Origin of the sequence: Zoogloea sp. 1C4 (assembly GCF_009469605.1) — a bacterium.
In the GTDB taxonomy this organism is placed as follows: Bacteria; Pseudomonadota; Gammaproteobacteria; order Burkholderiales; family Rhodocyclaceae; genus Zoogloea; species Zoogloea oryzae.
On the sequence record NZ_SSXU01000001.1, the window covers coordinates 115,344 to 173,014 of the forward strand.

The 57,671-nt window shown below is 65.3% G+C and carries 47 protein-coding genes and 1 pseudogene (2 of these 48 cut by a window edge); 14 read left to right on the forward strand and 34 right to left on the reverse strand.

Going from position 1 to position 57,671, the window contains the following annotated elements:
* From GH681_RS00450 to GH681_RS00460, 3 genes are all read left to right on the forward strand, one after another.
* Positions 1–5,360: the end of a hemagglutinin repeat-containing protein gene (locus tag GH681_RS00450; protein WP_153159490.1), read on the forward strand. Its footprint begins 6,604 nt before the window's first position; the window shows 5,360 of its 11,964 coding nt (coding positions 6,605–11,964); its start codon lies off the left edge, out of view; the stop codon is at positions 5,358–5,360.
* A gap of 2 nt (positions 5,361–5,362) precedes the next feature.
* Positions 5,363–6,367, forward strand: coding sequence for a hypothetical protein (locus GH681_RS00455; RefSeq protein ID WP_153159491.1), 1,005 nt, complete (start codon positions 5,363–5,365; stop codon positions 6,365–6,367).
* 126 nt (positions 6,368–6,493) lie between these two features.
* Entirely contained in the window at positions 6,494–7,330 is an 837-nt protein-coding gene (locus GH681_RS00460) for a DUF769 domain-containing protein (RefSeq protein ID WP_153159492.1), read from the forward strand.
* Between the two features lie 201 nt (positions 7,331–7,531).
* On the opposite strand, the gene GH681_RS00465 is transcribed toward GH681_RS00460, so the two are convergent.
* Genes GH681_RS00465 through GH681_RS00480 form a run of 4 tightly spaced genes read right to left on the reverse strand, consistent with a single transcriptional unit; the run spans position 7,532 to position 11,759 of the window.
* Positions 7,532–9,328, reverse strand: a complete 1,797-nt coding sequence (locus GH681_RS00465) for an acyl-CoA dehydrogenase (RefSeq protein WP_153159493.1) — start codon at positions 9,326–9,328, stop codon at positions 7,532–7,534.
* 53 nt (positions 9,329–9,381) lie between these two features.
* On the reverse strand, positions 9,382–10,044 hold the full coding sequence (locus GH681_RS00470; RefSeq protein WP_153159494.1) for an energy-coupling factor ABC transporter permease: 663 nt from the start codon (positions 10,042–10,044) through the stop codon (positions 9,382–9,384).
* Positions 10,045–10,068: 24 nt separating this feature from the next.
* Positions 10,069–11,010, reverse strand: coding sequence for an electron transfer flavoprotein subunit alpha/FixB family protein (locus GH681_RS00475; RefSeq protein WP_153159495.1), 942 nt, complete (start codon positions 11,008–11,010; stop codon positions 10,069–10,071).
* Positions 11,010–11,759: an electron transfer flavoprotein subunit beta/FixA family protein gene (locus GH681_RS00480; RefSeq protein ID WP_153159496.1), complete on the reverse strand. Its 750-nt coding sequence runs from the start codon at positions 11,757–11,759 to the stop codon at positions 11,010–11,012. Before GH681_RS00480 ends, GH681_RS00475 begins: the two co-directional genes overlap by 1 nt.
* A gap of 227 nt (positions 11,760–11,986) precedes the next feature.
* Between GH681_RS00480 and GH681_RS00485 the strand changes: the two genes are divergently transcribed.
* A complete protein-coding gene (locus tag GH681_RS00485) occupies positions 11,987–12,574 on the forward strand; it encodes a TetR/AcrR family transcriptional regulator (protein ID WP_153159497.1) in 588 nt (195 codons plus the stop codon).
* Here the strand turns inward: GH681_RS00485 and GH681_RS00490 are convergent.
* The 7 genes from GH681_RS00490 to ppx are packed head-to-tail and all read right to left on the reverse strand — an operon-like array spanning position 12,558 to position 19,241.
* Positions 12,558–13,340, reverse strand: a complete 783-nt coding sequence (locus GH681_RS00490) for a TatD family hydrolase (RefSeq protein WP_153159498.1) — start codon at positions 13,338–13,340, stop codon at positions 12,558–12,560. The two genes, GH681_RS00485 and GH681_RS00490, sit on opposite strands and share 17 nt — an antisense overlap.
* Before the next feature lie 15 nt (positions 13,341–13,355).
* Positions 13,356–14,156: an enoyl-CoA hydratase gene (locus tag GH681_RS00495; protein WP_153159499.1), complete on the reverse strand. Its 801-nt coding sequence runs from the start codon at positions 14,154–14,156 to the stop codon at positions 13,356–13,358.
* A 55-nt stretch (positions 14,157–14,211) separates the two neighbouring features.
* A complete protein-coding gene (locus GH681_RS00500; protein WP_153159500.1) occupies positions 14,212–14,838 on the reverse strand; it encodes an ABC-type transport auxiliary lipoprotein family protein in 627 nt (208 codons plus the stop codon).
* Positions 14,839–14,864: 26 nt separating this feature from the next.
* Positions 14,865–15,815, reverse strand: a complete 951-nt coding sequence (locus GH681_RS00505; RefSeq protein WP_153159501.1) for an MlaD family protein — start codon at positions 15,813–15,815, stop codon at positions 14,865–14,867.
* Positions 15,815–16,600 carry an ABC transporter ATP-binding protein gene (locus GH681_RS00510; RefSeq protein WP_153159502.1) on the reverse strand — a complete coding sequence of 262 codons (786 nt, stop codon included), beginning with the start codon at positions 16,598–16,600 and terminating at the stop codon, positions 15,815–15,817. Before GH681_RS00510 ends, GH681_RS00505 begins: the two co-directional genes overlap by 1 nt.
* On the reverse strand, positions 16,597–17,718 hold the full coding sequence (locus GH681_RS00515) for an ABC transporter permease (RefSeq protein WP_153159503.1): 1,122 nt from the start codon (positions 17,716–17,718) through the stop codon (positions 16,597–16,599). Before GH681_RS00515 ends, GH681_RS00510 begins: the two co-directional genes overlap by 4 nt.
* Positions 17,719–17,729: 11 nt before the next feature.
* Positions 17,730–19,241, reverse strand: a complete 1,512-nt coding sequence (gene ppx, locus GH681_RS00520) for an exopolyphosphatase (RefSeq protein ID WP_153159504.1) — start codon at positions 19,239–19,241, stop codon at positions 17,730–17,732.
* Between the two features lie 169 nt (positions 19,242–19,410).
* Between ppx and ppk1 the strand changes: the two genes are divergently transcribed.
* The 7 genes from ppk1 to bioD all read left to right on the forward strand — a co-directional run bounded on the left by ppk1 (position 19,411) and on the right by bioD (position 27,747).
* Positions 19,411–21,498: a polyphosphate kinase 1 gene (ppk1, locus tag GH681_RS00525; protein ID WP_153159505.1), complete on the forward strand. Its 2,088-nt coding sequence runs from the start codon at positions 19,411–19,413 to the stop codon at positions 21,496–21,498.
* A 116-nt stretch (positions 21,499–21,614) separates the two neighbouring features.
* The gene (locus GH681_RS00530; protein ID WP_153159506.1) at positions 21,615–22,955 is read left to right on the forward strand and encodes a hypothetical protein; all 1,341 of its coding nucleotides are present in this window, start codon (positions 21,615–21,617) and stop codon (positions 22,953–22,955) included.
* Between the two features lie 90 nt (positions 22,956–23,045).
* Entirely contained in the window at positions 23,046–24,383 is a 1,338-nt protein-coding gene (locus GH681_RS00535) for an adenosylmethionine--8-amino-7-oxononanoate transaminase (RefSeq protein WP_153159507.1), read from the forward strand.
* The gene (bioF, locus tag GH681_RS00540; protein WP_153159508.1) at positions 24,376–25,560 is read left to right on the forward strand and encodes an 8-amino-7-oxononanoate synthase; all 1,185 of its coding nucleotides are present in this window, start codon (positions 24,376–24,378) and stop codon (positions 25,558–25,560) included. The genes GH681_RS00535 and bioF overlap by 8 nt, the downstream gene beginning before the upstream one ends.
* Entirely contained in the window at positions 25,557–26,291 is a 735-nt protein-coding gene (locus GH681_RS00545; RefSeq protein WP_153159509.1) for an alpha/beta fold hydrolase, read from the forward strand. The genes bioF and GH681_RS00545 overlap by 4 nt, the downstream gene beginning before the upstream one ends.
* Positions 26,284–27,063, forward strand: coding sequence for a methyltransferase domain-containing protein (locus GH681_RS00550; RefSeq protein ID WP_153159510.1), 780 nt, complete (start codon positions 26,284–26,286; stop codon positions 27,061–27,063). Before GH681_RS00545 ends, GH681_RS00550 begins: the two co-directional genes overlap by 8 nt.
* 9 nt (positions 27,064–27,072) lie before the next feature.
* Complete coding sequence (gene bioD / locus GH681_RS00555) at positions 27,073–27,747, forward strand: dethiobiotin synthase (RefSeq protein WP_153159511.1); 675 nt, start codon at positions 27,073–27,075, stop codon at positions 27,745–27,747.
* On the opposite strand, the gene GH681_RS23270 is transcribed toward bioD, so the two are convergent.
* The 17 genes from GH681_RS23270 to rpsB all read right to left on the reverse strand — a co-directional run bounded on the left by GH681_RS23270 (position 27,736) and on the right by rpsB (position 43,108).
* Positions 27,736–28,524, reverse strand: coding sequence for an RNA methyltransferase (locus GH681_RS23270; protein ID WP_194271091.1), 789 nt, complete (start codon positions 28,522–28,524; stop codon positions 27,736–27,738). The two genes, bioD and GH681_RS23270, sit on opposite strands and share 12 nt — an antisense overlap.
* 3 nt (positions 28,525–28,527) lie before the next feature.
* Positions 28,528–28,983: a CopD family protein gene (locus GH681_RS23275; RefSeq protein ID WP_194271092.1), complete on the reverse strand. Its 456-nt coding sequence runs from the start codon at positions 28,981–28,983 to the stop codon at positions 28,528–28,530.
* On the reverse strand, positions 28,980–29,576 hold the full coding sequence (rnhB, locus tag GH681_RS00565; RefSeq protein WP_153159512.1) for a ribonuclease HII: 597 nt from the start codon (positions 29,574–29,576) through the stop codon (positions 28,980–28,982). Before rnhB ends, GH681_RS23275 begins: the two co-directional genes overlap by 4 nt.
* On the reverse strand, positions 29,576–30,724 hold the full coding sequence (lpxB, locus tag GH681_RS00570) for a lipid-A-disaccharide synthase (RefSeq protein ID WP_153159513.1): 1,149 nt from the start codon (positions 30,722–30,724) through the stop codon (positions 29,576–29,578). The genes rnhB and lpxB overlap by 1 nt, the downstream gene beginning before the upstream one ends.
* Before the next feature lie 3 nt (positions 30,725–30,727).
* Positions 30,728–31,501: an acyl-ACP--UDP-N-acetylglucosamine O-acyltransferase gene (gene lpxA, locus GH681_RS00575; RefSeq protein WP_153159514.1), complete on the reverse strand. Its 774-nt coding sequence runs from the start codon at positions 31,499–31,501 to the stop codon at positions 30,728–30,730.
* A complete protein-coding gene (gene fabZ / locus GH681_RS00580) occupies positions 31,498–31,932 on the reverse strand; it encodes a 3-hydroxyacyl-ACP dehydratase FabZ (RefSeq protein ID WP_367179933.1) in 435 nt (144 codons plus the stop codon). The genes lpxA and fabZ overlap by 4 nt, the downstream gene beginning before the upstream one ends.
* Before the next feature lie 19 nt (positions 31,933–31,951).
* Positions 31,952–32,974, reverse strand: coding sequence for a UDP-3-O-(3-hydroxymyristoyl)glucosamine N-acyltransferase (lpxD, locus tag GH681_RS00585; protein WP_153159515.1), 1,023 nt, complete (start codon positions 32,972–32,974; stop codon positions 31,952–31,954).
* A 10-nt stretch (positions 32,975–32,984) separates the two neighbouring features.
* Positions 32,985–33,479: an OmpH family outer membrane protein gene (locus GH681_RS00590; RefSeq protein ID WP_153159876.1), complete on the reverse strand. Its 495-nt coding sequence runs from the start codon at positions 33,477–33,479 to the stop codon at positions 32,985–32,987.
* 43 nt (positions 33,480–33,522) lie between these two features.
* Positions 33,523–35,814, reverse strand: a complete 2,292-nt coding sequence (gene bamA, locus GH681_RS00595) for an outer membrane protein assembly factor BamA (protein WP_153159516.1) — start codon at positions 35,812–35,814, stop codon at positions 33,523–33,525.
* A gap of 6 nt (positions 35,815–35,820) precedes the next feature.
* Complete coding sequence (gene rseP, locus GH681_RS00600) at positions 35,821–37,185, reverse strand: RIP metalloprotease RseP (protein WP_153159517.1); 1,365 nt, start codon at positions 37,183–37,185, stop codon at positions 35,821–35,823.
* Between the two features lie 46 nt (positions 37,186–37,231).
* Entirely contained in the window at positions 37,232–38,425 is a 1,194-nt protein-coding gene (ispC, locus tag GH681_RS00605) for a 1-deoxy-D-xylulose-5-phosphate reductoisomerase (protein WP_153159518.1), read from the reverse strand.
* Between the two features lie 3 nt (positions 38,426–38,428).
* On the reverse strand, positions 38,429–39,256 hold the full coding sequence (locus tag GH681_RS00610; RefSeq protein WP_153159519.1) for a phosphatidate cytidylyltransferase: 828 nt from the start codon (positions 39,254–39,256) through the stop codon (positions 38,429–38,431).
* Entirely contained in the window at positions 39,249–40,034 is a 786-nt protein-coding gene (gene uppS, locus GH681_RS00615) for a polyprenyl diphosphate synthase (RefSeq protein WP_153159520.1), read from the reverse strand. Before uppS ends, GH681_RS00610 begins: the two co-directional genes overlap by 8 nt.
* A gap of 48 nt (positions 40,035–40,082) precedes the next feature.
* The gene (frr, locus tag GH681_RS00620; protein WP_153159521.1) at positions 40,083–40,640 is read right to left on the reverse strand and encodes a ribosome recycling factor; all 558 of its coding nucleotides are present in this window, start codon (positions 40,638–40,640) and stop codon (positions 40,083–40,085) included.
* Positions 40,641–40,650: 10 nt separating this feature from the next.
* Positions 40,651–41,367: a UMP kinase gene (pyrH, locus tag GH681_RS00625; RefSeq protein WP_153159522.1), complete on the reverse strand. Its 717-nt coding sequence runs from the start codon at positions 41,365–41,367 to the stop codon at positions 40,651–40,653.
* 15 nt (positions 41,368–41,382) lie between these two features.
* Complete coding sequence (gene tsf, locus GH681_RS00630; protein WP_153159523.1) at positions 41,383–42,279, reverse strand: translation elongation factor Ts; 897 nt, start codon at positions 42,277–42,279, stop codon at positions 41,383–41,385.
* Positions 42,280–42,355: 76 nt separating this feature from the next.
* A complete protein-coding gene (gene rpsB, locus GH681_RS00635; protein WP_153159524.1) occupies positions 42,356–43,108 on the reverse strand; it encodes a 30S ribosomal protein S2 in 753 nt (250 codons plus the stop codon).
* Between the two features lie 298 nt (positions 43,109–43,406).
* Between rpsB and map the strand changes: the two genes are divergently transcribed.
* Together map and GH681_RS00645 are read left to right on the forward strand one after the other, a co-directional pair.
* Positions 43,407–44,234, forward strand: coding sequence for a type I methionyl aminopeptidase (gene map / locus GH681_RS00640; RefSeq protein ID WP_153159525.1), 828 nt, complete (start codon positions 43,407–43,409; stop codon positions 44,232–44,234).
* 10 nt (positions 44,235–44,244) lie between these two features.
* Entirely contained in the window at positions 44,245–46,842 is a 2,598-nt protein-coding gene (locus GH681_RS00645) for a [protein-PII] uridylyltransferase (protein ID WP_153159526.1), read from the forward strand.
* Between the two features lie 2 nt (positions 46,843–46,844).
* On the opposite strand, the pseudogene def reads toward GH681_RS00645, so the two are convergent.
* Positions 46,845–47,379: pseudogene (gene def / locus GH681_RS00650) on the reverse strand (peptide deformylase).
* Positions 47,376–48,122, reverse strand: a complete 747-nt coding sequence (locus GH681_RS00655; RefSeq protein WP_153159527.1) for an S-methyl-5'-thioinosine phosphorylase — start codon at positions 48,120–48,122, stop codon at positions 47,376–47,378. Before GH681_RS00655 ends, def begins: the two are co-directional and overlap by 4 nt.
* Before the next feature lie 139 nt (positions 48,123–48,261).
* Here GH681_RS00655 and typA point away from each other — a divergent pair, with 139 nt between their 5' ends.
* Positions 48,262–50,076: a translational GTPase TypA gene (typA, locus tag GH681_RS00660; protein WP_153159528.1), complete on the forward strand. Its 1,815-nt coding sequence runs from the start codon at positions 48,262–48,264 to the stop codon at positions 50,074–50,076.
* Positions 50,077–50,171: 95 nt separating this feature from the next.
* Here typA and galU read toward each other — a convergent pair whose 3' ends face one another.
* The 4 genes in view from galU to smc are tightly spaced (at most 21 nt apart) and all read right to left on the reverse strand, a layout consistent with a single transcriptional unit that may run on beyond the window.
* A complete protein-coding gene (gene galU, locus GH681_RS00665; protein ID WP_153159529.1) occupies positions 50,172–51,059 on the reverse strand; it encodes a UTP--glucose-1-phosphate uridylyltransferase GalU in 888 nt (295 codons plus the stop codon).
* On the reverse strand, positions 51,056–53,158 hold the full coding sequence (gene ligA / locus GH681_RS00670; protein WP_153159530.1) for an NAD-dependent DNA ligase LigA: 2,103 nt from the start codon (positions 53,156–53,158) through the stop codon (positions 51,056–51,058). The genes galU and ligA overlap by 4 nt, the downstream gene beginning before the upstream one ends.
* A 13-nt stretch (positions 53,159–53,171) precedes the next feature.
* Positions 53,172–54,263 (reverse strand): cell division protein ZipA C-terminal FtsZ-binding domain-containing protein, encoded by a 1,092-nt coding sequence (locus GH681_RS00675; RefSeq protein WP_153159531.1) that lies wholly within the window; start codon positions 54,261–54,263, stop codon positions 53,172–53,174.
* Positions 54,264–54,284: 21 nt separating this feature from the next.
* A protein-coding gene (gene smc / locus GH681_RS00680) for a chromosome segregation protein SMC (protein ID WP_194271093.1) crosses the window boundary here: on the reverse strand, positions 54,285–57,671 show its 3' portion. The gene runs 138 nt beyond the window's last position; the window shows 3,387 of its 3,525 coding nt (coding positions 139–3,525); the start codon falls outside the window, past its right edge; its stop codon occupies positions 54,285–54,287.

A 57,671-nucleotide genomic window follows, 5' to 3' on the forward strand; every position in this document is an offset into this window, starting at 1 on the left:
TGTCGGAAGTCCATTTCACCTACAGGCACGCTGACGACGGGGTGCGAACCCTTGTGCTGAATGAGCCGTACGACGACGGTCGTCAGACTTCAGGCGAGTCATTCACTGAATACGCCTTTACCCGTACCGTGGACGAGACACGCCTGCTCGCCAGCGACCCGGCACGAATACTGGCCGGTGGCAATCTGCACGTCACCAGCGCAACGCTCACCAACGACATGAGCCAGATCGTCGCCGGCCGGCAACTCCGGCTTGAGCTCGCCACACTGGATAACCGCACGGCCACCGGCACGCGCACCATCACCGACATCGGGACCGCGATCAACATCAAGCGCGACAAAAAGGACGGACGAGACCGAGAAGAGGCAAAGTCTGCCGACTACATCCCCGCCCCGACCATCCAGACCTACGCGCTAGCCACCCCGGTCCTCGCCGAGAACGCCGAGGTAGCAGGAAGCGGAACCCACATCGCGCATCGCGCGGTCGACGCCGTCGCCACCACCGCAACCGGCAGCCAGGCAAGCACACCCACCCTCCGTGGTCCGGCGCTCATCGAAGTGCGCCGCACCATCGACGCCGGCACCCCAATCAGCGGCAACACCATTGGCACCGCAAGCGCCACCCCAGTCGCACGGGATACCGGCGCGGCCCTGGGGAGCCCGGACGTGGTCGTCCACACGCTGGCACAAGCCCACACGACAGACAGCCCCACGCACACCACAGCCCAAAACACCCCGGCGTCCCGTGATGCGGCTACCACAACCGAGAGCGCCGCCCCTAGCACCCCGGCAATCCCCACCGGCAAGACCATCGCCAGCGGCGAGCAGACCATGGTGCGGACCATCGCGCCATCCTTCACCTTACCCACCAGCAGCCTCTTCCGCCTCCACGCCGACAGCAGCGCCCGCTACCTCATCGAGACCGACCCGCGCTTCACCGATGCGCGCCTTTGGCTTAGCTCCGACTACCTCCTGGGCCAGCTCGCCAGCGACCCGAACGCAGTGCAGAAGCGCCTCGGCGACGGCTTTTACGAACAACGCCTCGTGCGCGAGCAGGTCGCCCAGCTCACCGGCCAGCGCTTCCTAGACGGCTACGCCGACGACGAGACCCAGTTTGCCGCGCTGATGACTGCCGGAGCCCGCTTCGCGCAAGCGTGGCAACTCCGCCCAGGCGTCGCCCTCAGTGCCGAGCAGATGGCAGCGCTCACCACCGACATCGTCTGGCTTGTGAGCACCCCCATCACGCTCGCCGACGGCAGCGTCACTCACGTGCTCGTACCTCAGGTCTATGCCGTCGTTCGCGATGGCGACATCGACGGCGCCGGGGGCCTGCTCTCTGGCGCCAGCCTCTCCCTCGCTGCGCAAGGCAACGTGACGAACAGCGGCACCCTCGCCGCGCGTGAGCGCCTGGACCTTACCGCCGACACCCTGCGTAATGCGGGCGGTCGTATCGTTGGCAACACAGTGGACGCCCGGGCGCTGGGCGATCTGGAGAACATCGGTGGCCGCATCGAAGCCTCGCGCGCGCTGACACTCCTCGCCGGACGCGATCTCACGGTGGCCAGCACCACTGCATCCACCCAATCCCGCCAGGGCAGCCGCACCGCCGTCGACCGGACCGCAACCGTCTATGTCGGGGGCGGCGAACTCACCCTCGAAGCCGGCCGTGATCTCCATCTCGACGCCAGCCAGCTCATCAACCTCGCCCCCACCGGGGCCGGCCCGGCGGGCACCACCACCCTCGTCGCTGGCCGCAATCTGGATCTCGGCACGCAGACCGAAAGCCGCCGTCAGGAGATCGTCTGGAACGCCCGAAACTATCGCCGAGACGGGGAGGACCGCGAAATCGGCTCCACGATCCACACCACCGGCGACCTGCACCTGCAAGCCGGCCAGGACATCACCGCCCGCGCCGCCCAGCTCACCAGCGATCAGGGCGCCCTGACGGTCACGGCCGGGCGCGACCTCACCCTCATGGCCGGCACCCAACGTCAGCTTCTCGATGAGGCCCACCAGTACAAACAACGCAGCCTGCTATCCAGCAAAACAATCACCACCCGCGATACGCTGGACAGCACCACAGCCCTCGCCAGCACCCTGAGCGGCGACACCACCGCCCTGTATGCCGGCCAGGACATCCGGGTCATGGGCAGCAATGTGGTGAGCACCCAACTTACAAGCTTGGGCGCCGGACGCGATCTGCGGATAGAAGCGAGCACCGAGGTACTCAACGAGAACCACATCCGCACCGAGAAGAATTCCGGCCTGTTTAGCGGCGGCGGTCTGGGCGTCACCCTTGGCACACAACGGCAACAAACCGATCACGACACCCAGAGCAAACGTGCAGCTGCGTCCACCATAGGGAGCACCGACGGCAACATCGCACTGTGGGCAGGGCGCAGCTATGCCCAGCATGGCAGCGACGTGCTTGCCACGAACGGCGATATCACCCTAGCCGCCCAGCGGATTGACATTCTCGAGGCCCGGGAAACCCAACGCAGCAAGACCGACACCCGCTTCACGCAAAGCGGCCTGACACTGGCGCTGAGCGGCCCGGTGATCAACGCCGTTCAGACTACATTGCAGATGAAGGATGCGAGCAGCCGCACCACGGACAGTCGCATGAAAGCACTAGCGGCCGCCAATGCCGGGATGTCGACCTATGACGCCGCGCAAGCCATCAACCAAGGGCAGGGTCAAACTATCGACGGCAAGCCCGGCCAGATCGTCACGGGCACCGACGACAAAGGCAACCCCACCACCCGCGACGCCAATGCCGCAGACAAAGTTGGTGGTTTATCCCTGACCCTGAGTGTCGGAGGAAGCCGCAGCCAGGGACAGGTCATCCAGACCGCCGAAAGCAGCCGCAGCAGTAACGTGTCAGCCGGTCACGATGTCCTCATCATGGCTTCCGGTAACGGGCCCCAGAGCACACTGACCATTCAGGGCAGCCGAGTGACAGCCGGAGCGAACTTAAACCTCGTTGCTGAGAATGCGATCCAGCTTCTCGCCGCCCGCAACACCGCTGATCAGCATTCAACCAATCACAGCAGCAGCGGTTCGATCGGCGTCACCGTCGGGAGCAACGGCATTGGGGTTACCGCAAGCGCAAGCGCCGCACGCGGCAAGGCCGACGGCGATGACGTCACTTATACCCTGAGCAATGTGGATGCAGGCCAGAAGCTCCTCCTCAACGCCGGTGGGGACCTTGGCATGAAAGGAGCACTCGCCACTGCAGGGCAGATTGAGGCTACCGTAGGCGGCCATCTTGTCATCGAAAGCGTGCAGGACACCAGCACATATCGAAGCCGCCAGCAAAGCCTGGGCGGTAGCGTCACCGTTGGTGCCGGCGGATCGGCTAGCGTGAATGCCAGCCAGAGCAAGATCGACAGCAACTTCGCCAGCGTGATCGAACAGAGCGGCCTGAAGGCCGGCGACGGCGGCTTCCAAGTTGCAGTGAGTGGCGACACCACGTTGAACGGAGGAGCCATTACCAGCTCCCAAAAGGCCGTAGAGCGTGAAGCCAATCGCTTCAGTACAACAGGCGCCCTCACCCTGAACGACATTCACAACCACGCCAGTTACCAAGCCACCAGCGTAGGCATCAACATCGGAACCAGCCAAGCGACCGACGGTATGTTCAAGCCGATGGGCAACAGTGCGGGGTTCGGGCAGTCCAGCGACAAATCGAGTAGCACCACACGGGCCGCGATCAGCGGGATCGCTGGCCAAAGCGAAGCACGCACGGGCGATGCCGAAACAGGCATCACCAGAATCTTCGATTACGGAAAGGTGCAGGAGGACATCAACGCCCAGGTACTCATCACTCAAACCTTTGGCGCGCAAGCCAGTAAGGCTATCGGCGACTACGCCAATAAGGAGATCGAGGCCGCAGAGCAGCTTAGGGCAGATGCCGAAGTCGAAACAGATCCACAGCGCAAGCGGGAGTTTGAGTACGAAGCCCTGAAAATTGAACAAGAATGGGGAGATAGCGGAACCCAACGTTTGCTGGCTCACACCCTTGTCGGCGGACTTACCGGTGGCTTATCCGGCGCCGCAGGTAGCGCAGCAGGAACACTGTCCGCCCCTATCGTTGCAGATACGCTGAAAGACGCAGGTCTTAAGGGCCCGCTCGCCGACACCATTACCGCAACGTTCAGCACCGCAGCCGGCATTGCTGTAGGTGGCTCCGCCGGCGCTGCGGGGGCATTCAACGAAGTCGCGAACAATTACCTTTCGCATCAAGAGAACGAAGCTCGCTACAAAGCCAGAAAAGCCTGTGTCACGAACAATGACGTTGACGCTTGCCTCAGAACGGTAGAGCTCAATGAGCTCGACAAGCAGCGTAACGCGGACTTCCACTCAGCCTGCGACGGTCCATTGAGAAACACGCCGACGTGCGCCGCAATGACACGTAACCTGTACGCTATGATGTACACCTACTCCTTGCCTGACGCCCGCAAAGCCGCCGCAGCGGACAAGACTGGTGATTTGACATGGGACCACAAGGAAGAACTTCAAAGTGACCTTGCACTGATCAAGACGGCTCACCCCGATGTGCGAACCAGCACTGAGGACAAAGTCCAATCACCAAAAACGCCTGAATATGACGCAGACCCTTATGGCGTTGTCGACAAACGCAACAAGAAAGATGCCTACCTCGTACTAAAATTCGGCACAGAAGCCTTAGCCATAGCAAATACGCGTGACGGCGACAAATACTGGTTCACTAAGAACGGCGCACGCAACGGAATGGACAATCAGTCAAACTATGCGGTGGCTCTGATGATGACCCACGTCGATGCGGCGGAAAGGATCAAACAAGCAAAAGAGAATCCAGAGGGTGCTTATATTCCAGTTGACCGCTACACGCTGTCCTACGCGCCGACGCAAGGTTTCATTGCAGATGTATGGAGTGCCTTCCTGACCAAGCTGAGTGTCGAGTCCGACTCGGTTCTCGGTCTACGCAGTCAGCTTGAGTTCATCCAGGAGAGTGGGCAGCAGGTGAATTGGGTCACCCATAGCCGTGGCGGGGCCGAGTTCGTGCAAGCAGCCTCGGGTTCGACTTTGGAGCATCTAAGCAATAACACCGTCGTGTTTCATGCGGGCGCAAACACCCAGTTGGTGACTGACTGGGTGATGGATAGCAAGAAAATCGGCAACTTTATCGACAAGAGTAATCGCTATCGCGATTCCCCAAACGATCTCGTGCCACAGATCATTGGCTTACGCGCCCTGTCGTCACCATTGAATCTGATACCCGCACTACTGAGCGCTCTGTGCCTATCGGACGTTATTTGCAGCATTGAACAAAGTCCGCACACCCTGCCGTACCAGTGGTCCAGCTTAAAGAAAGAGTAACAATGTTGATAAAACTGCCACGCAAATCTCTGATCTTTTCGCTATGCGCCCTGAGCGGCTTTTCGTCATTTCACGTCGCCGCGATGGACTCGGAAGCGCGGGAGCGTTTGAATCGATTCAAAGCAGAGGAAAAAGCGATCTACGCTCACATGAAGCGTTACGGCATCAACCGGAATAACATGGCCGCCATGCGCCGATTAGAAGAAACGACCCCACCTTACTCCTACCCGCACGTGAGCATCGCCTCTGAAAAGGTTTTGAATTCAGGCGAGCATTATCGTATCGAGATTGACGAGTTCATTCTGACCATGAAAGTTCCAAGTGAGCCGGCCGTTCCGGGAAACTGGATCTGGCCTTATACCGACACTCGAACGCCCGATCCAGCGATGGAAAGACTAATCGAGAATGAGCAGGGAAAATTGAAAGTAGCGGATCTCGGATGGCACATGTGTCGAAGCATCTTCCCACCAGGGCTTTTCGGTGGGTGCGAAACGGCCGGCATGGTAATCACGTATCAAGTCCTCACAAAAGAAAACATAAACAATCTTTCCACACCCGAAAGAATGCGCAAGGTTTTTAGTGAAGTTCAAAAAAGACGAATCCCAACTCAAGAGGATATCGAAGTCTCAGCTCATAAGAGTTTGATTGACAACAGGCGTGGCTATCGAATTGTGCTTCAACCTGATTCGATAACCATTAACGGCAGAATTTGGATTCACCAAGCAATGAATGAGGCTTACAGTCAGTTTTATGTGTACACAACCATTCTTCGCCCAGATCGAATGCTGGTAGTTAGTTTCGGCTTGCCCACCTACGATTACAACGCAAACCCGAACCCATCAACCCATCCCGCAGCCATCAAGCGCTCTTACGCACTGTTGGAGGAACTGATCGCGTCCCTCCGGGTAGCAAAAATCAATGATGACGGCGCCCCTGATCCATTCGTGATCGAACGGGTAGAGCCTGCACCATTACCTATTCGGGAGCCAATGCCCGTCGCTCAATAAGCCTTGGTCAACCCCATCGGTTAGCCTTTCGTCAGCCATGCTCGTCAACGCTACTCCCATCCGCCTCCGAATATTCGTCGCCAGGATCAACTCGATCGGTTACGCCGGCGACTGGGAGTCGACAAAATGAGTTCAAGAAAATGGATATGGCTGCTCTCATGCAGCTTGACCACGGCAGCATCAGGTTGCACCATCAAGTCACCCCACGCTCGGATTGATCAGCCCTTACCATCATCACCTCGCGCCCCACGCGAATTGACTCTCAAGTACTACAAGCTCAACCTGTTCGAAGAGTACCGCGTTTCCCACGCCTACCTGGACGGAGTCAATATCAGCGCATGCTACAGCGGTGCCGAGCCCAGCGATGTCCGATTCGAAATGGTGACGTATACCAGTGGCGAGGCAAATACCCCGAACCCACCGGTACCGGGTTACATCCTGAACCGGCGAGACTATCCCCCGCCCCACCCCGGCGTAACCGCAGCATTCCAACTGCTCGGCACCAAGCGCAGGAACGCCTATTTTGGGTATGACTTCATGACTTTCGGGAAATTCTGCGGTGACTGGACCGCCGGGGGTGCGGTCACGCTAGGTATCCGGGACCGGCGCGCCGAGTCGATCGAGCATCTCATTTTGGCTAAGGAAACATGGACCCGCGACTACAACGAAAGAAAGATTGCCGAAGGCACACATTTCAGAGCGTTCCTGGAGCCCACCGAATACGTGGTGCGCAACGGTAACCGCTGGGTACATCTGCGCGAGAGAAGCCCGACCGTACCGGGCATGGACGAAAACGACGTCTGGCTGCTCCCGGTAGGCGATTCGAACTATTACTTCTACCTGGCGTTCGGCCATATGTACGGGGCGCGAATCGCTCAAAACGCCGAGTACGTAAAAGTCCAGAATCTGGTCGATCGGATCATCGATTCTTTCGTCGTGGAGAAACTGGAAGCTGGAAAGTAGTTTTCGTCTGCAATCTCGGCTGGACCGGCGATTGGAGGGTCGAACGAAATGAGCCGCCCTAAAACGCATGTCCCGGCGATCCACGACAAGAACTTCGATCAAATCTAGTCTTTGAAATCGCTGCGACCAAATAAAAATGCCGTTCAGCCTACGCTGAACGGCATTTTTTCTGGCGATCAAAAACCGACGATCAGCCCAGCATCAGAACTGATCTTCCGCCAGATCCAGCGCACCGGCAGCACCATTGACCACCGTATAGGCCAGGCCCGGAGCCTGCGACAGGACATGGTCGGCGTAGAAGCGCGCCGTGGTGATCTTGGTCTTGTAGAACGACGCATCGCCGCTGCCTTCGGACAGGCGACGGGCGGAAACCAGCGCGGCACGGGCCATCTGCCAGCCACCGGCAACGATGCCGAGGAGCTTCAGGAAGGGCACAGAACCGACGGAGGCCGCCTTGATGTCCTTGCCATAGGTGGCAACGATGTACTCCACCGCCTCCTCGACCGCGGTCACGCCGGCCGACAGGGATTTACGAATGGCGGCGAACTCATCGCCTGCGGCTTCCGCCAGCTGGGCCTCGACCTTGCGCATCTCGGCAACCAGCGCCTTGGCGGTCAGGCCACCTTCGCGGGCGATCTTGCGGCCGATCAGGTCATTGGCCTGAATGGCGGTGGTGCCTTCGTAAATCGCGGTGATGCGGGCGTCACGGTAGTGCTGGGCGGCGCCGGTTTCCTCGATGAAGCCCATACCACCGTGCACCTGCACACCATCGGAGGTGATGAGGTTGGCGTTTTCGGTGCACCAGCCCTTGACCACCGGGATCATCAGATCAACAAAAGCCTGGCTGCGGGCACGCACGGCTTCGTCGGCGTGGTAATGGGCCATGTCGGTGGCGGCGCCGACCACGTAGGCCAGCGCGCGCATGGCTTCGGTGGTGGACTTCATGTTCATCAGCAGACGACGCACGTCGGCGTGATGCAGGATGCTAACCTTCGGGCCGCCACGAACGCCGGCTTCGGTGCCCTGGACACGATCCTTGGCGTAGGCCAGCGCCTGCTGGTAGGCGCGCTCGGAGAGGGCCAAGCCTTCCATGCCGACTGCAAAGCGGGCTTCGTTCATCATCACGAACATGTACTCGAGACCCCGGTTGGCTTCGCCGACCAGCGTACCGATGGCGCCGCCGTTATCGCCGAAGGCCAGCACCGCCGTCGGGCTGCCGTGGATGCCGAGCTTGTGTTCGATGGACACGCAATGCACATCGTTGCGCTCGCCCGGGGTGCCGTCGGCGTTGAGCAGGAACTTGGGCACCACGAACAGCGAGATGCCCTTCACGCCCTCCGGCGCATCCGGCAGACGGGCCAACACCAAATGAATGATGTTGTCGGTCATGTCGTGCTCGCCGTAGGTGATGAAGATCTTCTGGCCGAAGATCTTGTAGGTGCCATCACCCTGCGGCACGGCGCGGCTGCGCACGGCGGCGAGGTCGGAACCGGCCTGGGGCTCCGTGAGGTTCATGGTGCCGGTCCATTCGCCGCTCACCATCTTGGGCAGGTAGTCGGCTTTCTGGGCATCGGTGCCGCACAGGGAGATCGCTTCGATCGCGCCGGTGGTCAGCATCGGGCACAGGGAGAAGGCCATGTTGGCCGACTTCCACATTTCCATCACCGCGGTGGAGACCAGCTTCGGCAGGCCCTGGCCGCCGAATTCAGGTTCGCAGGCCAACGCGGTCCAGCCGGCTTCGGCGAACTGCGTGTAGGCGTCCTTCCAGCCGGGCACGGTCGTCACGACACCGTTGTCCCACTTGGCGCCGATGGTGTCACCGGCACGGTTGAGGGGAGCCAGCACGCCGTTGGCGAACTTGCCGGCCTCTTCGAGGATCGCGTCCACCACGTCGGGGGAGGCATCCTCACAGCCAGGCAGGGCGGCGACGGCTTCGAGATCAGCCAGTTCGCGCATCACGAACTGCATGTCACGGATAGGGGCGTTGTAACTGCTCATCGTATTTTTTCTCCACTCTAGTTGTTTTGGATTTACGACCTGGCGGGGCCGGCTTACTGATTCAAATAACTGCGGTCATCAAAACTCGCGACCCATTCCGGGCGGTAAACCACCAGCAATGTGAGCGCCATGCCCGACAGCCAGGCCTCGGCGAAGCCAAGCAGCAGAAAGAAGGGCAGGTACTCGGACAACAGCAGGTCCGCCGGGTAAGCGCCGGCAGCAAAGAGCATCACCGATGCCACGGTGCCCTGGACGAGAACCACCGCCGCAGCGCCGATGAAGGCATTGATGAAGATATAGACAAAGAAATGCTTGGGCAGCCAGCGCTCCACGAGGCGGAAATAAAACCGCCCCGCCAGCACCGGCACGATGCCCATCACCAGCAGGTTGAGAGGATAGGCCGCCCATTCGGCGCTGCCATTGATGGTGATCCCCAGCAGGGCCAGCGCCACCACCACCAGGGCCAGCTGTGGCCCGAAGATCAGCGTGCTGGCCATGGCCCCGAGCAGATGGAGATTGAGCCCGGGCTTGACGCCGGCGTTCATGCTCCACAGCAGGGTAAGAATCACGGCGGCGCCCAGCAGCGCATTGAGCTGATGCCCATCGAGCAGGCGCCGCCACGGGGCCGTCCGATAAATCCACGCTCCGACCCCCGCCCCGCAGCAGATGGCACCCACGTGCCATGCTGTCGAGAAGAGGTCGGGCGCGAAGTTCATTCAAGCGATCCCGACGGGGGCTTGTCAGACTGCGGAGACCAGCTGCGGAACCGCGTCGAACAAGTCGGCAACGAGGCCATAGTCGGCCACCTGGAAGATCGGCGCTTCCGGATCCTTGTTGATCGCAACGATCACCTTGGAATCCTTCATGCCGGCCAGATGCTGGATGGCACCGGAAATGCCGACCGCCACGTACAGCTGCGGCGCGACGATCTTGCCGGTCTGACCAACCTGGTAGTCGTTCGGGACGTAGCCCGCATCGACGGCCGCACGGCTGGCACCAAGGGCGGCACCCAGCTTGTCGGCGAGGGGCTCGAGCACCTTGTGGTAGTTCTCGCTGCTGCCCATGCCGCGACCGCCGGAGACGATGATCTTGGCAGCGCCAAGCTCAGGACGGGCAGACTTGGTGAGCTCGCGGCCAACCAGCTTGCTTAGGCCGGCATCCGCCACCGCGGCAACTTGTTCGACAGCGCCGGAACCGCCCTCACCCGCCGCTTCGAAGGCGGTGGTACGCACGGTGATGATCTTGACCGCGTCGGCGGACTTGACCGTGGCCAGCGCGTTGCCGGCGTAGATCGGACGCACGAAGGTATCGGCGGATTCGATGCCGACGATGTCGGAAATCTGGGCCACATCCAGCAGCGCAGCCACGCGGGGCAGCACGTTCTTGCCGAAGGTGGTGGCCGGGGCCAGCACGTGGCTGATCGCGCCACCGGCCGCATTGACGACGGCGACGATCTGGGCGGCGAGGTTCTCGGCGGACTGGTCGGCGAAGGCGGCCGAATCGGCCACCAGCACCTTGGCGACGCCGGCCACCTTGGCAGCGGCTTCGGCGGCAGCACCGGCGCCGGAACCGGCAACCAGCACAGCCAGATCGCCACCCAGCTTGGCAGCGGCGGCAATCGTGTTGAGCGTCGCGGCCTTCAGGGACGCGTTATCGTGTTCGGCAACAACCAGAACCGTCATCACAGCACCTTCGCTTCGTTCTTGAGTTTTTCGACCAGCTGAGCCACGTCAGCCACCATCACGCCAGCGCTGCGCTTGGCCGGCTCGACGACCTTGAGGGTCGTGAGACGCGGTGTCACATCAACGCCCAGATCGGCCGGCTTGACGGTTTCCAGCGGCTTCTTCTTGGCCTTCATGATGTTGGGCAGCGTCGCGTAACGCGGCTCGTTCAGGCGCAGGTCGGTGGTCACCACTGCCGGCAGGGCGATCTCGAGGGTCTCGAGGCCGCCGTCGATTTCACGGGTGACGGTTGCCTTGCCGCTGCTCACCGCCACTTTTGAGGCGAAGGTGGCCTGGGGCCAGCCCATCAGCGCGGAGAGCATCTGACCGGTCTGGTTGGCGTCGTCGTCGATGGCCTGCTTGCCGCAGATCACCACCTGGGGTTGTTCCTTGTCGCACAGGGCCTTGAGCAGCTTGGCCACGGCGAGGGGCTGGAGTTCCACGTCGGTTTCGACGAGGATGCCCCGGTCGGCGCCGATGGCCATCGCGGTACGCAGGGTTTCCTGGCAGGCGCCCACGCCGCACGACACCGCGACGACTTCGGTCGCGACACCGGCTTCCTTCAGGCGCACGGCTTCTTCAACAGCGATCTCGTCGAAGGGGTTCATGGACATCTTGACGTTGGCGATATCCACGCCGGAACCGTCGCTCTTCACGCGCACCTTGACGTTGTAGTCGACCACGCGTTTAACGGGAACCAGAATCTTCAATGCTGCGCTCCTTCCATATGAGACGTTCTCCACCATTTTCGGCATGCCAGCGCGCCGGGAGTTCCATCCCGCCACGGGCCGACAGCCTCTTTTTTCGCCTTGCCGACACTGCAGCGCATTTGCGCGCACCGTCACGGCGTCAAGCAGGCTAGCTTCTCACAGCAAGCCTTGCCTTGTCACTTTCCGTACGGTAGCGTATGGAGCAATAAGCGTCAATACTACTGCGTATGGATAAGCCTCCCCGCGCCCAACTCGACCGCACCACCTGGATTCACGCCGCCCTCGACACCCTTGCCGACGAGGGCGCGGGAAGCATCCGTGTGGAAATCCTGGCCAAACGCCTGCACGTCACCAAGGGCAGTTTCTACTGGCATTTCAAGGATCGGCAGGATCTCCTCGACGCCGTGCTCGAGACCTGGAAGGAAGGCCGCATCCGCGACATCGTCAAGCAGACGCGCCCGGAACCCGGCCGCGAGGAAGCCCAGCTCTACCACGTCATCGACGTCTACAGCGCCAGCCGCAACAACAAGGGCATCCTCATCGAGCTAGCGATGCGCGACTGGGCCCGTCGTGATCCGGCCGCCCAGAAGATCGTCGAGGCAGTGGACACCGCCCGCCTCAACTGCGCCCGGGATCTGTTCATCGCCTGCGGTCTGCCGAAAAACGAAGCCTCGACCCGCAGCGTGTTGCTGTACGCCTACGTGTTCGGGGTGTCGATGATGAATTGTGGCAACTTCGACGGCAATGTCGAAGAGATGAAGACGGAGATCCGCCACATCATCGCACGCAGCCGGACGCCTACCCCGCCGGCCTGAGGGTTGCCAGCCCCGGGATCGCCGCCACCGCATTGACGCCCGTCGCGGCGATCAACGCCTCCACCGGCATGTCCCGTAGCGCTGCCAGTTCGTGGGCAAAGCGCGCCAGGTTGCCCGGATCGTTGCGCCCGCCGCCGCACCACACGGGCGGGATGTCGGGCGCGTCGGTTTCCAGCACGATGGATTCGAGCTGCAGTGTCGCCGCCAGCTCGCGGATGCGCCTTGACCCGGGGTAAGTCATCGCGCCGCCAAACCCCAGCCGAAAGCCCAGCTTGATGAAGGCATCGGCCTGCTGACGGCTGCCGTTGAATGCGTGGGCGATGCCACCCGGCACCGGGATCCGCCTCAGAAACTTGAGGATCTCGTCCTGGGCGCGGCGGATGTGAAGCACCACCGGCAGATCGAAATCCCGGGCGAGCCTAAGCTGCGCCTCGAAATAGCGCATCTGCAGCGGCAGGTCGCCGTCCGGCACGAAACCGTCGAGCCCGATCTCTCCCACAGCCACCGCCGAGCCTTCGGCGAGCCTTTCGCGCAGGCGATCGAGATCGTCCGGCCCGGCCTGGCCGACGTACATCGGGTGGATGCCGAAGGCGTGGCGGCAGTCCGGGTTGGCCCGTGACAGGGCCGCCACGGCATCGAAATCCGTCGCGCCGACCGCCGGCACCAGAAAACCGCCGACGCCCGCGGCACGGGCTGCCGCCAGGATGCCAGGCCGGTCGGCGTCGAACTCGGCGGCATCCAGATGGCAGTGGGTATCGATCAGCACCCGGAAGGCTCCAGCTTACTTGCCGGTCCAGACCGGCTTGCGCTTGGCCATGAAGGCGTCGATGCCTTCGGCGGCGTCCTCGCACATCATGTTGCAGGCCATGACTTCGGCGGCCTGCTGGTAGGCGGCGTCAAGGCCCATCTCGAGCTGCGAATAGAACATCTGCTTGCCCATGGAGATCGCCGCCGGCGACTTGGCGCAGATCGACGCGGCGAGTTTGGCAACTTCTTCGTCCAGCGATTCGAGCGGCACCACGCGATTGACCAGACCACGCTGCTTCGCCTCGGCGGCGTCGATGAAATCGCCGGTGACGAGCATCTCGAAAGCCTGCTTGCGGCCCATGTTGCGGGACAGCCCGACGCTGGGGGTGGCGCAGAAAAGGCCCACGTTGATGCCCGACACGGCAAAGCGCGCGACATCCGACGCCACCGCCAGATCGCACATGGACACCAGCTGACAACCCGCCGCGGTGGCGATGCCGTGGATGCGCGCGATGACCGGCTGGGGCATGTTCACGATCTGCATCATCACCTTGCCGCACAGGCGGAACAGCGCCTGCTGGAAGCTCTTGGTGTAATTGCCGCGCATCTCCTTCAGATCATGGCCGGCGCAGAAGGCCTTGCCGGCACCGGCGAGCACCACCACGCGCACGGATTTGTCGGCGGCGACGGCTTCGAGCTCGGCCAGCAGGGCTTCGAGCATGGACTGGGACAGCGCGTTGAACTGGCCCGGGCGGTTGAGCGTGATGGTGGCGACGCCGTCGGCGTCCTGGCGAAGCAGCATGGGTTCGGTGTTGGGCTGGACGACTGCGTTCATGAGTTCTCCTCCTGGTTATGAAAGCGCCGGCACGTGTCGGCCGGTCGTGGCTGCGTCACGCGCCGCAGCGGGCGCGCACGCGGTGGGCCGGATCGGTGTCGAGGGATTCGAGCCAATCCAGCAGTTCATGGTTAACGCGGGCAACGCCGTCGCGCAGGGCGAGCACGCCGCCAACGGCGTTGGCCGAAGGTGCCGGCACGCTGGCGCTGAAGCTGCGCGCTGCGATCGACTGGTCGCTACGGGGCGCCAGCAGCGCGGCGCGCAGTTCGATCACGCCACGGCTCACACCTTCCGATTCGAAGACCTGGGCGAACTCGTCCAGATCGACCCGCAGCCTGCAGCCTGTCGCGCCCGCGGGCGGCAGGTCACCCTTCATGCTGCGCTTGAGGGCGAGCTCAAGCAACTGCCCCGGATGGGCGGCCCAGCGGTTCTCGACGAACACCTGGCGACGCGTCGGCTGGGCATACAGGAGCCGGTAATGCATCGCCGTCGAGGCAAGCCACGGCGCTGGGACGACCTCGGTGCTGCGGATCGGAAAAGCCAGCATTCGCGGCGGCGGGCCGTCGAGGGGGCCGAAATCGTGCACCGCATAACCCGGGGCCGCCTTGGGCACACTGTTGCAGGCAGCAAGCAGCAACGCTGCGGCGGCGAGGGACAGGCGGATGAGAGGCAGGAGCTGCATGGGCCGGTTCCGGTTGAATTGGGGGCTCAGTGGCTGCCCGCGGGAGCGCCGAATCCGGCCTCGCCCGGCCCGGGAGGCGGACGGCGGCGGCCGAGGAGGAGCAGCTGCGGGGTCTCGTCGATCTCGTCGAGCAGATCGGAGAGCTGCCGGGATGTGGTGGTGAGTTCCTGCAGCAGCACGTTGAGGCGCGGCAGCGTGCTGGTGGCAAGCCCCTCGCCGGTGGTCCCGACCAGCCCGTCGATACGGTCGCTCACGGTCTGCAGTCGGGCGACCAGATTGCGGCCGTCGCGGGCCAGCGGCACGGCGTCTGCGCTGAGGCGTTCCAGGTTGTCCAGCGACCGCCCGATGCGGCCGAGGTTTTCCTTGCTGACCACCTGACGCACGGCGGCCAGCGTCTGCGGAACCTCCTTCAAGGTGCGGTCGAGCCCCTGGCTGGAGGATTCCAGATGGGCCAGGGTGCGCTCGATGCGGGCAAGGTTCTCGGGCGCGGCCAGCGCCGACAGTCGCTGGGTGAGCTCGCGCACCTGGCGCAGGGTCTGGACCGACGCATCGGCCACCTCATCCACCAGCCCCGGGGCAAGCTTGAGGCGCGGCGGCCCACCGCCCTCGCCCAGCAGCGGCACGGGGTCGTCGCCCGCGTCATCCAGCGCGATGAAGGCCAGCCCGGTCACCCCCTGATTGGCGAGGCGCGCCCGGGTAGCACGAGTGATCGGCAGATCGGTGCGGATGCGGGCGGTGACCAATACGTTGCGCGGGTCGGCCGGATCGAGGTTGATGGCCGCCACCTTGCCGGCAACGATGCCTCGGTAGCGCACGGTGGCCTGCACATTGAGCCCGTTGACGCTGCCGGAACTCACCAGCAGCACGTCGCGGGTGGCGTCGCGGCGGTCCGAGAACCACCACAGGGCGCCCACCAGTGCGCAGCTCAGGATGATCGCGAACAGCCCGGCCGCGATGGCGTGGGAACGGCTTTCCATCAGGCTTCGGCCCGTCCGCGGGCGAGCGCGGCCTGGCTGCGCTGACTGTGGAAAAAGCGTTCGATGAATGGATCCTGCACCGTCATGATCTCGTCGAGGGGGCCGTTGGCGAGTATACGCCCATCGGATAGCACGGCCACGCGGGTCGCCAGCGCCGCCAGGGTGTCCAGATCGTGGGTCACGAGCACCACGGTGAGGCCCAGCGCCCGGTGCAGCGCGCGGATCAGACGCACAAAACCGGCGCTGCGGTCCGGGTCGAGGCCCGCGGTCGGCTCGTCGAGGAGCAGCAGTTCCGGCTCCAGCGCCAGCGCCCGGGCCAGAGCCACGCGCTTGACCATTCCGCCGGAAAGCTCGGCCGGCATGCGCAGCGCCACCTCGGGGCCGAGTTCGACCATCGCCAGCTTCAAAAGGACAAGATGGTTGACCAATTCATCATCATCGATGCCCGCCTCGCGCAGTGGGAAGGCCACGTTGGCAAACACGTTGAGCGCCGAGAACAGCGCGCCTTGCTGGAACAGCATCCCGAAGCGCCGGCGACGGGCGAGCTGGGCGTCGCGGCTGCCGGCTGACAGCGGCTCGCCAAACAGCCGCACCTCGCCTTCGGCCGGCTGCAGCAGCCCGACCATCTGGCGCAGCAGGGTCGTCTTGCCGCTGCCCGAGCCGCCCACCAGCGCCACCACCTCGCCCGCCGGCACGGCCAGGTCGATCTGACGATGCACCCAGGTGTCGCCGAAGCGGGTGGACAGCCCCCTCAGCTCGACGGGAAACGTGGTCGCGCTGCTCATCGGAACGGCAACCCGATGTTGCGGGTGGCGATGGCGAAAACCGCATCCACCAGAATCACCACGGTGATCGACGTGACCACCGATGCCGTGGTGTTGACGGACAGGCTCTCGGTGTTGGGCTTGACCCGCAGCCCGAAATGGCAGGCGACCAGCGCGATGAGCAGGCCGAACACCACGCCCTTACCCAGCCCGATCACCAGATTGGCCATCGGCACGGCCCGGGGCAGCGTGTTGAGGAAGAATTCGTAGCTCATGTCCAGCTGCAGGTTGGCCGACACCATGCCGCCAAAGACCGCCACCGCCGAGCCCCACAGGGTGAGCAGCGGCATCGCCAGCGCCAGCGCCACCACCTTGGGCAGCACCAGCCGCACATAACGCGAGATGCCCATCGTGGTGAGGGCGTCCACTTCCTCGGTGACCCGCATCACGCCCAGCTGGGCGGTCATCGCGGAACCCGAACGCCCCGCCACCAGCACCGATACCAGCACCGGCCCGAGCTCGCGGATGATACCGAGGCCCAGGATGTTGACGATGAACACGTCCGCGCCAAAAGCCCGCAGCTGCAGCGCCGAGAGGTAGGACATCACCACGCCGATGAGAAAACCCACCAGCGCCGTCACCGGCATGGCCTTGACACCGACCTTGTAGAAGTTGGCCGACATCTCCCTGAGCGGCCACTGACCGCGTCGGCGTATCAGGTAGAACAGGTCGAGGCACAGCTGGCCGACCAACGCCACAAAGTTGAGCAGATGATGGCCGAAGCCGATGAGCATCCGACCCAGGTGGGCGGTGGCGTCGAGAAAACGGTAAGGCGGCTCGACCGGCACGCTGACCTCGCCCAGCGCGTCGATGCGCCCGAAGATGCCTTCGAGCTCGACTGGCAACACCAGCTGCGCAGGACGCCTACGCCCCCAGCGACGCCACAGGAGTAGCGCGCCGAAGCTGTCGAGGCGGGTCACGCCGGTGAGATCCCAGCCGGCGGAATCGGGGGTTTCGTCAAGCTGCTTGCGGAAATCCGCCAGCTGCGGCGAGAGCAGGCGCAAGGTCCAGTCGCCCGACAGCGCGACCGCCGCGCCATCGCTGCGGATCGCCGGTTGCGGTCGGGCGTCGGGGGCCATCGGCCGGGCGGTCAGGCGCCCGCCAGGTTGCGGGCCGGGGCACGCTCCACGCGCACCTTGAGGGGCAAGCCGATGGCCTGCCACTGGCGTTCTTCCTCGTCGAGCACGGCGGCGGTGAGCGGCAGGTTGCGCAGCCATTCGCTGTCGGCGATCAGCACGTAGCCACGGCCGTCGCGCTTCAGCCGCAGAGGCGGCACGCCACGCCCGTCGCGGGCCCGATGCACCACCGCCGACAGGCGCAGGCACAGGATCAGCCGCCATTCCGGGCTATCGGGGCCAAGCGAACTGACCCGCGACAGCTTGCCCCGATGGGCGAGCACCATGCGCGCCAGCCGGCCCTGATCCATCCGCGAAAAGCCCGGCATGTCGGCGTTGCCGAGGATGTAGGCGCTGTGCTTGTGGTAGCTGGAATGGGCCACCGAGACGCCGACCTCGTGGAGCATCGCGGCCCATTCGAGGAAGCGCCGATCCACGTTTTCTTCATCCGCCGCGCCGGGTTCGAGCTGCAGCAGGAAGGCCCGAGCGGTTTCGGTGACCTGCCGCGCGTGGGGCAGATCGACGCCGTAACGCTCGACGAAGGCCGACACGGTGGCGTCGCGCAGATCATGGTGGTGGTAGCGGCCGAGCAGATCGTAGAGCACGCCCAGGCGCAGCGCGCCTTCCGAGAAGGCCATGCGCTCGAGGCCGAACTCCTGGAACACCGCCCACATGATCGCAAACCCACCGGTGAGCACCGGCAGGCGATCGGGGCGGAGGCCCTCCAGTTGCAGGTTGTCGATGCTGCCGGCCTTCAGCATCGCCGCGCGCAGGCGTTCGAGCCCCACGCGGGTGATGCCACCATCCGAAAAGCCGTTGAGTTCGAGGATATCCACCAGCGCCTTGGCCGAGCCGCTCGACCCCACCGCCTCCTCCCAGCCCACTTCGCGGTAGGCGTGGGAGATGGTCTGGATTTCCTTTTGCGCGGTGAGTTCGGCATCGCGCAGACCGCGCTTGTCGATGCGGCCATCCGGGAAGAAGCGCAGCGAGTAGCTCACGCAGCCCATGTAGAGGGATTCCAGCGCGATGGGCTCGAAGCTCTTGCCGATCACGAACTCGGTCGAGCCGCCGCCGATATCCACCACCAGCTGCTGCTTGTGGGGGTTGGGCAGGGTGTGGGCGACGCCGACGTAGATCAGCCGCGCCTCTTCACGGCCGGCGATGACTTCGATGGGAAAACCCAGCGCAGCCTCGGCCTGGACGAGGAAGTGCGACGCGTTCTTGGCGACGCGCAGGGTGTTGGTGCCCACGGCACGGACGGCCTCGGGCGGGTAATCGCGGATGCGCTCGTTGAAACAGCGCAGCGCGCTGATGCCACGAAACTGCGCGGCGGCGTCGAGCATGCGGTCGGACGACAGGCCGGCGGCGAGGCGCACCGACTCCTTGATGCCATCGAGGGGATAGATCTGGTCATTCACAATCCGCCCGATCTGCAGGCGGAAGCTGTTGGAACCCAGATCGATGGCGGCGATCAATTCACGATTCATGAAGCAGGCACGAGCTGCGCCCCGTGGCGCGGAAGCCGGGGATTCTAGCACCCGCGTGCGGCGCATCTGCGCGCCGTCGACACAATGTCGGGTATTGCGAAGCTTCATGATGCGGTAACAAAATCGTCACATACTTGGCATTCAATCGGACGATTCGACAGGAGAGCCCATGCGTCTAAACGCCCCCGACCGCCATTTCCGCCACGACCATTTCACCAACCGCGAGTTATCCCTGCTCCAGTTCCAGCGTCGCGTCCTCGCCCAGGCGGCCGATCCTTCGGTGCCCCTGCTGGAGCGGCTGCGCTTCCTGTGCATCGTGTCGAGCAACCTGGACGAATTCTTCGAGGTGCGTGTCGCCGGTGTGAAGGAACAACTGCGGCTGGGCAGCGTGGCGCTCACCACCGACGGGCTCACCCCCGCCATCCTCCACGCCCGCATCAGCCGGGAAGTCCACGGCCTCATCAGCGAGCAATACACCCTGCTCAACGACGTGATCCTGCCGGCGCTGGCCGCCGAAGGCATCGTCTTCCTGCGCCGCAGCGTATGGACCGACGCCCAGCACCTGTGGGCCCGCGAATACTTCATGCGCGAGGTGATGCCCATCCTCACGCCCATCGGGCTCGATCCGGCGCATCCCTTCCCGCGGGTGCTCAACAAGAGCCTCAACTTCGCGGTCGAACTCGAAGGCCGCGACGCCTTCGGGCGCAATTCCGGCGCCGCCATCGTCCAGGCGCCCCGCGCCTTGCCGCGGGTCATCCACCTCCCGAAGGAGCTCACCGGCGTCGATTACGGCTTCGTGTTCCTGTCGTCGCTGCTCCACGCCCACGTGGGCGAGCTCTTCGAGGGGATGAACGTGCTCGGCTGCTACCAGTTCCGGGTCACCCGCAACTCCGACATGTTCGTCGATGAAGAGGAAGTGAAGGATCTGCGCGCCACCCTCAAGGGCGAACTCCAGCAGCGCCACTTTGGCGACGCGGTGCGGCTCGAACTGGCCGACAACTGCTCCGAGGCCATGGCCACCTTCCTGATGAAGCAGTTCGGGCTCGACCCCTCCGACGTGTATCGGGTGCCCGGCATGGTCAATCCGGTGCGCCTCAACCAGGTGCCCGACTGGGTGGACCGGCCCGATCTCAAGTACCGCCCCTTCCTGCCGGCCCGGCCGCGGGGGCTGGACAAGCGCGAGAACATCTTCGCCGCCATCCGCCGCCACGACATCCTGCTGCACCACCCCTTCCAGAGCTTCGAGCCGGTGATCGAGATGCTGAAGGCCGTCGCCGACGACCCGGCCGTGGTGTCGGTGAAGATGACCGTCTATCGCACCGGCACCGATTCGGTGCTGATGGAACACCTCATCCGCGCCGCCCAGAAGGGCAAGGAAGTCACCGTGGTGCTCGAGCTGATGGCGCGCTTCGACGAGGAAGCCAACATCAGCTGGGCCGCCCGCCTCGAGGAAGTCGGCGCCCACGTGGTGTATGGCGTGTTCGGCTACAAGACCCACGCCAAGCTGCTGCTGGTGGTCCGCCGCGAGAACGGCAACCTGCGCCGCTACGCCCACCTGGGCACCGGCAACTATCACCCGCGCACCACCCGCTTCTACACCGACTTCGGCCTCCTCACCGCCAACGACGAGATCGGCGCCGACGTGGCCGAGGTCTTCAAGCAGCTCACCGGGCTAGGCCAGGCCGGCAAGCTGCGCCACCTGTGGCAGGCACCCTTCACCCTGCAGCCCAATGTGGTGGCGGCGATCCGCGAGGAAGCCGAGATCGCCCGCGCCGGCCGCAAGGGGCGGATCATCGTCAAGGTCAACGCCCTGCTCGAACCGGAAACCATCGAAGCCCTGTACGAAGCCTCCCAGGCCGGCGTCGAGGTCAGCGTGATCGCCCGCAGCGTGTGCGCCCTCAAGCCGGGCGTGCCGGGGCTGTCCGAGAACATCAAGGTGCGCTCGGTGGTCGGCCGTTTCCTGGAGCACCACCGCATCTTCTATTTCCAGGCCGACGGCGCCGAAAAGCTCTACCTGTCCAGCGCCGACTGGATGGAGCGCAACTTCTTCAAGCGCATCGAGGTCGCCTTCCCGATCCTCGACCCGAAAGTGAAACGGCGTGTAATGAAGGAAGGCCTGCGTCCCTACCTGGGCGACAACTGCCAGGCGTGGGAACTCGACGGTGACAACCACTATCGCCGCAAGAATCCCCGCACCACCCGCCGCGCGGCACAGGAAATCCTGCTCAAGGAGCTCACCGGGGTGACGCCCGCCTGAACATCGACCATCGCCCGCACGGCTACCGTTTCGCCCCGCCCGGCGCACGGGAGGGAAGCCGGACGGCGATGGTGATGTAGAATTCCGGCTCGATTCGTTCATCGATGGCCAAACCCATGTCTGTGTCCCGCCTCCGCATCGCCCCTGCCACCCTGATCGCCGGCGCCCTCGCCGCCCTCATGCTGTCCGCCTGCGGTGGCGGTGGTGGCGACAGCAGCAGCTCCACCCCGGCACCATCCAATTTCGCCGTCGTGGCGGGTGATGGTCAGGCGACCGTCACCTGGGACGACAACACGGCCTACCAATACTGGCTCTACTACGCCCCGAGCGTCAGCTTCTCGACCGTCGAGCAGTGGAGCAAGCTCACCAGCGCACAGTCCAGGGTCGGCTACAACAACGACAAGGGCATCCGCCCGCCCATGGTCGTCACCAGCCTGACCAACGGCACCACCTATTACTTCGCGATGAACGGGCGCGACAACGGCGGCAAGGGCGGTCCGCTCTCCGCCACGCTGTCAGCCACCCCGCGCGCGTCCGGCGACAGCTGGCTGACCGGCGGCACCTTCAGCGGCAGCCCGACCATGCGCAGCGTGGCCCTGGGCACCGACAGCAACGACTCCACCTCCGTTTACGTCGCTGTGGGCGACGGTGGCGTGGTGTATTCCGCCCCGGCCTACACCAGCACCAGCGCCCTCACCTGGACAGCCAAGACCACCCTCGGCGGCCAGCTCAACGGCGTGGTCTACACCCTGAGCAAGTTCGTCTCCGTCGGTTCCGGCGGCAAGACCTGGTACTCCACCACCCCGGGCACCTGGACCGCCGGCACCATCAGTGATTCGGGCACCGCCAACCTCAACGCGCTGGCCAGCAACGGCGCCACCGTGGTGGCCGTGGGCGACAACGGCCGCATCGTGTACTCCACCGACGGCCAGAGCTGGACCCCCGCCGCCGCTGTGCCGGCCAGCACGCCCAACCTCTACGGTGTGACCTATTCCGTCAAGGGCCAGTGGATTGCCGTGGGCGCCAACTGCACGATGCTCACCAGCACCGACGGCAGCACCTGGACCACCCAGGCCGTCACCCTCAGCGGCGCCGGCTGCACCGATCTGCGCAGCGTCGATACTGTCGCCGTCACCACCAACAGCGTCACTACCTACTACTTCGCGGCGGTGGGCACTGGCGCCACGGGCGGTGCCATCGTCACCAGCAGCGACGGCAGCACCTTTACGCAGCAGGCTGACGTGGGCAGCTCACCGCTTTACGCCGTGGCCGCATCCGCCGACGGTCGCTTCGCCGCCGTGGGCGCCAGCAATGCGATCTACATCGCCACCGCCATCAACACCTGGGTGGCCCCGACCACCAAGCCGACGCCGGGTGCCACCATGTACGGCATCACCCGCGCCAACGCCACTTACACGGCCGTCGGCGCGAGTGGCACCAGCATCTACTCGTACTGAGCACTACCGACGCAACACCGATTCATCACCGGTAAAAAAGTGGAGCGGCTCCCCGGAGCCGGCTCCACTTTGTCCTTCTGAAGCCAGCCCATGTCCGTCGACCGCAACTCCGCCAACGCCAGCCTCCTCGGTCGCTCCCTCGCCGCCGTGTGGCATCCGTGCACCCAGATGAAGCACCACGAGCAGCTGCCACTGGTGCCGATCAAACGGGGCGAAGGCGCCTGGCTCTACGACATGGACGGCCGCCGCTACCTGGACGGGATCAGCTCCTGGTGGGTCAATCTCTTTGGTCACGCCAACCCGCGCATCGGCGCCGCCCTCAAGCAGCAGCTCGACCAGCTCGAACACGTGATGCTCGCCGGCTTCACCCATGAGCCGGTGGTCGAGCTCTCCGAACGCCTCGCCGCCCTCACGCAGCACCAGCTGGGCCACGCCTTCTACGCCTCCGACGGCGCCTCGGCCACCGAGATCGCCCTCAAGATGAGCGCCCACTACTGGCGCAACCACGGCCAGCCCGACAAGAACCGCTTCGTCAGCCTCGCCGGCAGCTACCACGGTGAGACCGTCGGCGCCCTGGCCGTCACCGATGTCGCCATCTTCCGCGACGCCTACGCCCCGCTGGTCCGCGCCGGCACCTGCGTGCCCAGCCCCGACGCACGCCACGCCGCGCCGGGTGAGAGCGCCGTCGACTTGGCCCGCCGCGCCGCCGCCGCCCTCGACGCCCACCTGGCCGAACACGGACACGAGACTGCCGCGCTGATCGTCGAGCCGCTCATCCAGTGCGCCTCGGGCATGGTGATGTACGACCCGGAATACCTGCGCCTCGCCCGCGAGATCTGCACCCGCCACCGGGTGCATCTGGTGGCCGACGAGATCGCCGTCGGCTGCGGCCGCACCGGCACCTTCTTCGCCTGCGAGCAGGCCGGCATCTGGCCGGATTTCATCTGTCTCTCGAAGGGCATCTCCGGCGGCTACCTGCCGCTCTCCATCGTGCTCGCCACCGACGACGTCTTCGCCGCCTTCTACGACGACGACACCGCCCGCGGCTTCCTGCATTCCCACAGCTACACCGGCAATCCGCTGGCCTGCCGGGCGGCGCTGGCAACGCTCGACATCTTCGCCCAGGACGACGTGCTCGCCGCCAACCGGATCAAGGCCGAACGCCTGGGTGCCGCTTTCCGCGCCGCCATCGGCAGCCACCCGGCCGTGCGCCACCTGCGCCAGCGGGGCATGATCCTGGCCTTCGACGTGGAAGGCGCACCGGCCGGCTTCTCGCGCCGCTTCTTCACCGAGGCGCTGGCCCGCGAGCTGCTGCTGCGCCCCATCGGCAACACGGTCTACACCATGCCGCCCTACATCCTCAGCGACGCCGAGATCGATCATCTGGCAAGCCAGACCGCCGCGGCCCTGGAGGCCAGCCTTGCCTGAGCCCATCGACCCGCTCCTCGAAATCTCCGCCAGCCTCGCCGATATCGACGAAGCCGGCCTGCGCCGCCGCCGCCGGGTCGTCACCACCCCGTGCGCGCCGGTTGCGGGGCTTGCCGACCGGCCCGACCCGGTCATCGCCTTCTGCTCCAACGACTACCTCGGCCTCGCCGCCGAGCCCTCGCTGGCCGAAGCCGCCAGCCAGGGCGCCCAACGCTGGGGCGTCGGCTCCGGCGCGTCCCACCTCGTTAGCGGCCATTACGCCGTCCACGACGAGCTCGAAACACGCCTCGCCCGCTTCGTCGGCATGGACGACGCGCTGTATTTCTCCACCGGCTACATGGCCAACATCGGCGTGATGCCGGCCCTGGTCGGCCGGGGCGACGCGATCTTCGCCGACAAGGTGAACCACGCCTCTCTAGTGGATGGCGCCCTCCTCTCCCGTGCCGAATTCATCCGCTACCCCCACAGCGACCTCGCCGCCCTCGCTGCCCGGCTCGAGGCCTCAACGGCCCCGCGCAAGCTGATCGTCACCGACAGTGTGTTCAGCATGGACGGCGACCTCGCCCCGCTGCCCGAACTCCTCGCCCTGGCCGAGGCCCACAAGGCCTGGCTGCTGGTGGATGACGCCCACGGCTTCGGCGTGCTCGGCCCGCAAGGCCGCGGCAGTCTGGCCCACTTCGGACTGTCGTCACCGCGCCTGATCTACATGGGCACCCTCGGCAAGGCCGCCGGCGTCTCCGGCGCCTTCGTTGCCGGCCAGCGGGATGTCATCGAGTGGCTGGTGAGCAAGAGCCGCAGCTACATCTTCACCACTGGCGCCCCGCCGCTCATCGCCCATACCCTGCTCAGCGCGCTGGATCTCATGGAGCAGGGCGACACTCGGCGTGCCCACCTCAACGCCCTGATCGCCCGCTTCAAGGCCGGCCTGCGCCTCTCCCGCTGGCAGCTGCTGCCCTCCGACACCCCGATCCAGCCGGTGGTGATCGGCGACAACCACGAGACCCTCGCCGTCTCCCGTGCCCTCGACGCCGAAGGCATCTGGGTGCCGGCGATCCGCCCACCCACGGTGCCCAAGGGCGCGGCGCGCCTGCGCGTCACCCTGTCGGCCGCGCACAGCTTCGAGCAGGTCGACCGCCTCGTCGCCACCCTCAACCGCCTCGAGGCCGCGCCGACATGAGCGCGCCGCTCGTCCTGCTCCATGGCTGGGGCCTGTCGTCGGCCGTGTGGGCGCCGCTCACCACACAGCTTTCGTCGGACCTGACGATCCACACGCCCGATCTCCCCGGTCATGGCGCTGCGCCCGCTGCCGGCGAAACCCTCACCGACTGGGCCGACGCCCTGATCCCGGCGCTGCCCGACGGCGCCACCGTGGTCGGCTGGTCCCTCGGCGCCCAGCTCGCCCTGCACCTGGCCGCCCACGCGCCGCACAAGATCGCCCGGCTGCTACTGATCGCCGCCAGCCCGCGCTTTGTCCAGACCGACAACTGGCCCACCGCGATACCCGTCGACACCCTTACCGAGTTCCGCCAAAGCTTCGATCTCGACCCGGCCGCCACCCAGCGCCGCTTCGTCGCCCTGCAGGCCCTGGGCGATGCCGCCCGACGCGAGGTGTCCGCCACGCTCACGGCCACCCTCACGCCCGCCGACGCCAACCGCCAGCCGGCGCTTGCCACCGGACTGCGCCTGCTCGCCGAGACCGACCAGCGCCCCCTCGTCAGCCGGATCACCCAGCCGGTGCGCCTGCTCCACGGCAGCGAAGACAAGCTGATGCCAGTCGCCGCTGCCGAATGGCTGGCCGACCACCTGCCCAACGGCCGGCTGTCGGTCTTCCAGCACAGCGGCCACGCGCCCTTCGTCTCGCGTCCGGCCGACTGCGCCACCCTCATCGAAAGCTTCATCCGTGACTGACGCCCCGGCTCCCAAGCGCGCCGTCCGGGCCGCCTTCGACAAGGCCGCCGACGCCTACGACGCCGTCGCCACCGTCCAGCGCGCCGCCTGCGACCGCCTGCTCACCCTTGCCACCGGCCGCGGCTTCGCCCCCCAGCGCATCCTCGACGCCGGCTGCGGCACCGGCTACGCCCTCGCCGGCCTCTCCCGCGCCTATCCGGCCGCCACGCTGTTCGCCCTCGACTTCGCCCCGGCGATGCTGCGCCGCCACCCGCCGGGCCTGGCCCTGCCCGTCTGCGCCGACCTCGAACACCTGCCCATCGCCGCCGGCAGCCTCGACGCCCTGTGGTCAAGCTACGCGCTGCAATGGTGCAACCCGCGCCGCGCCCTGCCAGAGCTCGCCCGCGCCCTCGCCCCGGGCGGCCAGCTGTGGATCGCCACCCTCGGCCCCGGCACCCTCACCGAACTCCGCGACGCCTTCCGCCACGTGGACAACGACGAGCACGTGCTGCGCTTCCAGCCGCCCGAAGTCGTCATCGACGCCGCCGAATGCGCCGGCCTGCGGGTGCTCGACAGCGACCGCGACACACTCCACGCCTGGGCGCCCGACCTGCGCAGCCTGCTCACCGACATCAAGACCCTCGGCGCCCACCAGACCGGCGCCCCGCGCCGCCGCGCGCCCCTGGGCAAGACCGCCTGGGCACGGCTCTCCGCCGCCTACGAAGCCCACCGGGGCCCGGACGGGCTGCCCGCGTCCTACGACACCTTCTGGCTCATCGCCGAAAAGACCTGAAAACCTGAAATGAGCGCGTTCTTCATCACCGGCACCGACACCGAAATCGGCAAGACCTTCGTCACCTGCACCCTCCTCCACGCAGCCCGCGCCCGCGGCCTCAGCGCCCTCGGCATGAAACCCATCGCCGCCGGCGCCGAGATGGTGAACGGCGAATTCCTCAACGAAGACGCCGCCCGCATCCGCGCCGCCTGCAGCTTCGATCCGGGCCTCGCGCTGCTCAACCCCTACTGCCTCGCCAGCCCCATCGCGCCACACATCGCCGCGGCTGAAGAAGGCGTGACGCTCGAAACGGGCAGCATCCTCGACGCGTTCGAAACGCTCAAGGGCAAGGCCGATCTGGTGCTGGTGGAAGGCGTGGGTGGCTTTCGCGTGCCGCTGTCGGACGACTACGACACCGCCGATCTGGCCCGGGATCTGGGCCTGCCGGTGATCATCGTGGTGGGAATGCGTCTGGGCTGCATCAATCATGCGCTGCTGACAGCCGAGGCGGTGGCCGCGCGCGGCCTGACCATCGCCGGCTGGGTGGCGAATCAGGTCGATCCGGCCATGCTGCGTTTTGATCAGAACCTCGAAGCCCTCAAGGCCCGCATGCCGGCGCCGCTGCTGGGGGTGGTGCACTTCCAGCCCGACGGCAACGCCGCCGCAGCTGCGGCATCGCTGGAACTGCCCTTACCGGCCTGAAGCGCGCCGCTGGCGCAGCTGCTCGAACAGGCACACGCCCGCGGCAACACCCACGTTGAGGGACTCCATGCCACCCGGCATCGGGATCAGCACCCGCTTGGTTGCAAGCCCGGCCACGGCCTGCGACAAGCCCTGACCCTCCGACCCGAACAGCCAGGCCACCGGCCCGCGCAGGTCGAGGTCGTAGAGTTCGACCGAATCTCGCAGATCCGCCGCGAGGATCTCGCCAGGATAATCGGCCAGCGCCACGGCGGCATCAACGCCCTCACGGATGCGCAGCCCGAAATGTGCCCCCATCGCCGCCCGCAGCACCCGGGGCGACCAGGCCTGGGCGCAGCCCGGCGTGAGCAGCACATCCGTCACGCCAGCCGCCGCGGCAGTGCGCAGGATGGTGCCCAGGTTGCCTGGGTCCTGCACGCCGTCGAGCACCACGCAGCTGCCGGCAAGCGCCACCGCCGCCGGAGCGTCGGGGATCGCCATCACCGCCAGCACGCCGCTGGGCGCATCCACCGGGCTTACGTGGGCAAACAGACGGTCCGGCAGTTCGATGCAGATGTCCGAAGAACAGCCGGCCAGCAGCGCGGCGATTTCGGGCAAGCGTCGCCCGCTCTCGCTCACCACCACCCGTAGCGGCTGAACACCCCGCTCCAGCGCGACACCCAGCAGGTGGGCGCCGTCGAGCAGCGTCTCGCCGCTGGTGCGCCGATCCCGGGCTGACGTGGCCAGGGCGTGGAGGTGCTTGACCGTCGGGTTATCGCGGGAGGTGATCTGCTTCACGGTTCAGAAGGCCAGGCCGAGGGTGGCCAGCGCCACCGTGAGCGTGCCGAGGATCAGGTTGAGCATCACCCGCTGGCGGATCTCGTTCATCGCCTTGGCGCCCTGAGCCCAGCTGGCCTCCATCACTGCCTGCTGCAATCCGCGCCACGGCCCGAACCAGATACTGGCGAACACCACCGCCATCACCAGCCCCACACCGGCCATCACGTGCCACGAGCGCGGCGCCTGGGCGAAGCCCACTTCGAGCAGCATTGCGAAACCACTTACGACGATCGCGCCGATCGCCACCCAGACGATGCGGAAGAAACGTCCGAGCACCCGGCTCCACAGCCCGAGCCGATCGGCCGGCGGCAGTTCCAGCGCAGCCGGACGCAGGCAGAAGTGCGCAAACGCCATCCCGCCGACCCATACGATCACGCCGGCCAGATGGATGAAGAGCATCAGATGGTGGAGCTTCATGTGCAGTCCTCGTCTGTCCAGAGCGGCGGGTTGGCAATCACATCATGAACCGGCCCAAAGCTCTTGCGGTAGATCTCGCAGGCACCGTGGGCCCGCAGCGCGGCCAGGTGGGCCGGCGTCGGGTAGCCCTTGTGGCCGGCGAGGCCGTACTGGGGATACTTCCGGTCGAGCTCGAGCAGCTGCGCGTCCCGCGCCGTCTTGGCGAGGATGGACGCCGCCGAGATCTCGGGCACCAGGGCGTCACCCTTCACGATGGCCTCGCAGGGCACAGCCAGTTGCGGGCAGCGGTTGCCATCCACCTGGGCCCGGGTCGGCGCGGGCTTAAGCCCGGCGACCGCACGCTGCATGGCGAGCATCGACGCATGGAGGATGTTCAGCCGGTCGATCTCCTCGACGCTCGCCTCGGCCACGCACCAGGCCAGGGCCTTCTCGCGGATCTCGGCAGCCAGCGCGACTCGGCGCTTCTCGGACAGCTTCTTGGAATCGGCCAGCCCGACGATGGGCCGGGCCGGATCGAGGATCACCGCCGCCGCCACCACCGGCCCGCACAGGGGGCCGCGGCCAGCCTCATCGACGCCGCACAGGCGTTCCATCAGGCGTGCCCGCGCAGGTAAGGCAGGATCGCCGCCGCAGCCTTGTCGGCGGTGTTCTGGCGCAGCTGCAGGTGCATGTCGGTGAACACCTGGACCAGCTCGGCGGCCCGCGCCTTGTCGGTCAGCCAGCCGTCGAGGGCATCGGCGAGCGCCTGGGGCGTGGCAGCATCCTGCAGCACCTCGGGCACCACCTCGCGGTTGGCGAGCACATTGGGCAGGCCGACCCACGGTAGATAGGCCATGCGCTTCATGAGCCGGAACGACCACTTGCCGATCTTGTAAGTGATGACCATCGGCCGCTTGAGGAGCGCCGCTTCGAGGGTCGCGGTACCGCTCGCCACCAGCACCACGTCGGCAGCGATCATCGCGTCGGTGGCGTGGCCGAACAGGATGCGGATGGGCAGATCCACGTGGGCATGGCGCCGCAGCGCGTCCTCGAACAGCAGCCGAGTCTCACGGGTCGCCAGCGGCACCAGGAAGCGCGCATCAGGATGGCGCTCGTGGAGGATCGCCGCAGTGGCGATGTAGGTGTCTGCGAGGTTGCGCAGCTCGGACTGGCGGCTGCCCGGCAGGAAGGCGAACACCGGGCCGTCGCCAGTGATCTGCAGCATTTCCCGGGCGCCTGCCTGATCCGGCTTCAGCGGAAAGACATCGGCCAGCGGGTGGCCCACGTAGCTCACCGGCACGCCAGCGGTGCGGTAAAGCTCGGGCTCAAACGGGAACAGGCACAGCATGTGGCTGACCGATCGCGCGATGCCCTTCAGCCGGCCCTTGCGCCAGGCCCAGATGGACGGACTGACGAAGTGGATCGCCGGGATACCCTTGTCCTTCAGGCGGCGCTCCAGCCACAGGCTGAAATCCGGCGCGTCGACGCCGATGAAGGCAGCCGGCCGATCGGCCAGCAGACGGTTCAGCAGGCTGCGGCGGATGCCAGAGAGTTCGCGGTAATTCTTGAGGGCGTCCACATAGCCGTGGACCGACAGCTTTTCGGCCGGCCACCAGGCCTTGAAGCCTTCGGCCTGCATCTTGGGCCCGCCGATGCCGAAGAACTCGGCATCAGGGAGATGGCGCTTGAGCGCCCGGATCAGGTGGCTGGCGAGGAGGTCGCTGGAGGCCTCGCCCGCCACCATGGCGATGCGCACAACCATGGATCAGCGAACGATGCCACGCCCGGAGTCGGCGATGAAATCAGAGAACTGTTGCAACTCGGGCGCCGAGGCGGCAGCTTCGGCGATCTGCTTGCGGGCCTCGTCGAGGGTCAGGCCGTTGCGGTACAGGGTCTTGTAGGCCCGCTTGATGGCGGCGATGCCTTCTGCGCTAAAACCCCGGCGCTTGAGGCCTTCGCTGTTGATGCCGTGGGGCGAGGCCGGGTTGCCGGACACCGTGACAAACGGCGGCAGATCCTGCAGCAGCACCGTGCCGACACCGCAGAAGCTGTGCGCGCCCACGCGGACGAACTGGTGCACGCCGGTGAAACCACCGAGGATCGCCCAGTCGCCCACCGTCACGTGGCCGGCCAGCGTCGCGTTGTTGGCGAAGATCGTGTTGTCGCCGACCATGCAGTCATGGGCGACATGCACGTAGGCCATGATCCAGTTGTTGTTGCCGACGCGGGTCAGGCCGCCATCCTGCACCGTGCCGGTGCTGAAGCTGCAGAACTCGCGGATCGTGTTGCCGTCACCGATCTCCAGGCGGGTCGGTTCGGCGGCGTATTTCTTGTCCTGGGGCTCGGAGCCGATGGAGCAGAACTGGAAGATCCGGTTGTCGCGACCGATCTTCGTGTGGCCCTCAACGACCACATGCGGACCGATCCACGAGCCTTCTCCGATCTCGACGTGCTCGCCGATGATCGAATAGGCACCGACCTGCACGCCGTCGGCCAGACGGGCACCGAGATGGACAATGGCAGTCGGATGGATGCTCATCGCTTGATCGCGCACATGAATTCAGCTTCGGTCGCCACTTCGCCGTCGACGCGGGCAACCCCCTTGAACTTCCAGATGTTGCGGATCGTCCGGACGATTTCCGCTTCGAGGATCAGCTGGTCGCCGGGCACCACCGGGCGCTTGAAGCGCACGTTATCGACGGAGGCGAAATACACCATCGCATCCGGATCCGGCGTCGTGCCTTCAGTCTTGAAGGCCAGCACCGCAGCCGCTTGGGCCAGGGCTTCGATGATCAGCACGCCGGGCATCACCGGGCTGTGGGGAAAGTGGCCGGGGAAGAACGGCTCGTTCACCGTGACGTTCTTCAGGCCAACGACGCGCTTGCCCTCTTCCAGCTCGAGAATGCGATCCACCAGCAGGAACGGATAGCGGTGGGGAATGTATTTCTTGATCTCGTTGATGTCGATGATGCTCATTGTTCTTGCTCCCTCATGATTCCTTGGCGCCGAGCTTCTTCTCGAGTTCGCGCAGCCGCTCGGCCATCGCGTCGAGACGACGCAGATGGGAGAAATTCCTGACCCAGTCTGCATGGGACTGCAGCGGGATCATCGACGTGTAGACGCCGGCCTTGTCGATGCTCTTGGTGACGTTGGTGTCGGCCGAGATGGTCACATCGTCGGCCACCTCCAGGTGACCAGCAAAACCGGCCTTGCCACCTGCCATCACACGCTTGCCGACGACGGTACTGCCCGCCAGGCCCGCCATCGCCGCCATGATCGAATCGTCGCCGATCCGGCAGTTGTGGGCCACGTGAATGAGGTTGTCGAGCTTCACGCCGTTGCCGATCACCGTGTCGTCCAAGGCGCCGCGGTCGATGGTGGTGTTGGCACCGATCTCCACGTCGTCGCCGATGATGACGCGGCCGATCTGGGGAATCTTCACCCAGTGCTTGTCGGCATCCCGCGCGAAACCCAGGCCGTCGGCACCGATCACGGCGCCCGAATGGATGATGGCGCGGGCACCGATGGTGCAGCTGTCGTAGATCTTCACCCCCGCATGGAGGAGCGAGCCGGCACCCAGCCGGACGCCATCGCCCAGCACACAGCCGGCGCCAATGATGCAGTCGTCGCCGATCTCGCAGCCTTCACCGATCACCGCCTGGGGCGCGACCGAGACCGAAGCTGGCAGGGCTGACGCGACCACCGCCGACGGATGAACGCCGGCAGCGGGCCGTTTGGGCGGATTGAACAGCTGCGCGGCGCGCGCGAAGTAAAGGTAGGGATCCGGCGTGAGGATGCGGGCCCGTTCGGTGAGCCCGGCAGCCTTCGGCGAAAGGATGAAAGCCGACGCCTCGCTCGATGCGAGAGCCGCGATCAGCTTCGGATTGGAGAGAAATGCGATTTCGCCGGGCCGCGCGGCTTCCAGCGACGCGATCTGGCGAACGCGAATCGTCGCGTCGCCGACCAGTTCGCCACCCAGCCGGGCGACCAGTTCGCCAAGGGAGATTTCCATCGGCGAACGCTTACTTGGCTTCGGTCAGCGCCTTGATCACCTTATCGGTGATGTCGATACGCGGGCTGGCGTAGACGGCTTCCTGGAAGATGATGTCGTACTTCTCGGCCTCGGCGATCTGCTTGATCGTCTTGTTGGCACGATCAAGAACGCTGGCGAGTTCTTCGTTGCGACGCTGGTTCAGGTCTTCACGGAACTCGCGCTGCTTGCGCTGAAAGTCGCGGTTGAGTTCATTGAACTCACGCTCCTTGTTGCGGCGCTCACCCTCGGCCATGGTCATGCCGTTCTTCTCGAGGGCTTCCTGCATGCCCTGGAGCTGCTTGGCGATCCGCTGCAGATCCTGGTCACGCTTCTCGAATTCCTTCTCGAGCTTCTGCTGGGCACGCTTTGCCGGCGGCGCTTCCTTCATCACCCGGTCCGAATTGACGAACCCGACCTTCACCTCGGCTACCGCCGTCTGCGCAAAGGCGGCAAGCAGCAGCGCTGCGAGCGTGGATATACCGATACCTTTCACCTGAAACCTCCATCTGCACCCGATACGGCTGCAATCAGAAAACCGTACCCAACTGGAACTGGAATTTTTGCGTCCTGTCCCCGTCCTCTTTCTTGAGGGCCTGGCCAAGACTGAACTTGAGCGGACCGACCGGGGAGCTCCAGCTGAACGCCAACCCGGCACTGTACCGCAAATCAGAAGCCCGGACCTTGTCGTCCGCGCCCCAGACATAACCCGCGTCACCAAACAGCGAAAGGCGCATGGACTTGTCCTTGCCGCCACCGGGCATCGGGAAATAATACTCCACGTTACCCACCACCCGGCGGTTGCCGCCGAGCGCACGGACATAGCCGTTACTGTCGGTGTAGTGCGGGCCCAGCGTGCTCTGCTGGTAGCCCCGCACCGAACCGATGCCGCCGGCGTAGAAGTTCTTGTAGAACGGCAGTTCCTTGCCATCGTAACCGTGGGCATAGCCGAGATCGCCGTTCAGCATCAGCGCGTAGCCGCCGCCGAACGGGATCCAGTACTGATGCTGGTAGCTGCCGCGGACGTAGCGCATGTCGAGCGCCGGCGTTGCGACTTCCAGCGACGCGCGCTGATACACGCCGGACGTCGGGTACAGGAAGCTGTCACGCCGATCCCGCGCCCAGCCGGCCGTCGCGACCAGGCTGCGGGCCGTGTCGCCGAAGGTATTGACGAAGTTGACGTACGGCGCCGGGCTGGTGTCGAAGACCTTGATGGAGGTCTGGTCGACGGCCAGGCCGAAGTTGATCCGGTCATCCTCGGCAATCGGGTAGCCGAAGCGCAGGCCGGCACCGATGGACGACGACTTGTAGGTTGCCACCGACAGGGAGGTGGGATCGACGTTACGCTGATAGATGTCCCAGCCCATGCTGACGCCATCGATGGTCCAGTACGGGTTGGTGAAGGACAGGGCGACCGTCTTGTTGATGCGGCCGGTGTTCACCTGCAGGGTCATCGCGTTGCCGGTGCCGAAGAGGTTCTGCTGGGCGATGGAGCCGGACAGGATCACCTTTTCGGCGCTGGAGAAACCTGCGCCGAGCATGAGGTTGCCGGTGGCGCGTTCCTTGACGCTGAAGTTGGCATCTACCTGATCGGTCGAGCCCGGCACCGCCGGCGTCTCGATCGTCACTTCCTCGAAGTAGCCGAGGCGGTCGAGGCGGGCCTTGGAGCGGTTGATCGCCGCGCCGTCATACCACGCACCTTCCATCTGGCGGATCTCGCGACGGATCACCTCATCGCGGGTCCGCGCGTTGCCCGAAAAGTTGATCTTGCGCACATAGACGCGCCGACCCGGATCGACAAAGAAGGTGAAGGCGACTTCGCGCTTGGCCTTGTCGACTTCCGGCGCGGCATTCACGTTGGCGAAGGCGTAGCCATCGTTGCCGAGCCGCTCGCTGATCGCCTTGGTGGTGGCGGTCACCGAATCCCGCACGAAGGTGTCGCCAGCCTTGAGCTTGACGAGCTTCTGCAATTCCGCCTCAGGCACTGCCATGTTGCCCGCGAGCTTGACATCGGAAACCGTGTACTTCTCCCCCTCGGCGATACTGAGGGTGATGTAGATGTCTTTTTTATCGGGCGTGATCGAGACCTGGGTCGACTCGATGCTGAAATCCAGGTAGCCCCGATTCAGATAGAAGGAACGCAGGTTTTCGATGTCGCCGGAAAGCTTGGGCTTGGAATACTGGTCGCTCTTCGAGAACCACGTGAACCAGCCCGGCGTGGTCAGGGAGAACAGCTCGACGAGCTCCTTCTCCTTGAAGGCCTTGTTGCCGATGATGCTGATCTGACGGATCTTGGCGGCTTCGCCTTCGACCACGTTGAAGTTCACGCCCACGCGGTTCCGCTCGAGCGGCGTGACCGTGGTGGTGATCTGCACGCCGTACAGGCCCTTGGCGAGGTACTGGCGCTTGAGTTCCTGCTCGGCACGTTCGAGCAGCGCGCGGTCGAAGATGCGGGATTCGGCGAGGCCGACTTCCTTCAGGCCCTTCTTGAGGGCATCCTTTTCGAATTCCTTGGTGCCGACGAAGTCGATCTGGGAGATCGCGGGCCGTTCGTCCACCAGAACGATGATCACATCGTTCTCGACTTCGATCCGCACATCCTTGAAGAAGCCCGTCGCGAACAGCGACTTGATCGCCTGGGACGCCTTGTCTTCCGAGAAGCGCTCGCCCACCTTCACCGGAAGATAGCTGAACACCGTCCCGGCTTCGGTCCGCTGGATCCCTTCAACACGAATGTCTTTGACAACGAAAGGCTCGAAAGCCAAGGCGGGCGAAGCAGCGAAAAGCGCGGCAATCACCCCGGAGAGGAGCGTGGATTTCATCCGATTTCAGCTAGCAACAAGGCGGTTGATGTCGTTGTAGAAGGCAAAAGCCATTAGCGCCGCCAGCAGAGCCATTCCAATCTGCTGTCCGATTTCCATGACGCGTTCGGAAACCGGGCCGCCCTTGATGATCTCGATCACATAATACAGCAAGTGTCCGCCATCAAGCACGGGCACCGGCAGCAGATTGAGGACCCCAAGACTGATGCTGATGAGCGCCAGGAACTTGATGTAATGGGCCCAGCCCATGCGGGCCGACTGGCCGGCAAAGTCGGCTATCGTCACCGGGCCGCTGAGATTCTTGACCGAAACCTCACCGACGATCATGCGTCCGAGCACCGACAGGCTCATCGTCGCGGTTTCCCAGGTCTGGTTGATGCCCTTGGTGAGCGCATCCAGTGCCCCGTAGCGTACGGTGACGAACATGAGGTCTCGCTGCCCTTCGGCATCGGCCATCGCGACGCCGATTCGTCCGATGGTCCGACCATTCTCCTCGATGGCCTTCGGCACCAGTTGCACCACCTGCGTCTCGCTGCCGCGTAGCACTTCCACCTCGAGCGTCTGACCCGCAGCATCGCGCACGCTGGCGACGAGCTCCGACCAGGTCTCGACCGCCTTGTCACCAATCCGCACCACCCGGTCGCCAGATTGCAGACCGGCCGTTGCAGCGGCGCCGTCGGCGCTCAGCTGACCGAGCACCGCAGGCAGCTTGGGCCGATATAGACGCAGGCCGAGCTGGCTCGCAGCGTCGTTCTGGGTCTGATCCACATCAACCCCCGACAGATCCAGCTTGCGGAAGGCGATCTCGTTCTGCCCGTTGATGGTCTCGATGGTGACGCTGCGTCGGTCGAGGGCGTCGTTGAGCAGGTGCCAACGGAAATCGGTCCACGTCTGCACCTCGTCGCCGTTCACGGAACGCACGAGTTCGCCGTCCTGGAAACCTGCCTGAGCCGCCAGGCTCTCGGCTGGCGGCTCGCCGATGCGGGCGCGAATCTCCTCGACACCACCGGCGTAAAGCCCCCAGTAAAGCACGATGGCCAGCACGAAGTTGGCCAGCGGCCCGGCAGCGACGATGGCGATCCGGCGCCAGACGGACTGACGGTTGAACGCCCGGTGCAGCTCTTCGGCTGGCACCGGCGCTTCGCGCTCGTCGAGCATTTTTACGTAACCGCCAAGCGGAAAGACCGACAGCGCCCACTCGGTCTGGTCGGCACCAAGGCGCCGCATGAACAGCACCTTGCCGAAACCCAGCGAGAACCGCAGCACCTTCACGCCGCACAGGCGCGCGATGATGTAGTGGCCAAACTCGTGGACGATGATCAGCACACCGAGCGCCGCGAGAAACGGCAGGACGTAATCGAGCAGGCTCATCGAGCACCCCCTGCAGACCGCCACCGCATGAACAGAGGCGCTCCGGTCACGAGCAATACTGGCGAACGAGACTCGCCGCGACCTGTCTGGCCTGACGATCCGCTTCGAACACAACCTCAAGGGAATCCGCGCTCTGCGCTTCGATCCTGTCGAGGGTCGCAGCGATCACCCCGGCGATGCGATCGAAACGCAGGCCGCCGCCGAGGAACTCGCCAACAGCGATCTCGTTGGCCGCGTTGAGCACTGCCGGCGCAATGCCCCCCTCCTCCAGCGCCCGGTAAGCCAGCGCCAGACACGGAAAGCGCTGCAGATCGGGGCGTTCGAAATTGAGCTGACCGACGGCAAACAGATCGAGCGGCTTGACGCCCGCATCGACCCGCTCGGGATAAGCCATCGCGTGGGCGATGGGCGTGCGCATGTCGGGGTTGCCGAGCTGGGCCAGCACCGACCCATCCACGTAGGCCACCATCGAGTGGATGACGCTCTCGGGATGGATCACCACCTCGATCCGCTCTGCGGGTGCACCGAACAGCCAGTGGGCCTCGATGACTTCCAGCCCCTTGTTCATCATGGTCGCCGAATCGACCGAAATCTTGCGGCCCATCACCCAATTGGGGTGAGCGCAGGCCATGTCGGGCGTCACTGCAGCAAGCTCTTCAAGCGGCTTGCGGCGGAACGGGCCACCCGATGCGGTAAGCAGGATGCGCGTGACCTCGGTGCCATCAACCCCCTGGCGAAAACCGCTGGGCAGCGCCTGGAAGATCGCGTTGTGCTCGCTGTCGATGGGCAGCAGGGTCGCGCCGTTGGCGGAGACTTCCTGCATGAAGAGCGCGCCGGACATCACCAGCGCCTCCTTGTTGGCCAGCAGGATGCGCTTGCCTGCGCGCGCTGCAGCGAGGGTCGGAACCAGACCCGCGGCACCGACGATCGCGGCCATCACCATGTCGACTTCCGGCGCAGAAGCAACAGCCACCAGCGAAGCTGCACCAGCCAGCACCTCCGTGCAGCAGCCGGCCGCATCCAGACGGGCCTGCAGCGCCTGCGCGTCTTCGGCGCGATCCAGCACCGCATAGGCCGGCCGATGCTGCAGGCACTGCTGGTAGAGCTTGTCCACCTGCCGGTGGGCGGTCAGGGCGAAAACGCCATAACGCTCCGGGTGGCGCGCAACGACATCAAGGGTGCTGACACCAATCGAGCCCGTCGCACCAAGTACGGTGATGAACTTTTTGTCGGAAACCATGGCTTACCGGGCGAACCAGAGGGCCAGCAGACCCGCCAGCGGAAGAGTCGAAGTGAGGCTGTCGATGCGGTCGAGAACACCGCCATGGCCGGGCAGCAGCGTGCCGCTGTCCTTGACGCCGGCCTGGCGCTTGAGCATCGACTCGAAGAGATCACCGATGATGCTGATCGCGGTGAAGGCGACGAGCCCGACGGCCGCAAACACCAGCTGACCAATAGCCAGCCCGTGGGGCAGGAAGTAAGACAGGCAGACCAGGCCGTAGATCACGACGCCCGCGACGGCACCATAGGCACCTTCCCAGCTCTTGCCAGGGCTGATCGCCGGCGCCAGCTTGCGCCGACCGAAGGCACGACCGGTGAAGTAGGCCGCAATGTCGGCGATCCAGACCGACGCCATCACGCCCAGCAGCAGCCAGGGGCTGAGCAGGCGCAAGTGGATCATTGCGAGACTGGGCGGGATCAGCAGCACAAAGCCCACCAGCGCCGCGGCGCCAGCACCGGGCAGCGCCCAGCGGGACCGCAACCAGAACGGCACGCATAGCACCCAGAACAGCGCGCTCAGCCCATACGCAGGAACGAGATTGAAGGGCGGAACGGTGTCGTCCCGGTGCAACCCGGCCACGAGGCCGAAGGAGAGGCACAACGCCCCCAGCAGCATGGCGTAGATCCAGCGCCGGCCGCCCTTGTAGCCAACGATGCCACCCCACTCGTGGGCGGCCGTCGCGCAGATGACGGACACGAAAGCGAGCCAGCCCCAGGACGGCAGCAGGAACAGCGCGCAGAGCAGACCTGCCAGCAGGAAAATCGCGGTGATGACCCGCGCTTTAAGCATGGCCTGAGCCGGAAGAATCCGCTCCGCCGACAACCTGCTCGCTGGTCCGACCGAAGCGTCGCTCGCGCCCCTGATAGGACGCAATGGCGGCATCCAGTTCGGCCTCGCCGAACTCGGGCCACAGCTTGTCGGTGAAATACAGCTCGGAATAGGCGAGCTGCCAGAGCATGAAATTGCTGATGCGGGTTTCGCCGCCGGTGCGGATGAACAGATCCGGCTCCGGGCTGAAGCTCAGCGCCAGATGGGGTGCCAGATCATCCTCGGCGTAGCCGCCTTCGCGGGGGCCACAAGCGGCAATCATCTTGTCGACGGCCTGCATGATGTCCCAGCGACCGCCATAGTTGGCGCAGATCGTCAGGTTCATCTTGGTGTTGCCGGCTGTGAGCGCTTCGCCATCGCCGATCAGATCGACCAGCGCCTTGTCGAACGGCGCAAGATCACCCACGACACGCAGGCGAATGTTGTTGCGGTGGATGCGCTCGATCTCGGCCTTGAGCGATTTCACGAACAGCTGCATCAGGAACGAGACCTCGTCCTTCGGACGACGCCAGTTCTCGGAGCTGAAGGCAAAGACGGTCAGATATTCGACGCCGCGATCGAGGCAGGTGCGGATGACTTCGCGCAGGGAATCGACGCCCTTGGCATGGCCCGCAACCCGTGGCATCAGGCGCTTTCGCGCCCAACGCCCGTTGCCGTCCATGATGATCGCGATATGCCGCGGAACCTGCGCAGCCTCAGGTACGCCCCGCGTGGAGCTGGTAAACGGCAATCGCACCATGTAATCTCCGCCTGAAAAGAACCGGGAAAGCAGACACTGACCGGATGGTCAGATCTGCATCAGCTCTTGTTCTTTCTGTGCGAGAAGCTTGTCGATTTCGACCACTGCCTTGTCGGTCAGCTTCTGGACGTCGTCCTGGGCACGACGCTCATCGTCTTCCGAGATCGTCTTGGCCTTCAGGGCATCCTTCAGGGAGGCGTTGGCGTCCCGGCGCAGATTGCGCACGGCCACCTTGGCCCCTTCACCTTCATGCTTGACGACCTTGATCAGTTCCTTGCGACGCTCTTCGGTCAGCGCCGGCATCGGAACGCGGATCACTTCGCCCTGGGACGACGGATTGAGACCCAGGTCGGAATCGCGGATGGCCTTCTCGACCTTGCCGATCATCGGTTTTTCCCAGGGCTGCACACCAATCGTGCGGGCGTCGATCAGGGTGATGTTGGCCACCTGATTGACCGGCACCGGGCTACCGTAATAATCGACCATCACGTGATCCAGAATGCCCGTGCTCGCGCGGCCGGTACGCACCTTCGCGAGATCCAGCTTGAGCGCCTCGATGGACTTCTGCATCTTGGCTTCGGTAGTTTTCTTGAGTTCCGGGATCATCGATTCATCCTCAGCAATAGACCAGCGTACCTTCGTCCTCGCCCATCACGACGCGCTTGAGCGCACCGCTCTTGAACAGGCTGAAGACGTTGATCGGAAGACGCTGGTCGCGGCACAGCGCGAACGCGGTCGCATCCATCACGGCGAGGTTGCGGGCGATCGCTTCGTCAAAGGAAATTCGCTGGAAACGCGTGGCGGCCGGATCCTTCTTCGGGTCGGCGGTGTAGATGCCATCCACCTTGGTGGCTTTCAGCACGATGTCCGCACCAATTTCGGAACCGCGCAGGGCTGCAGCGGTGTCCGTCGTGAAGAACGGATTACCGGTGCCGGCACCAAAGATGACGACGCGACCTTCTTCAAGGTAGCGGATGGCCTTGCCACGGATGTACGGCTCGACCACCTGGTCGATCCGCAGCGCGGACTGAACCCGCGCATTGACCCCGGCGGCGCGAAAGGCGTCCGCAAGGGCCATGGCGTTCATGACGGTGGCCAGCATCCCCATATAGTCGGCGGTGGCGCGGTCCATTCCGGACGCAGCCCCCGCCATGCCACGGAAGATGTTCCCGCCGCCAATCACAATCCCGATCTCGACCCCAAGTCGGGTCACCTCGACCACATCGCGAACGATGCCGGAAACGACCTCCTGGTTGATGCCGTAGGCGTCGTCGCCCATCAGGGCTTCGCCGGAGAGCTTGAGGAGAATGCGTTTGTAGGCGGGCTGGCTCATCGTCAGGCTACTCCCTTACTTCTGGGCAGCAGCAGCGGCCTGGGCGGCCACTTCGGCGGCGAAATCGGTCACCTTCTTCTCGATGCCTTCGCCGACGACGTACAGGGTGAAACCGGCAACCGAAGCGCCCTTGGCCTTCAGCAGCTGGGCCACGGTCTGCTTGCCGTCTTCAGCCTTCACGAAGACCTGATCCAGCAGGGTCACGTCCTTCAGGAACTTCTGGACGGTGCCTTCGGCGATCTTCTCGAGCATGGCTTCCGGCTTGCCGGCTTCGCGAGCCTTCTCGATGGCGATGCGACGCTCGACATCCAGCAGCTCGGCGGGAACACCGGAGGCGTCGAGGGACTTCGGCTTGGAAGCGGCGATGTGCATGGCCAGATCCTTGGCCAGGGCTTCGTCACCACCCACGAGGTCGATCAGCACGCCGATCTTGGCGCCGCCGTGGATGTAGCTCGCAACGGCACCCTTGGCTTCGGTACGGACGAAGCGGCGGATGGACATGTTCTCACCGATCTTGCCAACCAGCGCCTTGCGGACTTCTTCAACGGTCTGACCGTCGATTTCCAGCGCGGACAGGGCTTCGACGTCGGCCGGGTTCTTGGTGGCGACGAGTTCGGCGACGTTCTTGACCAGCGCCAGGAAGTCGTCGTTCTTGGCAACGAAGTCGGTCTCGCAGTTCACTTCGACCATCGCGCCGAGCTTGGCGTCGGCGGAGATGTGCACGCCAACGATGCCTTCGGCGGTCACGCGGGCGGCAGCCTTGGAGGCCTTGTTGCCCAGCTTGACGCGCAGGATTTCTTCAGCCTTGTCCATGTCGCCAGCGGCTTCGGACAGGGCCTTCTTGCATTCCATCATGGGCGCGTCGGTCTTTTCGCGCAGCTCCTTGACCATGCTTGCGGTGATTTCCGCCATGTTTGCTCCTGGATATCTAATTGAATGATGTTCAGTCGGATGCTGAATGGGCGCCCGAGGCGCCCATTGAGAGGGATCAGGCCTGCTCTTCGGTGCCGTCTTCTACTTCGACGAACTCGTCGGAGCCGGCGGCAACGATTTCCTGGATCACGGCATTCTTGCCTTCCAGCACAGCATCGGCGACGCCACGGGCGTACAGGCGGATGGCGCGGGAGGAGTCATCGTTACCCGGGATCACGAAATCCACACCTTCGGGGGAGTGGTTGGTATCGACCACGGCCACAACCGGGATGCCCAGCTTGTTGGCTTCGGTGATGGCGATCTTGTGGTAGCCGACGTCGATGACGAACAGGGCATCCGGCAGACCGCCCAGATCCTTGATGCCGCCCAGGCTCTTCTGCAGCTTCTCGAGCTCGCGGGAGGCCATCAGGGCTTCTTTCTTGGACAGGCGCTCAATGGAGCCGTCTTCGACCATGGCTTCCATGTCCTTCAGGCGCTTGATGGAAACCTTGACGGTCTTGAAGTTGGTGAGCATGCCGCCCAGCCAGCGCTCATCGACGAACGGCATGCCGGCGCGCGCAGCTTCTTCAGCCACGATTTCGCGGGCCTGACGCTTGGTGCCGACGAACAGGATGGTGCCGCGGTTGGCAGCCAGCTTGCGCACGAAATCCATCGCCTCGTTGTACTTGACGAGGGTCTTTTCGAGGTTGACGATGTGGATCTTGTTGCGCTGACCGAAGATGAACGGGGCCATCTTCGGGTTCCAGAAACGGGTTTGATGGCCGAAGTGGACGCCCGCTTCGAGCATTTGACGCATGGTGACAGACATTGTGTAACTCCAGTTACTGAGGTTTGACCGCCGCCCGACCTGCCGACCTCGCCATCGCGAAGCCACGCTTAGCCGCGAATGCAGCACCGTACCCGGTGGCAACATCCGCCGGACCCCAATGGGCCGGACGTGTGTATTTTGCCTGGCACCCTTGCCAGACAAGCCGCAGATTGTAGCAGGATACGGTTAAACCCCTCAAGGCCGGGATGTGCAGCGCAGCACCGGGGATAACCGGATTGCCCCGGAAGGCCGCATGAGCTAGCCTATCTGGTCGGAAAACCCCAGCAGATCAAGCCTCATGAGCGTCACCATAAAAACGCCGGAAGAAATCGAAAAGATGCGTATCGCGGGCCGCCTCGGCTCGGAAGTGCTCGACTACATCACCCCCTTCGTGAAAGCCGGCGTCAGCACCGGCGAGATCGACCGCCTGTGCCACGAGTACATGGTCAATGTGCAGGGCTGCATCCCCGCCCCGCTCAACTACGCGCCGCCGGGCTACACGCCCTACCCGAAGTCGATCTGCACCTCGGTGAATCATCAGGTCTGCCACGGCGTGCCGAACGAAAAGGTGATCCTCAAGAAGGGGGACATCGTCAATCTGGACATCACCGTCATCAAGGACGGCTATCACGGCGACACCAGCCGGATGTTCATCGTCGGCGAAACCTCGATCCGCGCCAAGCGCCTGTGCCAGATCACCTACGAGTGCATGTGGCTGGGCATCGCCCAGGTCAAGCCCGGCGCCCACCTCGGCGACATCGGCGCCGCCATCCAGAAGCACGCCGAAGGCAATGGCTTCTCGGTGGTGCGCGAGTTCTGCGGCCACGGCATCGGCGCCAACTTCCACGAGGAGCCCCAGGTGCTGCACTACGGCAAGCCGGGTACCGGCATCGAGCTCAAGCCCGGGATGATCTTCACCATCGAGCCGATGATCAACGCCGGCAAGGCTGCGATCTCCGAACTGCCCGACGGCTGGACCATCGTGACCCGCGACCGCAGCCTGTCCGCCCAGTGGGAGCACATGGTGCTGGTCACCGAGACCGGCGTCGAGGTGCTCACCCTGTCGGCCGGCAGCCCGCCCCGCCCGGACATCGTTGCCCCCTACTCTGCCCAGATCAAGCCCTGACCCGTCCAAGATGTCCCAGACCGTGCCCGCCGCGCCAACTCCCGAAGCTTCCCGGGAGCTCATCACCCGCTTCAAGAGCCGCCTGAAAAGCGGCGGCGAGGCACTCCGCACCGCCTACGAAACCCATCCGCTGACCGAGCCCATTCTCAAGGGCCGGTCCCGGCTGGTGGACGGGGTGCTGGTGGACATCTGGAAGGAGTTCGGCATCCCCGCCTCGGCGAGTCTTGTTGCCGTGGGCGGCTACGGTCGTGAGGAGCTGTTTCCCTTCTCCGATGTGGATCTGCTGTTCCTCCTCGACCGGGAGCCGGATCACGATCTGAGCGAACGCCTCACCCAGATGATCGGGCTGCTGTGGGACGTCGGCCTCGACATCGGCCACAGCGTGCGTACCATCGACGAGTGCATCGAAGAAGCCGGCCTCGACGTGACGGTGATGACCAACCTCCTCGAAGCCCGGCTGATCGGTGGCAACACCCGGCTCTTCGATCGCTTCACCGAGCAACTGCGAAGTGCGCTCAACGTCGGGCAGTTCTTCAAGGCCAAGCGCCTCGAACAGGAGCAGCGCTACACCCGCCACAACGAGACGCCCTACTCGCTTGAGCCCAACTGCAAGGAAAGCCCGGGCGGCCTGCGCGACCTCCAGATCATCGGCTGGATCAGCCGGGCGGCAGGCTTTGGCACCCACTGGCGCGACCTCGCCAGCCACGGCCTCGTCACCGCCGAGGAGGCCACCGAGCTGCGCGACCTCGAACGCTTCCTGCAGCACGCCCGCATCCGCCTGCACCACATCGCCGGGCGCCGGGAAGACCGCCTGCTCTTCGATCACCAGGAAAAGCTCGCCCACCGCTTCGGCTTCGAGGCCAACGAGCACCGCCGGGCGTCGGAAGTCTTCATGCAGGAGTACTACCGAACGGCCAAGAAGGTCACCCAGCTCAACACCATCCTGCTGCAGAATTTCTGGGCTGAGTTCTTCCCCAACCGCTACCCGGCGGCGATCAACATCAACGAGCGCTTCCAGTGCGTGCGCGAGCTCCTCGACGTACGCGACGAAGGCGTCTTCGACCGCCACCCGAGCGCATTGCTCGAATGCTTCCTGATCCTCCAGCAGCGCTCCGAGCTCAAGGGCATGACCGCCCGCACCCTGCGCGCCCTGTGGCGCGGCCGCAAGCTGATCAACGCCGAGTTCCGCCACGATCCGGCCAACCGGGCGCTGTTCCTGCGCCTGCTCCAGCAGAAACGCGGCGTGGTGCAGGAGATGCGCCGGATGAACCAGTACGGCATCCTCAGCTTCTACCTGCCGGCCTGGCGCCGCATCGTCGGGCAGATGCAGCACGACCTGTTCCACGTCTACACCGTAGATCAACACATCATGCAGGTGCTGCGCAACGTGCGCCGCTTCATGGTGTCGGAACACGCCCACGAATACCCGCTGCTCACGCGGCTCGCCACCAGCTTCGAGAAGCCCTGGCTGATCTACATCGCGGCGCTGTTCCACGACATCGCCAAGGGCCGCGGCGGCGACCACTCCAAGCTCGGCATGAAGGACGCGCGGGAGTTCTGCTCCGCCCACGGGCTCGACGAGACCGACACCGCGCTCGTCGAATGGCTGGTGGAACACCACCTGTCCATGTCCAACGTGGCCCAGAAGCAGGACATGTCCGATCTCGACGTGATCCGTCGCTTCGGCGATCTGGTGAAGACCGAGCGCCGCCTCACCGCCCTCTACATCCTCACCCACGCCGACATCCGCGGCACCAGCCCGAAGGTATGGAACGGCTGGAAGGGCAAGCTGCTTGAAGACCTCTTCTTCGCCACCCAGCGCCTCCTGCGCGGCGCCACCCCCCACCAGGCCCTCGGCACACCCCTGCGCCAGGACGACGCCCGCAACCTGCTGCGCTACTACGGCCTGCGCCCGGGCACCGAAGACAAGCTGTGGGCCCAGCTCGACACCGTTTACTTCATGCGCCACGACGCCGAGGAAGTCGCCTGGCACGCGCGGATGCTCTACTACCGGGTCGAATCCGATGTGCCCGTCGTCAAGGCCCGTCCCACCCACGGCGACGAGGGGCTGCAGGTGATGGTCTACATGAAGGACCAGAAGGACATCTTCGTGCGGCTGTGCGGCTTCTTTGCGCGCCTCGGCTTCACCATCGCCGACGCCAAGATCCACACCACCCGCCACGGCTACGCGCTCGACAGCTTCCTGCTGCTCGATCCGGGCCAGGAAACCCACTACCGGGACGTGATCAACCTGCTCGAACACGACCTGACCGAGCGCCTCAGCCACCCGGATTCGCCCATCGACCAGCCGGCCAGTGGCCGCCTGTCACGGGAGGTCAAGCACTTCCCGATCACTCCAGGCGTGACCATCGAGCCCGACGAGCGCGGCCAGCACTACATCATGTCGGTAACCGCCGCCGACCGCCCGGGCCTGCTCTTCGGCGTTGCCGAAACCCTCGCCAACAACGGGATCAACCTGCACACCGCCAAGATCGCCACCCTCGGCGAGCGGGTCGAGGACACCTTCCTGATCAGCGGCCCCAACCTCACCCAGGACACCCAGGTCCTCAAGATCGAGACCGAACTGCTCGAAAAGCTGGCGATCTGAGCTCAGTCGTCGTCCGACGCCGGGGCGCCCGGAAACAGCACCTCGGTGAACCCGAAGCGGGTGAAATCCCGCACCCGCATCGGGTACAGGATGCCGTCCAGGTGGTCGCACTCGTGCTGCACCACCCGGGCGTGAAAGCCCTCCGCAACCCGGTCGATGGGCGCACCATCGGCGTCGAAGCCGGTATAGCGTAATGATGCCCAGCGGGGCACCCAGCCCCGCAGCCCTGGCACGGACAGGCAACCTTCCCAGCCCCCCCTCTTCGTCTTCCGACAGGGGCGATAGCACCGGGTTGATCAGCACCGTATCGGGCACCGAGGACGCATCCGGATAGCGCGGGCTGGGCCCGCCTCCAAAGATCACCACCCGCAGATCGACGCCGATCTGCGGCGCCGCCAGCCCGGCACCGGAAAGATGCGCCATGGTGTCGCGCATGTCGGCGATCAGCGCTGCGAGCTCCGGCGTGCCGAAGGCCGTCACCGGCTGCGCCCGCCGCAGCAGACGCGGATCCCCCATCCGCAGCACCTCGCGAATCATTTGGCCGGCCCTTCGCAGATGTGCTCCAGCACCTCGCGCACCCGGCCCATCGCCTCGCGCAGCACCACGTCGATGCTGCCGAAGCAGATCTGTGCCGCGCTGTTGCCGCGGCCGGCTGCAAAATTGGCCACCACGTTGATCGCCGCGTACGGAATGCCCAGTTCCCGCGCGAGAGCCGCCTCGGGCATGCCGGTCATGCCCACCACGTCAGCACCGTCCCGCTCCAGCCGGTTGATCTCGGCCGCGGTTTCGAGCCGCGGGCCCTGGGTTGCCGCATACACGCCCCCATTCACAACCGGCTGACCCGCCGCCACCGCCGCCGCAAGAATGCGCTGGCGCACGACCTCGTCGTACGGCCGCGTGAAATCGATATGCACCACCGGCTGCTCGGAGCTCTCGTGGAAGGTGCTCTTGCGGCCCCAGGTGTAGTCGATGATCTGGTCCGGCACCACCAGCACGCCCGGCCCCAGGTCGTCGCGGATGCCGCCGACCGACGCCACCGAGATGATCGCGTCAGCCTTCGCCTCGCGCAGCGCCCACAGGTTGGCCTGATAGTTCACCCGATGGGGCGGAATCGTATGGCCGTAGCCGTGACGGGCCAGAAAGACCACCGGATGCTCGCACAGCTGCCCGAAAGTAAGGGCGCCCGACGGCTCGCCGTAGGGCGTGCGCATCACCTCGCGGCGGATCACGTTCAGGTTGGCCAGTTGGGTAAGACCGCTACCGCCGATGATTGCCAGCATGCCGGACAACTCCTCATAAAACCGTGTGGGCCGGGGATCTTATCACGCAGCCAGGCCCCGACCGCTCCGCGCACCGATGCTGCGTTGCGCAAAAGCGTGGTAAAATTTTGGGTTTACAAGTACTTCGGTATCCAACCCCATGTCCCGCGCCATCCGCAACATTGCCATCATCGCCCACGTCGACCACGGGAAGACCACCCTCGTCGACCAGCTCCTGCGCCAGTCCGGCACCTTCCGTGAAAACCAGCAGGTCAGCGAACGGGTGATGGACAGCAACGATCTCGAAAAAGAGCGGGGCATCACCATCCTCGCCAAGAACTGTGCCGTGCAGTACGGCGACACCCACATCAACATCATCGACACCCCGGGCCACGCCGACTTCGGCGGCGAGGTCGAGCGCGTGCTGTCGATGGTTGATGGTGTGCTGCTGCTGGTCGATGCCGTCGAAGGCCCGATGCCCCAGACCCGCTTCGTGACCCGCAAGGCCCTGGCCCTCGGCCTCAAGCCGATCGTCGTGATCAACAAGATCGACCGTCCGGGCTCCCGCCCCGACTGGGTCATCAACCACACCTTCGACCTGTTCGACAAGCTTGGCGCCACCGACGAGCAGCTCGACTTCCCGGTCGTGTACGCCTCCGCGCTCAACGGCTACGCCATGCTCGACGCCGACAAGCCGGGCACCGACATGACCCCGCTGTACGAAGCCATCCTCGAACACGTGCCCCAGCCCGACGTGGACGCCGAAGCGCCCCTGCAGCTGCAGGTCTGCTCGCTCGACTACTCCACCTACATCGGCCAGCTGGGCATCGGCCGCATCAAGCGCGGCCGCATCAAGCCGAACCAGGAAGTCGTCGTGATGTACGGCGACGAGAACCGCGGCAAGGCCAAGATCAGCCAGATCCTCACCTTCAAGGGCCTCGAGCGCAGCCCCGCCGAATCCGCCGAAGCCGGCGACATCGTGCTGGTGTCGGGCATCGACCAGGTGAACATTGGCGTCACCCTGTGCGACCCGGACAACATCGAGCCGATGACCCCGATCGCGGTCGACGAGCCCACCCTGACCATGAACTTCATGGTCAACAACTCCCCGCTGGCCGGCCGTGAAGGCAAGTTCGTCACCAGCCGCCAGATCCGCGAGCGCCTCGACAAGGAACTCCTGAAGAACGTCGCCCTGCGCGTCGACTACACCGGCGACTCCGACACCTTCCAGGTGTCCGGCCGTGGCGAACTGCACCTCACCATCCTCCTCGAAAACATGCGCCGCGAAGGCTACGAGCTGGCCGTCGGCCGTCCGCGCGTGGTGTTCAAGGACATCGACGGCGTGAAGTGCGAGCCGTACGAAATGCTCACCATCGACGTGGAAGAAGGTCACCAGGGCGGCGTGATGGAAGAGCTCGGCCGTCGCCGTGGCGAAATGCAGGACATGCAGCCGGACGGCAAGGGTCGCGTGCGCCTCGAATACCGCATCCCGGCCCGCGGCCTGATCGGTTTCCAGGGTGAATTCCTGACCCTCACCCGCGGCACCGGCCTCGCCAGCCACGTGTTCGACGACTACGGCCCGATGGCCGGCACCATGAGCGAGCGTCGCAACGGCGTGCTGATCTCCCAGGACGACGGCGAAGCCGTGGCCTACGCCCTGTGGAAGCTGCAGGACCGCGGCCGCATGTTCGTGAGCCCGGGCGATGCGCTGTACGAAGGCATGATCATCGGCATCCACACCCGTGACAACGACCTCGTCGTGAACCCGATCAAGGGCAAGCAGCTCACCAACGTGCGCGCCTCCGGCACCGACGAAGCCGTGCGTCTGATCACCCCGATCCAGCTGACCCTCGAATCCGCCATCGAATTCATCGCCGATGACGAGATCGTCGAGATCACCCCGAAGAACATCCGCCTGCGCAAGCGTTACCTCAAGGAACACGAGCGCAAGCGCGCTGCCCGCGACGAGGCGTAAGCCTCTTCCACCCGGCCGGGGCAACCCGGCCCGGGCAGCAGTTCAAAAAAAACGCGGCCACATCGGCCGCGTTTTTTATCGTCTGTTACGGTGGCTCATCCGGCCATGTTGGCGCAACGGCTGGCAAGGAAGGCCGCAAACTCGGCGCCCACCTCGGGGTGCTTCAGCCCCAGCTCGACGGTGGCCTGCAGGTAGCCCAGCTTCGAGCCGCAGTCGTAGCGCACGCCCTTGAACTGGTAGGCCAGCACGGCTTCTTCCTGCAGCAGCGAGGCGATCGCATCGGTGAGCTGCAGCTCACCGCCGGCGCCCGGCTTGAGTTGGCGCAGGTGATCGAAGATCCGCCCGGTGAGGATGTAGCGGCCGATCACCGCCTGGGTGGACGGCGCCTCCTCGGGCTTCGGCTTCTCGACGATACCGGTCACGCGCTGGATCTCGCCGTCGTCGCGCTGGGTGCTGACGATGCCGTACTGCTTGGTCTGCTCCCGCGTCACGTTCATCACGCCGAGCACCGAGCAGCGGTTGTAGTTGTACACATCGACCATCTGGCGCATCACCGGCAGATCAGCCTGACCGTCGAGCAGATCGTCGGCGAGGAGCACCGCGAAGGGCTCGTCGCCCACCACCGGCGCCGCGCACAGCACCGCATGGCCCAAGCCCAGCGCTTCGGCCTGACGGATGTAGATGCAGTTGACGTGGGACGGCACGGTGTCACGGACGATCTTCAGCAGCTCGGCCTTGCCACGCATCTCGAGTTCGGTCTCGAGCTCGTAGGCCTTGTCGAAGTGATCCTCGATGGCACGCTTCGAGCGACCGGTGATGAACACCAGATCGGTCACACCGGCAGCCACGGCCTCCTCCACCGCATACTGGATCAGCGGCTTGTCGACGATCGGCATCATTTCCTTGGGACTTGCCTTGGTCGCCGGCAGAAAACGGCTGCCGAGGCCTGCTACCGGAAACACCGCCTTCGTAACTTTTTTCATCGATCTTCCTCAAACAATCCAATCTGCCTATCGGCGGGCGCAGTATCCACTGGGGCGAGCAGGGCCTGCAAACCCGCCTCGTCAAGAATGGTCACGCCTAGGGCCTGCGCCTTCTCGAGCTTGCTGCCGGCATCGCTGCCGGCCACCACGTAATCGGTCTTCTTGGAGACGGAGCCGGCCACCTTGCCGCCCACCGCCTCGATCATCGCCGCCGCCTCGTCGCGCCGGAGCGTCGGCAGTGTGCCAGTCAGCACGAAGGTCTTGCCGGTGAAAGCACCCACCTCGGGCACAGCGGCGGGTTCGGTCTCGGGCCAGCGCATGGCCTGGCGCAGCCGCTCGATGATCTCGCGGTTGTGGGCCTCGGCAAAGAATTCGACGATCGACCTGGCGACGATCGGCCCGACGTCTGGCACCTGCAGCAGCACGGTTTCGTCGGCGGCCAGCAGGCCGTCGAGCTTGCCAAAGTGGCGCGCAAGATCCTTGGCGGTCGTCTCGCCCACGTTGCGGATGCCCAGCGCGAAGATGAAGCGCGCCAGCGTGGTGTCACGACTCTTGTCGATCGCGGCGACCAGGTTGGTGGCGGATTTCTCGCCCATCCGCTCCAGCCCGGCAAGCACCTCGGCGTTCACCTTGCCGGCGTCGTAAAGATCGGCCGGCGTCTTCACGATGCCGGCGCCGACCAGCTGATTCACGATCTGCTCGCCGAGCCCGTCGATATCCACCGCGCGACGCCCGGCAAAATGGAGTAGCGCCTGCTTGCACTGGGCCGGACAGAACAGTCCGCCGGTGCAGCGCGCCACGGCCTCGTCCTCGCCACGCACCACGTGGGAACCGCACTCAGGGCACTTGTGCTCGATGGCGGCCAGCAGATCGAAGCGCGGCAATTCACCTTCACGTCGCTCAGGGATCGGGCCGACCACCTCGGGAATCACGTCGCCGGCACGGCGCACCACCACCCAGTCGCCGATCCGCACGTCCTTGCGATCGATCTCGCCCTGGTTGTGCAGCGTCGCGTTGGTCACCGTCACGCCGCCGACAAACACAGGCTCGAGCCGCGCCACCGGCGTGATCGCCCCGGTGCGGCCCACCTGCACGTCGATGCCCAGCAGCCGGGTGGCGACTTCCTGGGCCGGATACTTGTGGGCCACGGCCCAGCGCGGCTCGCGGGAGACGAAACCCAGCTCACGCTGACGGACGATCGAATCCACCTTGTACACCACGCCGTCGATGTCGAAGGGCAGCGACTCGCGAAGCGCCGCCATGTCGGCGTGGAATTGGGCGAGACCTTCCGGCCCCGCCACGCAGCGGCGGTGCTCGCACACCGGCAGGCCGAAGGCCGCCAGCGCGTCGAGGATGGCGCTATGGGTGTCGGGCATCGCCCAGCCGACCACCTCACCCAGCCCATAGGCAAAAAAGGACAGCGGGCGCTGGGCGGTGATGTTAGGGTCGAGCTGGCGCAGGCTGCCGGCGGCGGCGTTTCGCGGATTGACGAAGACCTTCTGCCCGGCCGCAGCCTGGGCCGCGTTGAGCCGCTCGAAGTCGTCACGGCGCATGTAGATCTCGCCGCGCACTTCCAGCACCGCCGGCGCGTCGCCCCGGAGGCGCAGCGGCACCTTGCGCAGCGTGCGCACATTGCGGGTCACGTCCTCGCCGGTGCTGCCGTCGCCGCGGGTGGCGGCCTGGACCAGCACGCCGTTCTCGTAGCGCAGGCTGATGGCGAGGCCGTCAAACTTGAGCTCGGCGGCGTAGCCCACCGGCGGCGCGGATTCATCCAGCCCCAGCGCCCGGCGCACCCGGGCGTCGAAGGCCATGGCGCCCTGGTCGGTGGTGTCGGTTTCGGTGCGGATCGACAACATCGGCACCGCATGCTGCACCGACGCCAGCTCGGGCGACGGCGCGCCCCCTACCCGCTGAGTGGGCGAATCGGGGGTGACGAGTTCGGGATGGGCAGACTCCAGATCCTGGAGCTCGCGGAACAGGCGGTCGTACTCGGCGTCCGGCACCGTGGGCTCGGCCAGCACGTAGTACGCATGATCGTGTGCGGCGATCTCTGCGCGCAGGGCCGCAACCCGCGCGCAGGTTTCGGGACTTGCTGCCACCAGGATGCCCCGCTCAGGAGAACAGGCGCAGGGCCAGCGGGGAACCCGGTGCGATGCCCTGCTCCGCCATCTGCCCCTGGAACTGCTCGATCTGGGCGCGAATCAGGCCCACGGCCTTGTCGCCGAAGGGCGAGCGGTTGTCATCGACCACCGCGCCGCCAAGGGCATCGGCGAGCTGCTGGGCAACGCCCATCATCCGCTCGAAGACGCGCACGCCATCGGCAACCCGCGGCACGTCAAGGGTCAGGGTGACGCCCTGGGTGACGAGGCCGCGCATCTCTTCGGCTGCAAACAGGACAGGCTCAAGATTGGACAGCACGAACTGGCTCACGCCAAGCTCGTCGCGGGCATGGAAGCTGCCGTCGCTCATCAGCTCGAGCCCGGCCGCCTCGGCCAGGCCGCGCAGCTTGGTGCCAGCGAAACCCTGGTCGCGGGCCACCACATTGACGCCGATCTGGATGTCCACACCAGCACACAGGCGGTCGAGGTCGGCGGCACGGGTCAGCGCATCGGCCTTGGCCGGCAGCGACGGGATGGCCATGAACAGGTCGCACATGCGCTGCAGGCCGGCGCCCAGCCGGGTGAGGTCGCCGTCGCTGGCGGGGCCACGGCGGTCCACCAGCTGCAGCGCGGCACACACCCAGTGATAGCTGGCTGCCGTGTTGGCGCCGACGAGTTCCCAGCGATTGTCGGTATCCGAAAAACCGAACCAGCGCAGCGGCTTGGCCAGCCCGTCGAGCTGCTCGGTTGCGGCCTGCCACAGGCGGCCACCCACCACCGGCTCGATGGCCTCGATGCGCACCACCCAGTCGGCCCGCTCGTCCACTTCGACGGGCAGCAGCGGCGGCACACGCCGGGCGCTGGCGTCCTTGACGTCCTGAGCACTGGGCTGCGGCCGCGCCGGCGCCTCGCCACCGATCACCGGCTCGAGCCGGTCGGCAGACGCCGGACGGGACGACGCCTCGCCGCCGAGGGGCTGGACATTGTCGAGCGCATCCATCTGCTTGCGGTGCTTGCGCTCCTGCCACTTGTTGAACGCAAAGATGCCGACGACGACAACGCCGCCAGCACCGACCAGACCCATCTGCAAGTCACTGATTGCCATCGAAATCCCTTGTTTCCCGCATCACGCCGCGGCAGCTTCCGCAAGACGCAGTGCTTCTTCAATATCCACTTCCACCACCCGCGACACACCCTGCTCCTGCATCGTGACGCCCACCAGCTGCTCCGCGATTTCCATCGTGATCTTGCTGTGGCTGATGAACACGAACTGGGTCTGCGACGACATGCGCTTGACCATCTGGCAGTAGCGCTCGGTGTTGGAATCGTCGAGTGGTGCATCCACCTCATCCAGCATGCAGAACGGCGCCGGGTTGAGCTGGAACATCGAAAATACCAGCGCAATCGCGGTCAGTGCCTTTTCCCCGCCCGAAAGCAGCTGGATGGAACTGTTCTTCTTGCCGGGCGGCTGGGCGACGATCGAGATGCCCGCATCGAGAATCTCGTCGCCAGTAAGCACCAGCCGCGCTTCACCGCCTCCGAAGAGCATCGGGAAGAGATTCCCGAAATGGTGATTAACCGTATTGTACGTCTCTTGAAGCTGCTCTCGCGTCTCCCGATCGATCCGTCGTATGGCATCTTCAAGGGTTTCGATCGCGCCTAGCAGATCCTCCGTCTGCACGTCGAGGTAATTTTTCCGCTCCGACGCCGCTTTCAGCTCGTCGAGCGCCGCCAGATTGACCGGACCCAGCTCGGCGATCTCGCGGCCCAGACGGGCGACCTCGCGCTGCAGCGAACCTTCCTTCAGATCGGGCGTGAGCAGCGGCGCCAGCGCCGCCTCGTCGGCCTGGGCTTCCTCGAGCCGGGCGGCGTGCTGGGCTTCGGCCATCTCGACGGCCTGGACGCGCAGGCGCAGATCGGCGACGCGCTCGCGCTGGGGCGCGGCGGCATGTTCGGTGCGCTGGCGATCCTCCTCCAACCCACGCAACTGGCCGTTGGCGGCTTCCAGCGTGTTGCGGCTGGCGGCGAGCGCGGTCTCGCGGGTCGTGCGCAGCGCAACAGCCTCCTGCAGCGCGGCCGACACCGAGACCTCGTCGATCTCCATCAGCGATTCGCGGCGCTCGGTGAGCTCCTCGGCGATGCGTTCGAGCTGTTCGCCGGCCAGCGCGCGGTTGCGGGCGATGTCGTCGAGCTTGCTCACGCATTCGCGCTCGGAATGGCGGGCCTCCTGCAGCTCGCGGGCCAGCGCGGACTCCAGCGCGCGGGTCTCGCGCAGGCTGCTCTCGCGCTCCCGGCGCACCGCCTCCGCCGCGTCCAGCCGACCGCGCTGCAGTTCGGCCATCTCGCGGCTGCGCTCCAGCTCGGTCTCTGCGCGCATCAGGCGGTCGCGCTCGGCCTGCTCGGCATGGGCGATCTCACCCAGGTCACGTTCGATCTGACCGCAGCGCTCTTCGTAGCGCTGCCGGGCCTGGTTGAGCTTGAGCACCTCGACCTGCTCGGTATGCACCCGCGCCTGCAGCGCCTGGGCGTCGCGACGCAGGTTGGCGAGCGCATCCTGCACGCGGGTGGCGAGCGCCTCGGCCTCGGCCATGGATTCCCGCGCCATCGCGGCGGCTTCCTGGGCGGCCTCGACTTCGGCGCCCAGCTGGTCGATCTCCCGCTGGCGCTCGATGACGCCGTGGGTGCGCGAATCCGGCGCGTAGTGGATCAGCGCGTGACGACTCAGCAGGCGACCATCCCGCGAGACCAGCACCACGCCGGCGGCGAGCGACTCGCGCCGGTCGATCCACGCAGCAAGATCATCCGCGACGAAAACCCGGGCCAGCCAGCTTTCGAGCACCGCGGCGAGTTCGCCATCGGCGCCGACCTTCTCCACCAGCGGCCGGCAGCCCTCCGGTGCCGGCGTGGTGTCGCCCGCAGCAGGGCTACCGCCCAGCAGGAAGGCGAAGGCGCCGGGCACCTTGTCGGCCAGCGCGGCCAGCGCCACCTTTCCATCCTCGGCCGGCAGCGCAGCGAGGCGTTCGCGCAGCACCGCCTCGACGGCGAGCTCCCACCCGGCCTCGACGCGGATGCGCTGCCACAGGGGCTTGAGCCCGTCGAGCTTGTGACGCTTGATCCAGTCACCCAGCTGGCCCTGCACCTGCACCTTGTTCTGCAACTGCACCAGCGCCTCGCGCCGCGCCCGCAGCTCGGTGGCGTGGCGCTGGGCCTGACGCTCGGCTTCCAGCGCCTGCTTGAGGGCCTGCTGGGCGGCAGGTAGCTGGGCCTGGGCGTCCGCGATGTCGGACTGACGCTGGTCCAACGCTTCTTCGGCCGCCGCCAGCGCCGCCTCGCGCTCGGCGGCCATGCGCAGATCGGGCGCCTGGACGGCGGATTCTTCCTGCTGCAGCCGGGCACGGCGCTGGGCCAGCGTGTCGAGCGTGCGCTCGCTGCTCACCCGGTGGGTGTCCTCGACGCGGATCTGCTGCTCGGCCTGGTTGAGTTCGCGGCGGATCGCGGCGGCGGCGGCATCAGCGGCGTTGAGCGCCTCCTCGGCCTCCGGCAGACGGTCGCCCACCTCGGCGTGGCGGGCCTCGGCCTGTTCGGCACGAATCGCGGCGTGGTCGAGCAGGCCCTGCCAACGCTCGCTGTCGGCGGCGAGGCTTTCCAGCTGGCTGCGCCACTGGGCGTCGTCGCGCTCAAGCTGGGCGAGGCGGCTTTCGAGAATCCGCCGGCTGTCACGCAGGCGGGCAAGCTCGCCTTCGAGGCGGGTGAGCTCGGAGCTCACCGCAAACAGCGCGGTCTGGGCGTGCTGCACGCCCTCGTTGGCCTCCAGCTGGGCTTCGCGGGCGGTTTCGAGCTGGCTTTCGAGTTCCTGCAGGCGCGACGAGTCGGCCTCGATGCGCCGGGTCGCGTCGGCCAGCTCTTCGGCCAGCCGGACGCGCTCGGCGCGGGCCTCGTTGCGCTTGAGGAGCCACAGCAGGTTCTGACGCTCCGACAGGCTGGCGTTGAGCTGGCGGTATTTTTCGGCGATGGCGGCCTGCTGCTCCAGCTTGCCAAGCTGCTGGCCGAGTTCGCTGCGGATGTCGTCGAGGCGGGTCAGGTTGTCGCGGGCGTCGCACAGGCGCCCTTCGGTTTCCTTGCGCCGCTCGCGGTATTTGGTGACGCCGGCGGCCTCCTCGAGAAAACCGCGGACTTCCTCGGGCTTGGCCTCGATGATCCGCGAGATCATGCCCTGCTCGATGATCGCGTAGGCCCGCGGCCCAAGGCCGGTACCGAGGAACAGATCGATCACGTCCTTCCGGCGCACCTGCATGCCGTTGATGAAGTAGGTCGATTCGCCGCTGCGGTCGAGCACGCGCTTGACCGCCACCTCGGCGTAGGGCTTCCACTGGCCGGCGGCCTTGCCTTCGGCATTGTCGAAGACCAGCTCGACGCTGGCCCGGGACACCGGCTTGCGGGTGGTGGAGCCGTTGAAGATGACGTCCATCATCGAGCCGCCCCGCAGCGCCGAGGCACGCGATTCGCCCAGCAC

Coding starts and splice junctions, on each gene's coding strand:
- GH681_RS00675 (WP_153159531.1), bottom strand. CDS start 54,263: ATGGCAATCAGTGACTTGCAGATGGGTCTGGTCGGTGCTGGCGGCGTT.
- GH681_RS00475 (WP_153159495.1), bottom strand. CDS start 11,010: ATGACGGTTCTGGTTGTTGCCGAACACGATAACGCGTCCCTGAAGGCC.
- lpxB (WP_153159513.1), bottom strand. CDS start 30,724: ATGGTTGTGCGCATCGCCATGGTGGCGGGCGAGGCCTCCAGCGACCTC.
- frr (WP_153159521.1), bottom strand. CDS start 40,640: ATGATCCCGGAACTCAAGAAAACTACCGAAGCCAAGATGCAGAAGTCC.
- rseP (WP_153159517.1), bottom strand. CDS start 37,185: ATGAGCCTGCTCGATTACGTCCTGCCGTTTCTCGCGGCGCTCGGTGTG.
- lpxA (WP_153159514.1), bottom strand. CDS start 31,501: ATGAGCATCCATCCGACTGCCATTGTCCATCTCGGTGCCCGTCTGGCC.
- GH681_RS00515 (WP_153159503.1), bottom strand. CDS start 17,718: ATGGCCCCCGACGCCCGACCGCAACCGGCGATCCGCAGCGATGGCGCG.
- GH681_RS00465 (WP_153159493.1), bottom strand. CDS start 9,328: ATGAGCAGTTACAACGCCCCTATCCGTGACATGCAGTTCGTGATGCGC.
- ispC (WP_153159518.1), bottom strand. CDS start 38,425: ATGGTTTCCGACAAAAAGTTCATCACCGTACTTGGTGCGACGGGCTCG.
- ppk1 (WP_153159505.1), top strand. CDS start 19,411: ATGCGTCTAAACGCCCCCGACCGCCATTTCCGCCACGACCATTTCACC.
- GH681_RS00530 (WP_153159506.1), top strand. CDS start 21,615: ATGTCTGTGTCCCGCCTCCGCATCGCCCCTGCCACCCTGATCGCCGGC.
- GH681_RS00485 (WP_153159497.1), top strand. CDS start 11,987: ATGGATAAGCCTCCCCGCGCCCAACTCGACCGCACCACCTGGATTCAC.
- bioD (WP_153159511.1), top strand. CDS start 27,073: ATGAGCGCGTTCTTCATCACCGGCACCGACACCGAAATCGGCAAGACC.
- GH681_RS00500 (WP_153159500.1), bottom strand. CDS start 14,838: ATGCAGCTCCTGCCTCTCATCCGCCTGTCCCTCGCCGCCGCAGCGTTG.
- uppS (WP_153159520.1), bottom strand. CDS start 40,034: ATGGTGCGATTGCCGTTTACCAGCTCCACGCGGGGCGTACCTGAGGCT.
- GH681_RS00610 (WP_153159519.1), bottom strand. CDS start 39,256: ATGCTTAAAGCGCGGGTCATCACCGCGATTTTCCTGCTGGCAGGTCTG.
- galU (WP_153159529.1), bottom strand. CDS start 51,059: ATGAAAAAAGTTACGAAGGCGGTGTTTCCGGTAGCAGGCCTCGGCAGC.
- GH681_RS00645 (WP_153159526.1), top strand. CDS start 44,245: ATGTCCCAGACCGTGCCCGCCGCGCCAACTCCCGAAGCTTCCCGGGAG.
- typA (WP_153159528.1), top strand. CDS start 48,262: ATGTCCCGCGCCATCCGCAACATTGCCATCATCGCCCACGTCGACCAC.
- GH681_RS00510 (WP_153159502.1), bottom strand. CDS start 16,600: ATGAGCAGCGCGACCACGTTTCCCGTCGAGCTGAGGGGGCTGTCCACC.
- GH681_RS00505 (WP_153159501.1), bottom strand. CDS start 15,815: ATGGAAAGCCGTTCCCACGCCATCGCGGCCGGGCTGTTCGCGATCATC.
- lpxD (WP_153159515.1), bottom strand. CDS start 32,974: ATGGAAATCTCCCTTGGCGAACTGGTCGCCCGGCTGGGTGGCGAACTG.
- pyrH (WP_153159522.1), bottom strand. CDS start 41,367: ATGAGCCAGCCCGCCTACAAACGCATTCTCCTCAAGCTCTCCGGCGAA.
- GH681_RS00455 (WP_153159491.1), top strand. CDS start 5,363: ATGTTGATAAAACTGCCACGCAAATCTCTGATCTTTTCGCTATGCGCC.
- ppx (WP_153159504.1), bottom strand. CDS start 19,241: ATGAATCGTGAATTGATCGCCGCCATCGATCTGGGTTCCAACAGCTTC.
- map (WP_153159525.1), top strand. CDS start 43,407: ATGAGCGTCACCATAAAAACGCCGGAAGAAATCGAAAAGATGCGTATC.
- rnhB (WP_153159512.1), bottom strand. CDS start 29,576: ATGGAACGCCTGTGCGGCGTCGATGAGGCTGGCCGCGGCCCCCTGTGC.
- GH681_RS00655 (WP_153159527.1), bottom strand. CDS start 48,122: ATGCTGGCAATCATCGGCGGTAGCGGTCTTACCCAACTGGCCAACCTG.
- GH681_RS00470 (WP_153159494.1), bottom strand. CDS start 10,044: ATGAACTTCGCGCCCGACCTCTTCTCGACAGCATGGCACGTGGGTGCC.
- tsf (WP_153159523.1), bottom strand. CDS start 42,279: ATGGCGGAAATCACCGCAAGCATGGTCAAGGAGCTGCGCGAAAAGACC.
- GH681_RS23275 (WP_194271092.1), bottom strand. CDS start 28,983: ATGAAGCTCCACCATCTGATGCTCTTCATCCATCTGGCCGGCGTGATC.
- bamA (WP_153159516.1), bottom strand. CDS start 35,814: ATGAAATCCACGCTCCTCTCCGGGGTGATTGCCGCGCTTTTCGCTGCT.
- GH681_RS00535 (WP_153159507.1), top strand. CDS start 23,046: ATGTCCGTCGACCGCAACTCCGCCAACGCCAGCCTCCTCGGTCGCTCC.
- GH681_RS00545 (WP_153159509.1), top strand. CDS start 25,557: ATGAGCGCGCCGCTCGTCCTGCTCCATGGCTGGGGCCTGTCGTCGGCC.
- GH681_RS00460 (WP_153159492.1), top strand. CDS start 6,494: ATGAGTTCAAGAAAATGGATATGGCTGCTCTCATGCAGCTTGACCACG.
- GH681_RS00495 (WP_153159499.1), bottom strand. CDS start 14,156: ATGAACGCAGTCGTCCAGCCCAACACCGAACCCATGCTGCTTCGCCAG.
- rpsB (WP_153159524.1), bottom strand. CDS start 43,108: ATGTCTGTCACCATGCGTCAAATGCTCGAAGCGGGCGTCCACTTCGGC.